The organism is Streptosporangium sp. H16 (genome assembly GCF_051918855.1).
Classification (GTDB): domain Bacteria; phylum Actinomycetota; class Actinomycetes; order Streptosporangiales; family Streptosporangiaceae; genus Streptosporangium.
Window position 1 is genome coordinate 1 of the sequence record NZ_JBPXMD010000022.1, and the last position, 57,671, is coordinate 57,671.

The 57,671-nt window shown below is 69.5% G+C and carries 48 protein-coding genes and 1 other RNA gene (1 of these 49 running past the window's edge); 25 read left to right on the forward strand and 24 right to left on the reverse strand.

Annotated features, from left to right (window positions below; genetic code table 11):
• Positions 1-101 precede the first annotated feature (101 nt).
• The 3 genes from ACTOQ2_RS30380 (at position 102) to ACTOQ2_RS30390 (ending at position 2,011) form a co-directional block, all read left to right on the forward strand.
• On the forward strand, positions 102-476 hold the full coding sequence (locus ACTOQ2_RS30380) for a hypothetical protein (RefSeq protein ID WP_440104214.1): 375 nt from the start codon (positions 102-104) through the stop codon (positions 474-476).
• Positions 477-743: 267 nt separating this feature from the next.
• On the forward strand, positions 744-1,169 hold the full coding sequence (locus tag ACTOQ2_RS30385) for an IS110 family transposase (protein ID WP_440104215.1): 426 nt from the start codon (positions 744-746) through the stop codon (positions 1,167-1,169).
• An 11-nt stretch (positions 1,170-1,180) separates the two neighbouring features.
• On the forward strand, positions 1,181-2,011 hold the full coding sequence (locus ACTOQ2_RS30390) for an IS110 family transposase (RefSeq protein ID WP_440104217.1): 831 nt from the start codon (positions 1,181-1,183) through the stop codon (positions 2,009-2,011).
• On the opposite strand, the gene ACTOQ2_RS30395 is transcribed toward ACTOQ2_RS30390, so the two are convergent.
• The 3 genes from ACTOQ2_RS30395 to ACTOQ2_RS30405 form a co-directional block, all read right to left on the reverse strand.
• The gene (locus tag ACTOQ2_RS30395; RefSeq protein WP_440104219.1) at positions 1,989-2,471 is read right to left on the reverse strand and encodes a hypothetical protein; all 483 of its coding nucleotides are present in this window, start codon (positions 2,469-2,471) and stop codon (positions 1,989-1,991) included. The genes ACTOQ2_RS30390 and ACTOQ2_RS30395 overlap by 23 nt on opposite strands.
• Positions 2,472-2,625: 154 nt before the next feature.
• Positions 2,626-3,360: a hypothetical protein gene (locus tag ACTOQ2_RS30400; RefSeq protein WP_440104220.1), complete on the reverse strand. Its 735-nt coding sequence runs from the start codon at positions 3,358-3,360 to the stop codon at positions 2,626-2,628.
• Between the two features lie 61 nt (positions 3,361-3,421).
• A complete protein-coding gene (locus tag ACTOQ2_RS30405; RefSeq protein ID WP_440104222.1) occupies positions 3,422-10,057 on the reverse strand; it encodes a DNRLRE domain-containing protein in 6,636 nt (2,211 codons plus the stop codon).
• A 340-nt stretch (positions 10,058-10,397) separates the two neighbouring features.
• Between ACTOQ2_RS30405 and ACTOQ2_RS30410 the strand changes: the two genes are divergently transcribed.
• Positions 10,398-10,658 carry a hypothetical protein gene (locus ACTOQ2_RS30410; protein WP_440104224.1) on the forward strand — a complete coding sequence of 87 codons (261 nt, stop codon included), beginning with the start codon at positions 10,398-10,400 and terminating at the stop codon, positions 10,656-10,658.
• 91 nt (positions 10,659-10,749) lie between these two features.
• Here the strand turns inward: ACTOQ2_RS30410 and ltrA are convergent, their stop codons facing one another.
• The gene (gene ltrA, locus ACTOQ2_RS30415) at positions 10,750-12,576 is read right to left on the reverse strand and encodes a group II intron reverse transcriptase/maturase (RefSeq protein ID WP_440104226.1); all 1,827 of its coding nucleotides are present in this window, start codon (positions 12,574-12,576) and stop codon (positions 10,750-10,752) included.
• Positions 12,577-13,208: 632 nt separating this feature from the next.
• Here ltrA and ACTOQ2_RS30420 point away from each other — a divergent pair.
• The 3 genes from ACTOQ2_RS30420 to ACTOQ2_RS30430 are packed head-to-tail and all read left to right on the forward strand — an operon-like array spanning position 13,209 to position 15,000.
• Positions 13,209-13,679: a replication initiator gene (locus ACTOQ2_RS30420; protein WP_440104408.1), complete on the forward strand. Its 471-nt coding sequence runs from the start codon at positions 13,209-13,211 to the stop codon at positions 13,677-13,679.
• On the forward strand, positions 13,676-13,852 hold the full coding sequence (locus ACTOQ2_RS30425) for a helix-turn-helix domain-containing protein (RefSeq protein ID WP_440104228.1): 177 nt from the start codon (positions 13,676-13,678) through the stop codon (positions 13,850-13,852). Before ACTOQ2_RS30420 ends, ACTOQ2_RS30425 begins: the two co-directional genes overlap by 4 nt.
• The gene (locus ACTOQ2_RS30430; protein ID WP_440104230.1) at positions 13,849-15,000 is read left to right on the forward strand and encodes a tyrosine-type recombinase/integrase; all 1,152 of its coding nucleotides are present in this window, start codon (positions 13,849-13,851) and stop codon (positions 14,998-15,000) included. Before ACTOQ2_RS30425 ends, ACTOQ2_RS30430 begins: the two co-directional genes overlap by 4 nt.
• Before the next feature lie 77 nt (positions 15,001-15,077).
• On the opposite strand, the gene rnpB is transcribed toward ACTOQ2_RS30430, so the two are convergent.
• The 4 genes from rnpB to ACTOQ2_RS30450 form a co-directional block, all read right to left on the reverse strand.
• Positions 15,078-15,473, reverse strand: an RNA gene (gene rnpB, locus ACTOQ2_RS30435) — RNase P RNA component class A.
• 275 nt (positions 15,474-15,748) lie between these two features.
• Positions 15,749-17,185 carry a bifunctional RNase H/acid phosphatase gene (locus ACTOQ2_RS30440; protein WP_440104232.1) on the reverse strand — a complete coding sequence of 479 codons (1,437 nt, stop codon included), beginning with the start codon at positions 17,183-17,185 and terminating at the stop codon, positions 15,749-15,751.
• Positions 17,182-17,922 carry a zinc ribbon domain-containing protein gene (locus ACTOQ2_RS30445; RefSeq protein ID WP_440104233.1) on the reverse strand — a complete coding sequence of 247 codons (741 nt, stop codon included), beginning with the start codon at positions 17,920-17,922 and terminating at the stop codon, positions 17,182-17,184. The genes ACTOQ2_RS30440 and ACTOQ2_RS30445 overlap by 4 nt, the downstream gene beginning before the upstream one ends.
• Positions 17,919-18,755, reverse strand: coding sequence for a Nif3-like dinuclear metal center hexameric protein (locus tag ACTOQ2_RS30450; RefSeq protein ID WP_362681469.1), 837 nt, complete (start codon positions 18,753-18,755; stop codon positions 17,919-17,921). Before ACTOQ2_RS30450 ends, ACTOQ2_RS30445 begins: the two co-directional genes overlap by 4 nt.
• A 269-nt stretch (positions 18,756-19,024) precedes the next feature.
• Between ACTOQ2_RS30450 and ACTOQ2_RS30455 the strand changes: the two genes are divergently transcribed.
• The 5 genes from ACTOQ2_RS30455 (at position 19,025) to ACTOQ2_RS30475 (ending at position 25,474) form a co-directional block, all read left to right on the forward strand.
• Entirely contained in the window at positions 19,025-20,464 is a 1,440-nt protein-coding gene (locus ACTOQ2_RS30455) for a flavin-containing monooxygenase (RefSeq protein WP_440104235.1), read from the forward strand.
• 225 nt (positions 20,465-20,689) lie between these two features.
• Positions 20,690-21,721, forward strand: a complete 1,032-nt coding sequence (locus ACTOQ2_RS30460) for a dipeptidase (RefSeq protein WP_440064408.1) — start codon at positions 20,690-20,692, stop codon at positions 21,719-21,721.
• Between the two features lie 275 nt (positions 21,722-21,996).
• On the forward strand, positions 21,997-23,097 hold the full coding sequence (gene menC, locus ACTOQ2_RS30465) for an o-succinylbenzoate synthase (RefSeq protein WP_440104236.1): 1,101 nt from the start codon (positions 21,997-21,999) through the stop codon (positions 23,095-23,097).
• Between the two features lie 190 nt (positions 23,098-23,287).
• Positions 23,288-24,670, forward strand: coding sequence for a sensor histidine kinase (locus ACTOQ2_RS30470; RefSeq protein WP_440104237.1), 1,383 nt, complete (start codon positions 23,288-23,290; stop codon positions 24,668-24,670).
• 201 nt (positions 24,671-24,871) lie between these two features.
• Positions 24,872-25,474: a TetR/AcrR family transcriptional regulator gene (locus tag ACTOQ2_RS30475; protein WP_440104238.1), complete on the forward strand. Its 603-nt coding sequence runs from the start codon at positions 24,872-24,874 to the stop codon at positions 25,472-25,474.
• Here the strand turns inward: ACTOQ2_RS30475 and ACTOQ2_RS30480 are convergent.
• From ACTOQ2_RS30480 to ACTOQ2_RS30490, 3 genes are all read right to left on the reverse strand, one after another.
• Entirely contained in the window at positions 25,419-26,348 is a 930-nt protein-coding gene (locus ACTOQ2_RS30480) for a DMT family transporter (RefSeq protein WP_440104239.1), read from the reverse strand. The genes ACTOQ2_RS30475 and ACTOQ2_RS30480 overlap by 56 nt on opposite strands.
• Before the next feature lie 166 nt (positions 26,349-26,514).
• Positions 26,515-26,853 carry a hypothetical protein gene (locus tag ACTOQ2_RS30485; RefSeq protein WP_440104241.1) on the reverse strand — a complete coding sequence of 113 codons (339 nt, stop codon included), beginning with the start codon at positions 26,851-26,853 and terminating at the stop codon, positions 26,515-26,517.
• The gene (locus tag ACTOQ2_RS30490; RefSeq protein WP_440104242.1) at positions 26,840-28,345 is read right to left on the reverse strand and encodes a condensation domain-containing protein; all 1,506 of its coding nucleotides are present in this window, start codon (positions 28,343-28,345) and stop codon (positions 26,840-26,842) included. The genes ACTOQ2_RS30485 and ACTOQ2_RS30490 overlap by 14 nt, the downstream gene beginning before the upstream one ends.
• A gap of 646 nt (positions 28,346-28,991) precedes the next feature.
• On the opposite strand from ACTOQ2_RS30490, the gene ACTOQ2_RS30495 reads away from it, so the two are divergent.
• Both ACTOQ2_RS30495 and ACTOQ2_RS30500 read left to right on the forward strand, forming a co-directional pair.
• On the forward strand, positions 28,992-29,588 hold the full coding sequence (locus ACTOQ2_RS30495; protein WP_440104244.1) for a copper resistance CopC family protein: 597 nt from the start codon (positions 28,992-28,994) through the stop codon (positions 29,586-29,588).
• Entirely contained in the window at positions 29,585-30,616 is a 1,032-nt protein-coding gene (locus ACTOQ2_RS30500; protein ID WP_440064423.1) for a copper resistance D family protein, read from the forward strand. Before ACTOQ2_RS30495 ends, ACTOQ2_RS30500 begins: the two co-directional genes overlap by 4 nt.
• Here ACTOQ2_RS30500 and ACTOQ2_RS30505 read toward each other — a convergent pair.
• On the reverse strand, positions 30,574-31,734 hold the full coding sequence (locus tag ACTOQ2_RS30505; protein ID WP_440064424.1) for a hypothetical protein: 1,161 nt from the start codon (positions 31,732-31,734) through the stop codon (positions 30,574-30,576). The genes ACTOQ2_RS30500 and ACTOQ2_RS30505 overlap by 43 nt on opposite strands.
• A 217-nt stretch (positions 31,735-31,951) precedes the next feature.
• Between ACTOQ2_RS30505 and ACTOQ2_RS30510 the strand changes: the two genes are divergently transcribed.
• Together ACTOQ2_RS30510 and ACTOQ2_RS30515 are read left to right on the forward strand one after the other, a co-directional pair.
• A complete protein-coding gene (locus tag ACTOQ2_RS30510; RefSeq protein WP_440104246.1) occupies positions 31,952-34,726 on the forward strand; it encodes a CocE/NonD family hydrolase in 2,775 nt (924 codons plus the stop codon).
• The gene (locus tag ACTOQ2_RS30515; RefSeq protein WP_440104248.1) at positions 34,723-35,706 is read left to right on the forward strand and encodes an ABC transporter permease; all 984 of its coding nucleotides are present in this window, start codon (positions 34,723-34,725) and stop codon (positions 35,704-35,706) included. Before ACTOQ2_RS30510 ends, ACTOQ2_RS30515 begins: the two co-directional genes overlap by 4 nt.
• Before the next feature lie 84 nt (positions 35,707-35,790).
• Here ACTOQ2_RS30515 and ACTOQ2_RS30520 read toward each other — a convergent pair whose 3' ends face one another.
• Positions 35,791-35,958 carry a hypothetical protein gene (locus tag ACTOQ2_RS30520; RefSeq protein ID WP_362682527.1) on the reverse strand — a complete coding sequence of 56 codons (168 nt, stop codon included), beginning with the start codon at positions 35,956-35,958 and terminating at the stop codon, positions 35,791-35,793.
• 224 nt (positions 35,959-36,182) lie between these two features.
• On the opposite strand from ACTOQ2_RS30520, the gene ACTOQ2_RS30525 reads away from it, so the two are divergent.
• Complete coding sequence (locus ACTOQ2_RS30525; protein ID WP_440104250.1) at positions 36,183-38,297, forward strand: ATP-binding protein; 2,115 nt, start codon at positions 36,183-36,185, stop codon at positions 38,295-38,297.
• 6 nt (positions 38,298-38,303) lie between these two features.
• On the opposite strand, the gene ACTOQ2_RS30530 is transcribed toward ACTOQ2_RS30525, so the two are convergent.
• Both ACTOQ2_RS30530 and ACTOQ2_RS30535 read right to left on the reverse strand, forming a co-directional pair.
• On the reverse strand, positions 38,304-39,299 hold the full coding sequence (locus ACTOQ2_RS30530) for a 4-epi-cubebol synthase (RefSeq protein ID WP_440064431.1): 996 nt from the start codon (positions 39,297-39,299) through the stop codon (positions 38,304-38,306).
• A 71-nt stretch (positions 39,300-39,370) separates the two neighbouring features.
• Positions 39,371-39,763, reverse strand: coding sequence for an ankyrin repeat domain-containing protein (locus tag ACTOQ2_RS30535; RefSeq protein WP_440064432.1), 393 nt, complete (start codon positions 39,761-39,763; stop codon positions 39,371-39,373).
• 102 nt (positions 39,764-39,865) lie between these two features.
• Here ACTOQ2_RS30535 and ACTOQ2_RS30540 point away from each other — a divergent pair, with 102 nt between their 5' ends.
• Positions 39,866-40,774: a proteasome assembly chaperone family protein gene (locus ACTOQ2_RS30540; RefSeq protein ID WP_440064434.1), complete on the forward strand. Its 909-nt coding sequence runs from the start codon at positions 39,866-39,868 to the stop codon at positions 40,772-40,774.
• A gap of 96 nt (positions 40,775-40,870) precedes the next feature.
• Positions 40,871-41,944: a Gfo/Idh/MocA family oxidoreductase gene (locus tag ACTOQ2_RS30545; RefSeq protein WP_440104251.1), complete on the forward strand. Its 1,074-nt coding sequence runs from the start codon at positions 40,871-40,873 to the stop codon at positions 41,942-41,944.
• A 132-nt stretch (positions 41,945-42,076) separates the two neighbouring features.
• Here ACTOQ2_RS30545 and ACTOQ2_RS30550 read toward each other — a convergent pair whose 3' ends face one another.
• Positions 42,077-42,874: a tyrosine-protein phosphatase gene (locus ACTOQ2_RS30550; RefSeq protein WP_440064437.1), complete on the reverse strand. Its 798-nt coding sequence runs from the start codon at positions 42,872-42,874 to the stop codon at positions 42,077-42,079.
• 160 nt (positions 42,875-43,034) lie between these two features.
• On the opposite strand from ACTOQ2_RS30550, the gene ACTOQ2_RS30555 reads away from it, so the two are divergent.
• A complete protein-coding gene (locus ACTOQ2_RS30555) occupies positions 43,035-43,907 on the forward strand; it encodes a hypothetical protein (protein ID WP_440104252.1) in 873 nt (290 codons plus the stop codon).
• 86 nt (positions 43,908-43,993) lie between these two features.
• Here ACTOQ2_RS30555 and ACTOQ2_RS30560 read toward each other — a convergent pair whose 3' ends face one another.
• Complete coding sequence (locus ACTOQ2_RS30560; RefSeq protein WP_440104254.1) at positions 43,994-46,471, reverse strand: NB-ARC domain-containing protein; 2,478 nt, start codon at positions 46,469-46,471, stop codon at positions 43,994-43,996.
• 387 nt (positions 46,472-46,858) lie between these two features.
• Positions 46,859-48,958, reverse strand: a complete 2,100-nt coding sequence (locus ACTOQ2_RS30565) for a M6 family metalloprotease domain-containing protein (protein WP_440104256.1) — start codon at positions 48,956-48,958, stop codon at positions 46,859-46,861.
• Between the two features lie 142 nt (positions 48,959-49,100).
• Here ACTOQ2_RS30565 and ACTOQ2_RS30570 point away from each other — a divergent pair, with 142 nt between their 5' ends.
• On the forward strand, positions 49,101-50,159 hold the full coding sequence (locus tag ACTOQ2_RS30570; RefSeq protein WP_440104257.1) for an amidohydrolase family protein: 1,059 nt from the start codon (positions 49,101-49,103) through the stop codon (positions 50,157-50,159).
• A 116-nt stretch (positions 50,160-50,275) separates the two neighbouring features.
• Here the strand turns inward: ACTOQ2_RS30570 and ACTOQ2_RS30575 are convergent, their stop codons facing one another.
• The gene (locus ACTOQ2_RS30575) at positions 50,276-50,692 is read right to left on the reverse strand and encodes a MarR family winged helix-turn-helix transcriptional regulator (protein WP_440104259.1); all 417 of its coding nucleotides are present in this window, start codon (positions 50,690-50,692) and stop codon (positions 50,276-50,278) included.
• Positions 50,693-50,770: 78 nt separating this feature from the next.
• Here ACTOQ2_RS30575 and ACTOQ2_RS30580 point away from each other — a divergent pair, with 78 nt between their 5' ends.
• A complete protein-coding gene (locus ACTOQ2_RS30580; protein ID WP_440104261.1) occupies positions 50,771-52,549 on the forward strand; it encodes an ABC transporter ATP-binding protein in 1,779 nt (592 codons plus the stop codon).
• A 114-nt stretch (positions 52,550-52,663) separates the two neighbouring features.
• Here the strand turns inward: ACTOQ2_RS30580 and ACTOQ2_RS30585 are convergent, their stop codons facing one another.
• Together ACTOQ2_RS30585 and ACTOQ2_RS30590 are read right to left on the reverse strand one after the other, a co-directional pair.
• A complete protein-coding gene (locus ACTOQ2_RS30585) occupies positions 52,664-53,092 on the reverse strand; it encodes an ester cyclase (RefSeq protein WP_440104264.1) in 429 nt (142 codons plus the stop codon).
• 158 nt (positions 53,093-53,250) lie between these two features.
• On the reverse strand, positions 53,251-54,030 hold the full coding sequence (locus tag ACTOQ2_RS30590) for an arylamine N-acetyltransferase family protein (protein WP_440104266.1): 780 nt from the start codon (positions 54,028-54,030) through the stop codon (positions 53,251-53,253).
• Between the two features lie 191 nt (positions 54,031-54,221).
• On the opposite strand from ACTOQ2_RS30590, the gene ACTOQ2_RS30595 reads away from it, so the two are divergent.
• A complete protein-coding gene (locus ACTOQ2_RS30595) occupies positions 54,222-54,575 on the forward strand; it encodes a hypothetical protein (RefSeq protein ID WP_440104268.1) in 354 nt (117 codons plus the stop codon).
• A gap of 194 nt (positions 54,576-54,769) precedes the next feature.
• Here the strand turns inward: ACTOQ2_RS30595 and ACTOQ2_RS30600 are convergent, their stop codons facing one another.
• Positions 54,770-54,997: a DUF397 domain-containing protein gene (locus tag ACTOQ2_RS30600; protein ID WP_440104271.1), complete on the reverse strand. Its 228-nt coding sequence runs from the start codon at positions 54,995-54,997 to the stop codon at positions 54,770-54,772.
• A gap of 20 nt (positions 54,998-55,017) precedes the next feature.
• Positions 55,018-55,875: a helix-turn-helix domain-containing protein gene (locus ACTOQ2_RS30605; protein WP_440104272.1), complete on the reverse strand. Its 858-nt coding sequence runs from the start codon at positions 55,873-55,875 to the stop codon at positions 55,018-55,020.
• Between the two features lie 376 nt (positions 55,876-56,251).
• On the opposite strand from ACTOQ2_RS30605, the gene ACTOQ2_RS30610 reads away from it, so the two are divergent.
• Positions 56,252-56,482, forward strand: coding sequence for a hypothetical protein (locus ACTOQ2_RS30610; RefSeq protein ID WP_440104274.1), 231 nt, complete (start codon positions 56,252-56,254; stop codon positions 56,480-56,482).
• An 80-nt stretch (positions 56,483-56,562) separates the two neighbouring features.
• Here ACTOQ2_RS30610 and ACTOQ2_RS30615 read toward each other — a convergent pair whose 3' ends face one another.
• Positions 56,563-57,201 (reverse strand): TetR/AcrR family transcriptional regulator C-terminal domain-containing protein, encoded by a 639-nt coding sequence (locus ACTOQ2_RS30615; RefSeq protein ID WP_440104276.1) that lies wholly within the window; start codon positions 57,199-57,201, stop codon positions 56,563-56,565.
• A 198-nt stretch (positions 57,202-57,399) separates the two neighbouring features.
• Here ACTOQ2_RS30615 and ACTOQ2_RS30620 point away from each other — a divergent pair, with 198 nt between their 5' ends.
• On the forward strand, positions 57,400-57,671 hold the 5' portion of the coding sequence (locus ACTOQ2_RS30620; RefSeq protein WP_440104278.1) for an alkaline phosphatase PhoX. Its footprint extends 883 nt past the window's final position; only the first 272 of its 1,155 coding nucleotides appear in the window; it begins with the start codon at positions 57,400-57,402; the stop codon falls past the right edge of the window.

Consider the following 57,671-nt stretch of genomic DNA (forward strand, 5'->3'; position numbering starts at 1 on the left):
TCGTCGAACGACCCGACGACCGAGTCTCATCCGCAGCCGCTTAAAAGATCTTGATCCACAGGTATTGACGATTGCTCCGAAACAAGACAGGAGACTGTTCTGTGGCGATCCCCAAGAAGGGCTCCAGGCTGATCACCGTCGACAGCACCGCCTATCGCTGGCGAATCCGCCACAAGCCTACGTACTCCCAGGGGAACAACTGGGGGCCACCGACCTATGCGGTGGAGCTGGCTGAGGGACAGGGGCAGGTTCTCCTGGTGGAGCTCCCCTGCTCCCGACCGGACGCCTGGCTCGGGGAGCGAACGATGACCGTACGGCCGGCTCTCGTGGCGGCGACCATACGGAGAGCCCTTGACCGCGGCTGGGATCCTTTACAGGCAGGCAGTGCCTTCACTCTCAGCCTCACCGAGGGGGATCTGACCGACGTGGCGAACGCCCATCCACCATCCCACGGCATCACCTTTAGGGTCATGTAGCCGATTCGAAAGACACCCGCTTTAGACACCCGCTTTAGTCTCCAATCTCCCCCTGGTGGAGGAGGCCGTTCGGGCCTGAAAATCGGGGTGGTTGCTCGCTGACGTCGTATCTCCTTGGTCATTCAGGCCGTGCTTTAGTCGGACGCCGGGAGCCGCGCCTGTGGGCCTTTCACTGTTACTTCGAGCACGCGGATCAGATTCGCTACCGTCCCCTTGCGGCTCCCGCGAGCAACCACCCCACGCTGTCCCCAGCGGTAAGGAGGCCCGATGCTCGCCCAGACCCACGACACCGAAGAGATCATCGAAAGGGTCGCCGCTCTCGACGTCGGCAAGGCCACCCTGGTGTGCTGCGCCCGCGTCCCCGATGACAAGAAAGCCGGCAGACGGCTGCAGGAGGTGCAGACCTACACCACGATGACGCGCTCCCTGCTGTCGATGAGCGATCGACTGCGCTGCCTGGGCGTCACCCGAGTGGTGATGGAGGCCACCTCCGACTACTGGAAACCGGTGTTCTACCTGCTAGAAGCCGCCGGGTTCGAGGTGTGGCTGGTCAACGCCCGCGACGTCAAACACCTGCCCGGCCGCCCGAAGACCGACAAGTTGGATGCAGTCTGGCTGGCCAAGGTCGCCGAACGCCAGATGCTGCGCCCCAGCTTCGTACCGCCCCCGGAGATTCGGTACTGCGGGACCTGACCCGCTACCGGGTGGACCTGGTCCAAGCCCGCACCGCCGAGAAACAGCGGGTGGAAAAGCTGCTGGAGGACGCGCAGATCAAACTGAGCGTGGTGGCCTCCGACATCTTCGGCGTCTCCGGCCGCGCCATGATGGCCGTTCTCATCCGAGGGGAGCGTAGTCCCAAGACGCTGGCGCAGCTGGCGCGCTCCAGTCTCCGCGGCAAGATCGCCGCATTGGAGGAAGCCTTCACCGGCCGCTTCTGCGATCATCACGCGTTCCTGCTGGCCACCATGCTGGCCCGAGTCGACGGCATCAACGCCGACATCGCCACCCTGGATCAGAAGATCACCCAGCAGATCGCACCGTTCGCCGCGGCGGTCGAGCGCCTGGATGAGATTCCAGGGATCGGCCTGACCGCCGCGCACGCGATCATCGCCGAGATCGGCCTGGACATGAGCCGCTTCCCCACCGCCGCGCACCTGACCTCCTGGGCGAAGTTCGCGCCAGGAGTGAAAGAGTCGGCTGGCAAGCGCAAGGGGAAGAACGCCACCGGGCACGGCAACCGCTACCTGGCCCGCACCCTCGGCGAGGCCGCAGTCGTCGTCGGCCGTACCGACACCTTCCTCGGCGAGCGCTACCGGCGGATCGTCCGGCGTAAGGGCAAGAAGCGCGCCATCGTCGCGGTCGGCCGCTCCATCTTGGTCATCATCTGGCACCTGCTATCCGACCCCGATGCGCACTTCATCGATCTCGGCGCCGACTTCTACGTTCGGCGCACCAACCCCGACCACAAGAAGCGCAACCACGTCCGCGAGCTCGAAGCCCTCGGCTACCGCGTCACTCTCGAACCTGACGCCTGACCACTACCGCCCGCACGACCCCGCTCCGCATCACCCCATGAGGTTCGCTGCCGCGTGCCCAGCGAATGTCTGATTTTCGGATCAGTCCTGGATAGATACCATCCTCGTCGGCAACGGTCAGGTAAGGCATGATTGTGCAGCCCCACGTATCTTTGGGAGTGGCGGAGCTCGCTCGTATGATCATTTGCAAATCCGGCTTGGAGCGCCAACCGGCGATGTCCTTGCTTTGACCACTCCCGCTCCGGACCTTGCAGCCCGTGCCGTCCCTTTTTGCGGTGGCTGCTGCGGTCAGACCGAAGTTCACACCTCGCAACTGATCTGATCTCAGCTTGATCACACCTGGCCTGTCCAAGAGCTCTATCTCTTCGATGCGCATGAAGAGCTTGATGTCCTGAGCCCTCAGGTCACCGGCCGGGCCGATGATATTCTCCCCGGTGGTGTCGCCGAGGTAGCTGTGCATGACCCACGTAACCCGCAAACGGAATACGTCATCGTCGTCGAGGCTCGTGTAATATTTGAGCAGTGCTTTGAAGATAACGCTTCCCAGTGAGCCCTTCCCCCTCAAGATCGAAGAGCCACTATACGGGCGGCCAGGAGTTCTGGATCAGCTTCGTTCAGTAGATGACAAAGCGGGTATGGAGCCCATTCATCCACTCCTCGTCCAGTTCTCTCCCAGTTACACGCCCCACGACAATCAGCGCGGAGGTGATACACGTGGCTATTGGCGGGCTGTAACCATTGAGGGAGAGCTCCAGAAGGTGCCTAAATCTCGACGGCATGCTTTCGTACGCATCGTCGACCAGGTCTTGATCCGATATGTTGCTGAGCGTCTCCTCCCAGGCGGAGTATTCAAGCCACCCCGGCAGAAGGTCGGGATCACTCTCCCAGGAGGAGTCTTCGGCATCGAACTGAAGGTCGCTGGCGTAGCGGTCGAGCGCGTGCGGGTCTGTTCCCTTCCGTACTCCTGGCCGTGTCACGCTGAGCGCGGTGACATAGTTTCCGTCGACCGCATAGAGGACATCGTGGACGCCGTTCACCGTCCAGACGACCTCCAGAGCACGGCGGTTCCCTACCGACAACGCCAGCAGGGGATCGAACGGTGTGGCGCCGACGACGACGATTTGCGTCCAGCTGGTGTTGAGCCGCCCCATCCACACAATTCCGGTATTGTCGCTAGGGTTCAGGCCTGCACCAACATCTGTCCACTTGCACCCAACTCCCGATACGGGGTCTGCGCCGATTCTTAACGCAACGTCGGCGAGGTTTGTGTCTTCCACCCATAAACCATGGAATGACATGCCCATGTGGTACTTGTGGGCGAGGTGCCAAAGCCTCTCCGACTGCCTCATCGGTCTCCTTCTGATGCCTCATGGTGTTGCGGGGCGCCGCTCAGGCGGCGCCCCGCACAGGTTAGCGAACGGCAACCCAGTATTTGTTGCTGATTAGGACGCGGTATCTGGCGAAGAATACACCAAGATCGCTACCCGCGACAGAGTTGTGGCGCCCTAGAACGGCCTGTACGGAGAAGTTGTTTTTTTTGTATTGGGGATGGTCGTACGCGCCGCCTTCCATTGTGGATGCGAATGGGTATTCATCGCACTCTTGCCATTCGTCCTTCGGCGCCCCATTGCTCTCTAGGGGGCGATCAGCAAAAAACTCTTTACATACGCGATCCTTGGCTGCCCTATTCTGCGTATAGCGGGTCGTACTAGTAGAGATACGCGTGAGCGGCTCTCTTTCCGGGGTGTTCTTTTCTGCATTCCAGTTGCCTGGGATGTGCTTCGGACCATCGGTCTTGAATGGCACGGTGGTAGCAGGCTTAGTGAACGCCGTTTGAATGTGTCTAGCCACCTGACCGTAATCAAAGTTCCAGGCGTTCAGAAGTAGAACTCGCTTGGCCGCAGTGAAGACACAGCCGCCCTTGTAAAACTCAATAGCTCCCCCCATGGGTACACTATCGCAGCGGACCCTGGGCGCGGTCTCGCGGAGACGCTCAGGATCCTTGTCCACCCATTCTGGGTGTCCCCATCCTGGAAGCGTTTGCCGGTCGCTGCTTCCCGGATCTTTCGGGTTGTCGTACGTGAGCCACGGTTCGATGGTGCAGCGACTTGGATTACCATCCATGGAACGGAGGGTGAATTCGTTATCGCCATTGTTGATCCATTTCTCCACGCTCGCAGTACGAGTTGCTCCGCTGTTATCAGCGTTTGAGGCGACAACTAAGCAGTTTGTGGTGCCCCCCGCGACCTTTAGCTGTAGAGAGAGTGTCTTGTTGAGCGCATCATCATCGATACCGTCCCCGCCGATAAGCTGCTCAAGGAAGTTTCCATCAGACCAGAAGTTGTCGACTCTGGTCCAGACTTTGACGTTGCGGGGAAGCATGTTGCCGCCGCCAATGACTCCTGCTCCGGTGGCATTTCCCAGATAAGAGTGCATGACGACTGTGAAGTCGAGGTTCAAAAAGTCCTCGATCTTCTTGTCTTTGACCGTGCAGTTGCAATTAGGGTCGCGCTTTTCTGTCTCCTCGTAGATAGCGAAAAGGAGGTGGCGACTCCAGCAGGTCGTGTACGTGACGACCTTGTCCCAACCATCGGCGTTTGCGTTGCTGTCCCCCGCCCGGGCGTCTCGCTCGTCCTCGCACTTCTGCAGCGACATTCGCTCATAGTCGAATGCGGGCAGAGCCTGGGAGGTAACGATTCGGGCTGAAGCCTCCGGGCTCGTAGTGGCATTGGCAGTGGCTGCTTGCGCGGTTAGCAGGCCGGATATTTCCTCCGCGCTCAGGGCTTTCTGGTATACGCGGGCGTTGTCAACGCCCCCTCGCATCACGGCACCCAGGAGCATTCTGGTCGGGCTGTTCCAGGCCGAGAAGCTGATCGGCGCAGCCTTCACCAGTTGGCCGTTGAGATAGAGCGATGCGGTTTTAGCAGCAGCATCGTATATGCCAGCGAGGTGGAACCACTCGTTGACGGGAGGCTCGACGGCGGACAATACACCTTCGTGTAACGCGTCTGCCGTGTCAGCGTTAGTCAACGTAAAGATCAGCCCGTGGTCGCGCGTATTGCCCAGGCGGAACGGCGCCTGATGTGCGCCCCTTTGTTCAATGACGCTGTAGTCACCTTCCTTGTCATCCCACTGCAGCCATGCTGCCACCGAGAAGCTCTGGTCGGTGCGGATAACGGGTTCGGCGGTCTGGGCCAGGGGTTCTTCGCCCGGTTGGACGACGTCCACGGTGACCTGCCGCCAGTCCGACCAGGCCGAGGTGTCGTCTCCGGCGACCGCGCGCAGCCGCCAGCGGACCTTCCATCCGTCGGTCAGCGTGTCCGCCGGGACGGTGATACTCGCCTGGGTGCCGGAGGCGACGTCGTCCATAGCTCCGGTCCAGATCTGGCCGGTGCCCTGCCCGGCGGGGGCGGCCGGGTCGTGCTCGATCTCGGCCTCGGCGCGTAGTGCCTGGCCGGTCGGGTGGGTGAGGGTGGCCTGCAGCGCGGGGGTGAGCGTGGCGGTCACCGTCACGCCGTCCACCACCTTGGACGGGGTGACGGTCAAACCGGTGGCGGTGGGCTTGGGCAGGACGACAGTCAACGACTGCCAGTCCGACCAGGCGGAGGCAGCGGTGGCGGAGACCGCGCGGGCCCGCCAGCGCACCTTCCACCCGTCGGTCAGCGTGTCCGCCGGGACGGTGATGCTCGCCTGGGTGCCGGCCGGCACGGTGTCGGCGCTTCCTGCCCAGATCTGGCCGGTGCCCTGCCCGGCGGGGGCGGTCGGGTCGTGCTCGATCTCGGCCTCGGCCCGCAATGGCTTGCCGGCTGGGTCGCTCAGCTGGGCCAGCAGTGCCGGGGTGCGCGTGGGAGTGACGGTGGTGCCGTTCACCTGCTCGGACGGGGTGACCTGGAGCGCGCCGACGGCCGGTTCTGAGACCGGGTCCGGCACGTCCACAGTCAGGTTCTGCCAGTCCGACCACAGCGAGCCGATAGTGGTGGCGGTGTTGACCGCCCGGACCCGCCAGCGCACCTTCCACCCGTCGGTCAGCTTCCCGCCGGGGACGGTGGCCGACGCCTGGGTGCCGGAGACGACATTGTCCACGGCGCCGGTCCAGATCTGGCCGCTGCCCTGCCCGGTGACAGTCGGGTCGTGCTCGACCTCAAATTCGGCACGCACCGGCTGCGCGGCCGGGTCGGTGACCGTGGTGCGCAGTGCCGGGGTCAGGCTCGTAGTGACGGTGACGCCGTTCACCACCTGGGAGGGGGTGGCCTGGAAGGCGCCGACCGTCGGATTCGGCACGTCGACCGTGGCCGTCTGCCATGCCGACCACACCGACGTGGTGGACGCGGCGGCGTTGGCCGCGCGGGCCCGCCAGCGCACCTTCCACCCGTCGGCCAGTTTGCCCGCGGGGACGCCCACGGCGGCCTGGCCGCCGGAAGTAACCGCTGGTGAGGCTCCGGCCCAGATCTGGCCGCTGCCCTGCCCGGTCGCGGTGGGGTCGTGTTCGACCTCGAACTGGCCGGTGAGGGTGCCGCCCGCGGTGTCGGTGACGGTGGCGGCGAGCTGCGGGGTGAGCGAACTGGTCACCGTGGTGCCGTTCACGGTCTGCGCCGGTGTGATAGCCGGTGCGGAGATGGTCGGTTGCGAGGCCGGTCCGCTGGTGGTGATGGTCAGCTTCGGCGGCAAGTTGAAGTCGGTGTCCTCGGAGGAGGTGAACGTCCGGTAGTTGTTGTTGTTCGCCTCGCCGGGCGACTTGAGCACCAGGCCGTGGTTGGCGGCGCCGGCGGCCCAGTCCTGGGCGATACCGGTGACATTCCAGTCCATGCTGTCCGGCCAGACTGCGCAGTCCTGGGTGACGCCCTTGAAGTTGGTGGAGGCGTCCTCAGTGGTGTGGGCCGGCTTGTTGGCCCAGTACACGTTGTCCGGATCCCAGGCGCCGGTCAGGCGGGCGACCTGGATGCCGTTGGTGAGCGCGGGACCGCAGTTGTGGCTGTCGATGGTGTTCATCGACAGCGTGGCGGCGCTCACCGCGCTGCCCTGCAGGCCCGTGGTGTCGAACCGCAGGTGCGCCCGAGACTTGTACCCGTCCGACATGGTGCCGATGTTCATGTACTGGTTGTCAGGGTACGCGGGTGAATCGACCGTGTCGTAGGTGGTGACCTCGACGTCGGCACCGAGCGGCAGGGTGACCGCCGCGGCCACGCGCACCGGGTAGGTGGTGCCGGCGTCGGTCAGGAACGCTTGGTCCGGTGTGACCACCAGCTCCGTACGGCCGTCCTTGGTGACCACGTCCGTACCGGCCTGGCCGCGCTTAGCCGACGCGAGCCGGCCCTTGCCGCTGCCGTCCGACACGATTGGCCGTGTCCCTGCGGCGACCAGCTTCTTGTTCTTGCCTTTCAGCAGCAGCCGACCGCCCTTGCCCTCGGTCAAGGTCAGACCGTCGTCGTCTACGCCGATCCGCAGCTCCAGCGGCTTGGACAGCCGCTGGCGCAGCACCACCTCATGCCGGAACCCGGTCGGCAACGCCGTCACCACCAGGTCGGCGCCCACGCCCGCGGCGTCGGTGTAGGTGGCCACACTGCCCTTGACCGTCGGCTTGGGCAGCGGCGTGGGCCAGCGCAGCGCGTACGACTTCCCGTCAGCCTGCATTTTCACGAACGGATCCGTGCCGCCAGCGGACAGCTCCACGACCGTGCCCTCGGCCAGAGCCTTGGCCCGCAGCTTGCCGCCCTGCTCGGCCAGAGTGCTGTCGATCGGCACCCAGCCGCTGCCCTGCCTAGTCCGCACCGGACCGGCCGTGACCTCGGTCTTGAACGTCTTCCCGTCCGGTTGGGCGTAGGTGATGCTGGTCGCGGTCGTCTCATCGACGACCTCGACCGCCTTGCCCTGCTTGACTGCCGCCTGGGAGGCGGCGACCTGCGCCTGCGACGGCACGTTGGAGACAGCGTTCCCGCTCTTGCCACTGGTCCAGGAGGTCGTCTGGTTCAGCGTCGCCGTGTGCCCGTTGCCTGATGCGTCTGCGGCGGTCGTTCCTGTCCCCTCATCGAACGTCCAACTCGCAGCTGCGCCTTCGATAGTGAAGGTCCAAGGAACCTCGTCCATAACATTGGTCGAGGCATCTGCCGCGTCACGAACTGTAGCCTTATACGTGACGCCAGACTTTAGATTCTGCTCTGGAGTGAACGTAACTGTCGTGTTGGACTCATCTGCCGAGACGGTACCAGGCACGGGAGTTCCAGTTGATTCCTGCAGGGAGACAACTGCCCCGGTGACGGGTTCGTCAAAGGTTGCTGATACCTGCGTTGAGCTGGCAGTACCCGTGGCACCACGTGCGGGTGTGACTGCCGTCACTTTCGGTGCTTGCTCGTCTGCGTCCGGATGCGGCTGGCTCCAGTCCTCACCTTCGAGTGGCTGGAGTAGCTCCGTTCCGATCTCGTGGGCTTGGCCCGGCTCAATCTCCAACTGGAGGGCTTCTTCGTCACTGATGTCCCCGAACTGCGGCGCATAGGTGTAGAACCCTTGCGCAAGGGATAGCGCCTCTTCAGGAGACGGAGCGGTAGTCCGGCGAGGGCCACTTTCCGTCCAAGTGAGAAGGGTTCGCGTGGTGATTGGTAGTTCGACGTCAACGGTGAGGATGGGCGGGTGGAGTTGGAACTTGCAGTCTTCCAGCGGTGATGTCCTGCAGCCGCCGGCGTCCTCGGAGGCGTAGCGCCGCCAGTTTCGCAACTCGGATTCGTTGCCCGTGGTGAGCTGGATGCCGTAGTTGGTGGCACCGTCGATCCATGCCTGGGCAATGCCGTTGAGTGAGTGGGTCAGGTTCCAGGCGTAGTTGCAGTCTTCGCTGTAGGCGCCGTACTCGGTGTCCGCGCCCGTACCGATGACAGACGGCTGGCTGTTCCAACGCAGCAGCATGTCATCCCAGGCGGAGGTGATCCGCCGCGCGGTGATGCCGGAACCGACCGACGTACCGCAGGTGTTGGACAGGTGGTTCCACAGGTGCAGGTCGGCGTTTTGCACCCTGCTGCCCGCGAACTCGGCGGGGATGTTGGGGAACTTGAGGTAACCGCGCCAGCGCTTGGCGATGCTGCTGGCGTAGGACTTGCCGACCACGATCTCGGAATCGGCGAAGGTGTCCCAGCTGTCCGTGAGGTCGTAATCGTTGATATAGGCGTCCATGCCACCGCCGGTGTGGCCTTCGTACCAGTCATCCGCCACGGCGGCCATCGTCACCGGGTAGGTCGTCGCCGCATCGGCCAGGAACGCGGCGTCCGGCGTGAAGACCAGGGTCTTGCCGTCCTCGGCGAGGGTGACGGCGGCCTTGCCGATTTTGCCCGCATCGAGCGGGGCGCCTGCGTCGGCGGCCTTGGCGTCCCGCAGCAGCGTCGGCCGCACCTCGGTCAGCGTCTTGCCGTCCTTGCCCACGATGATGGGCCGGCCTGCGGCGTTCTTTCCGAAGGCCATGCCCTTGGGCAGGTCGAACGGGACGTGGAAGGAGACCGGCCCGGTGGGCCGTTCGGCGATGGTGATCTGCTGCTGGAACCCGGTCGCGTTCGCGGTCACCACCAGGTCGCGGCCCTTGCCGTAAGCGGACCGGTAGGTGGCGGTGTTGCCCCTCAACGTGGGCTTGGGCAGTTTGCCGCCAGGGGCTTCGATCTCGGTGGTGTCCTGAGCGGTCGTACTCTTCAGCAGGACGGTGTCCGCGCCCGCCGACAAGGTCAGGTCGCCCTGGACGGCCTTGGGTTTGATGACACCGTCTTGCTGCACCAGCGTGGTGTCGATCGGGGTGAAGCCCTCACCGTTGGCCTTCTTGACGCGCACGGGCTCGGTGGACAGCTCCACGCGTAAGGTCTTGCCGTCGGGGTTGGCGTAGTACGTGGCGCTCTCCGAGCGCAGCGACTCGATCTCGACGCGCCGGTTGTCCTTCTTGGACTGCGCCAGCGCTTTGCTGATGGGGGTAGTCGGAGTCGTGGGGGTGCTTGGCGGCGACGTCGCCGGGGTGGGTGTGGGTACGTGCGCGGGGTTGGGGGGTGATGTAAGGCTCTGGGCGATCGCGGGCGCGCTCATCAGCGAGAGCGGCAGCGTCAGAGCTGTGATCAGGGCAGCGCGACGGCGCGTCCGGCTGGATAAGCCGGACGCTGTTCGTGATGGTTTCACTCGGGCCTTTCGAACAGATGTATCAAAACTGAATGATCATCACACGTGTTATAGATTTATGTAAAGATCCTTTTCGGTGACGAGAAGATAGGTTTCCGTGAGCACGAATTTGTGGAGCCCATATCACTACTGGCGCCAATGGCGGATCGCCAGCATGTAGAAGGAGGCCCTGGCCGGGCTGCACGAACAGGAGCAGCTCGGTCGTGGGCGCGATTCCATACCACGTGCTGGAGTCATCGACAGTCAGAGCGTGCGCGGTACCAAACATGGCGACCTGCACGGTCACGACGGCGACAAGAAGGCCCTCGGGGCGAAACGCCATCTGCTGGTCGATACCCTCGGCATCGCGCTGGGCGCCTGCGCCATCCGATGGCAAGGCCCGACGGAGGAGGGCTGCGGCAGCCGATCGCCCAACCGGTTACAGTCAGTACTGAAGTGGGCGATCGTTACGACCGCTACCACGACAACATCGATAAAAAGCTTTCTCGTCTTGCGGGGCGTCGCCCGGTGATCGCAAGCGCGTGGGCGGTCGGGTAGCCGGAGCGCATTGCTGCGCCCCGGCCCCCTCAGAACCGGGCGTGCGGGTCGTCCCCGCACCCGGCTCAAGCAAGCCGCGAGGGCGGCCAGATCGGCAGAAGTGCTGGTTGACTGCCTGCGCCGGCTGGGAGCCGGCGCCGACAGTGGGTGTGTATGAGGCGGACCCGGTCCCTGTCCGGCGTGCCGGCCCGTCCGGTGCCGCTGATCTCCAGGGCGTGCTTGGTGATCGCCTTGCGGACGGTTCGATGCCATTGCTCCCACTCGTGTGGGTGCGCTGGTTCGTGATCGGCGTGCAGGAGACGGTCCCCGCAAAGCGGACAACGCGCGTCTTGTTTGCGCAGCAGGCGCACGATGTGGTCGCTGAGCGGGGGCTGGTGTCTGCGTCGCCGTCTGGCCCAGTAGTCGGTCAGCGCGGGATCGTCAGGGGATGCCTTAGCGGTGACCAACTGGTGCCGGACTATCTTGGTCCAGGCGAATTTCTGCAGGTAGGCGCCGCTGTCGCGGTCACCGAACACCCACATGTCGCCTCGGGCGGGGTGGAACCGGCCGAAGTAGCGGGCGGCGACCCACTTCCTCGATTTGGTACGGTGACGGCGGATGGCCCACTTGTAGGTCAGCTTCCACACATAGTCGTCCAACGCGCTGAACGCGGCGCTGGAGACCGCCGTCCGATAGTAGGAGGCCCATCCGGAGATGATCGGATTGAGCTTCCAGATCAGCGCCGATGCCGAAGCTCCGCGCATCGCGTGAAACTCCTGGCGTAGTCGGCGGCGAATCCGTCGGACGGCGCCCGCACTGGGTTTGATGATCAGCTTCCCGTTGGGGTAGCGGCGGATGGTGAACCCGAGGAAATCGAACCCCTGCGAGGCGTGGACGATTCTCGTCTTGTCCTCGTTCAGGGCCAGTCCCCGGGCGCCCAGCCACTGGGAAAGCCGCGCCTTGACCTTGATGGCCTGCTCCTGGCTGTGGCAGGCCACGACGAAGTCGTCGGCGTATCGGCATAACACCGGGGTCCCGTCCACGGTCCAGCCCGCCTCTGAACCGTGAGCGTAGTAGCGGACTCCGGCGGCCTCCTCCAGTCCGTGCAGAGCGACGTTCATCAACACGGGGCTGATCACCCCGCCTTGCGGGCTGCCCTCTTGGGTGGGGGCGAACCCGGTACCAGCCTCGATCACCCCGGCCCTCAGCCAGCCTCGGACCATGTCCCGCGCGGGGAAGGAGCCCAGAACCGTCATGAGTTGCTGGTGATCGATGCGGTCGAACGCCGCGCTCAGATCCGCGTCCAAGACCCACAACCGCTTGGCGTTCTTGCCGCTCAGCGCGTTGAAGATGGCCTCGATCGCGACGTGACAGCCGCGGCCTGGCCGAAACCCGTAACTACGGGCCCCGAACCGGGCCTCCCACTGCGGCTCCAACGCGTTCTTCACCCGGGCCTGCAACACCCGATCGAAGATCACCGGAATCGACAGCGGACGCGGTTTCGCCCGGCTCCCCGGCTTGGGGATATACACCCGCCGGGCCGGTCGGGCCCGCCAGGACCCCACCTGATCCACCCGGCGAATCAACTCGGCCCTGGCGGTGTCGCTCAGCGCGACCTCGCCATCGACCCCGGCCGTCACTCGCCCAGCGTTGATCTGCGTCACCCGCTCCACGCTGACCAGCGTGTTGCTACGGCTACGGAGCATCAACTTCTGCAAATTGCGGACCTTCCTACGGTCCCCCGCCTGTTCGGCCTTGAAGATCCTGCCGCGTAGACGCGCTACGTTCTGCCGAGCCCGGCGCATACCGACCCCGTGTTGAGGTCGGTGCACCTGCCAGGTCCCAGACTCGCCCGTGGGCTCGTTCACCACAGCGACCCCCGACACCGTGATGCCCGCAAGGTTATTCGCCATGGCGTCCAACTCGCCTTCCGGTTCGCTTGCCTGCCTGCCGATGACTTCAACGACTCACCTGCCTGCGTCAGCGCCCTTTCGGGCCCGGGCACCAAGCCCGGTATCCGGCCAGTTATCCGCTCAGGCGACCGGCGGAGGAGCCGACCATCGCGTGCCCTGCGGTTTCCTGCTGCCTTTCGGCCACCGGCATTCGCTTCTCAGGCATCCTGTCCCGCCATGGATCTAGCGGTCCCACCCGACCCGAAAGAGCCGGGACCATGACAGGGTTTCCACGTTCCACACGCATGAGCTACGACCGGATGGGGTGCCCTCTTCACCCCGGGGACGGTGATGCTCACCCGGCCGACGCAACGTCACCGACCGGCACCCGCCGCTTCCCAACGGCAGTCCCTACCCCGCTCTTCATCCCATCTCGCGGGGGCGTACTTCACGAGGCATCATCAAGGGTTCACTCACGTTCACCCGCCCGGCCTTCCCCTCGCCCTCAGGCCCCAGATGGAATGGGACCCTCCAGGCTTCTCCCCTGAGCTCCGCACCTCGCCGTTACCAGCAGCGACGCACGCCAGGGCGGGGACGGGCCATGAGCACCAGCCCGGAGCTACACCTTCACCATCACTCGAACCTCCTTCGGCATAACCCACTCATCACGTGCGACCTCGTGTCGCACCATCGCCAAGTACGCCACCAAAGCCGCCGAATGCGTCGGCACCCTGGACCGGCGCATCAACCCCCTCGACGACCTGACCGCCCTGCCGATCCGCGACCACCCTCGCCGCCTCATCGCCGAATGCCAGCGCCTGGGCGCCCTGGACGAGTTGACCGACCTCCGCCTTGCCCACTGGTCCCACATGCTGGGCTTCCGCGGCCACTTCTCCACCCGCTCGCGCCACTACTCCATCACCATCGGCTCCATCCGCGACGAACGCCGAGACTTCGCCCGCACCGAAGAGATCACCACCGGACGCCTGCCCCTCATCGACGAGGACACCGTCATCGTCATCACCAACTGGGAGTACGCGGGCAAGGGGCTGTCGCTCGGTGACGCCCTCCTCGCCGCCGCGTTGACCGGTGTGCCTCTGGCCGATCCCGAACGGCATCCATGAAGACGCTCGATCACCTCTGGACGGTAGATGAGGTCGCCGCCTATCTCCAAGTGCCAGCCGGAACCCTCTACCAGTGGCGCTGCAGAAGGGTCGGACCGCCCGGTCGCCGGATCGGTAAGCACCTGCGCTACCTCCCCGAAGACGTACGCGCCTGGGTCCGGGAGCAGACATGACCGTCTACGACCGGTGGCACAAGACCCATCCCGATCCCAGAGAGACGAAGTGCTCCGAGCACAAGCGCGTACCGACCGCCAAGCATGGACAAGGGGTGCGCTGGCAGGTCCGCTACCGGGACGAGAAGGGCGAGCAGCGCAAGCGCAACTTCGAGAAGAAGGCCGACGCCGACCGCTTCGACGTGACGCGTCGTGCCGACGAACCGCGTGGTGAGTGGATCGATCCCAAGCTCGGCCAGACCAGGTTCCAGGTGTACGCGGGGACGTGGCTGGCCTCTCGGCTGCACAAGCCCGGGACCTCGATGACCTACGAAGGGCACCTGAAGAACCACATCAACCCGGTGTTCGGCCTGGTCCCCCTGATCTCCATACGACCTACTTCGGTGCAGAAGTGGGTGAAGGACCTGCACGTGAAAGGCCTGGCCCCGCGCACGGTCGAGACCATCTATGTAATCTTCTCCAGCATCATGCGCGGAGCCGTACGAGATGGCATGATCCGCCGCTCCCCCTGCGTCGACATCCGCCTGCCGGAGCCGGACAAGACCACGATCCGGCTCCTCTCCCCCACCGAGGTGCTCGCGCTCTACCGGGCCATGCGGCCCGACTACGCGCCGCTGATCCTCCTGGGCGCCGCGGCTGGTCTCCGGCAAGGAGAAGCGCTCGGTCTGGCCGTCGACCGGATCGACTTCGCCGAGGACATGCTGACGGTGGACCAGCAGGTCGTGGTGATCGATCGGCGTCCGACGCTGGCTCCGCCGAAGACAAGAGCCTCTGTCCGCGACGTTCCCATCCCGGCCGTTCTCGCCCGTGCGCTGGCCGAGTTCATCGACAGGCACAAGCCTGAGGACGTGCTCTTCCGGACGACGCGCGGGAACCTGATCCGCCGCGACTACTTCAACGCCGACGTCCTGAAGCCTGCGATCTTCTCAGCGGGAGTGCCGGCGGACATGACGTTCCACGATCTTCGGCACACCTTCGCCAGTACGGCGCTCGCCGAGGGCGTACCCATCTCCGAGGTGTCCCGGTGGCTCGGGCACGAGTCCATCACCACCACCGTGGATCTCTACGGGCATCTGGTACCCGAGGCGTCCGAACGGGCTCGCACGGCCCTGGACCACGCCTTCGCCGCGGCGGGCGGGCTCACCTGAATGTGCCCCCAATGTGCCCTCCGGCCGCTTTGATCTTGCCCATCGAAGGCTCCACCGCAGGTCAGAGCAGGAAAGGGCGGACGAGTCGGCCTGTAGGCCGGGTTTTGTCCTTCACTTGCGTGAAGGGGCGACCATCCATCTAGGGCCGACGTTGCCGTCGGCCTCAAGCGGTCTACCCGCACGGCATCGGGCGGGCAGCCCTCAAGCGTCGCGCGCGGGACGCTCCGGAGAGCGCCCCTTCTTGACCTTGCTCCGGGTGGGGTTTACCGAGCCGCCCACGTCACCGTGGGCGCTGGTGGTCTCTTACACCACCGTTTCACCCTTACCTCGTCCTGGGACGAGGCGGTCTGTTCTCTGTGGCACTTTCCCGCGGGTCACCCCGGGTCGGCGTTACCGACCACCCTGCCCTGTGGAGCCCGGACCTTCCTCGGCGGGTCTCAGAAGAGACCCGACGCGGCCGCCCGGCCGGCTCGTCCGCCGTATTCCAAGCCTAACGGCTCTCAAGTGGACTCCAACCGAGCGGCAAGTCGTCCGCGCTGGAATATGGATCAAGCGAGACGGACCGGACGAGCACCGGAGGGACCGATGAGAACACCGACGACCGGCGGGACGACCGCTTCCGCGCGCCGCGAGGGCTCCGGCCACGGCGAAGGACGCAGTGAAGGACACGGCCATGGAGGCTGTGGAGAACGGGTGGTGCTCCGCCGCGTCCATGGCCGAGGTCTGTCGTGGACGTGAGACCGCAGGTTCAGCGCAGGTGCGAGGTGTCGTTGAACGCCTTCACCACCGCCGGGCCGTCGGCGTAATACTCGATCAGGGACAGGGCTGACAGGTCGAGATGCATGCGGTACAGCGCATCGAGGGGAGCGAGCAACGCGAACCGCAGCAGCATCTTGATCGGCGTGACGTGGGAGACGGCGAGGACCGCCTTGCCCTCGTAACGCTCGATCAGCATGTCCCCGGTCGCCTGGACCCGCCGCGCCGCCTCCCCGAAACTCTCCCCACCCGGCGGCGCGGCGGACGGGTCCGCCAGCCACGCGGCGAGTTCGTCGGGCCAGCGGCGCTGGATCTCCGTGAACGTGTGGCCTTCCCAATCTCCGAAGTCGGTCTCCCGCAGGCCCTCCTCGATGAGGACCTCAAGCCCGGCCCTGGCCGCGATGATCTCCGCGGTGGCGCGGGCGCGCCTGAGCGGCGAGCTGACGATCACCTGGATGTCGTACGGCTTCCCGGCGAGTTTCACCGCGGCGGCCTCGGCCTGGGCGACGCCGTTGGGCGTGAGCTCGGGGTCGCCGAGCCCGGAGAACCTGCGCTCGACGGAGAGGGGCGTCTCACCGTGCCGGAGCAGGTACAGCGAGGTCGCGACGGAGGTGGGCGAACGCCAGCCGGTGCCCGTACCCGTGGGGGTGGCCAGGCCCGCTCGCTCGCGCGTGGTGGTCCCGCCACCGTCCCCGACCCCGAGGTCACCGGCGCCGGGAGCACCGGCGCCGAGGTCTCCGGCGTCGGGAGCAGCGTTGCCGAGGTCTCCGGTGTCGAAGAGCAGCAGGTCCTCGGCGGGACGGGCGGGAGCGGTACGGCCGGCGGGGGAACCGCTTTTGGAAGCACTTCTTCCTGAGGCGCCGCTCTCGAGAGCACCCCTGTCAGGGGCCCGGCCATCGGAGACGCCGCTTTCCGAGGTTCGGCCACCGGAGACGCCGCCTCCGGAAACCCTGCCGCCGGGCGCTTCCGCGGCGGCGGCGGAGGAACCCGAGAGAGTCCAGGCGCGGCCCTTGGCCGCGGCGTCCATGGCCTCGTTGGCCAGGCGGTCGGCGTCCTTGTTCTTCTCGCGGGGGATCCAGCGCCAGGTCACCTTGAGGCGCCTGGCGAGGGCCGCGGCCTCCAGGGCGAGCGGGCGCAGGCCCTCGTTCTTGATCTTCCAGCGGCCGGCCATCTGCTCGACGACCAGTTTGGAGTCCATCCTGACCTCGACCTTCGCGCCGTCGCCGGCGAGAGAGAGGAGGGAGGTCAGGCCCGCGATGAGCCCGCGGTACTCGGCGACGTTGTTGGTCTGGGTGCCGATCGACGCGGCGGTCTCTACCAGCACCTGGCCGTCGGCGGCGTCCTTGACGACGGCGCCGTAACCCGCCGGGCCCGGGTTGCCCCGCGAGCCGCCGTCGGCCTCGATGACGTACGAGGTCACGGAGCTCACAGACCGGACTCGGCGGTACGGACGAGGATCCGGCGGCACTCCTCGCAGCGGATGACCTCGTCGTGGGAGGCGGCCTTGATGCGGTTGATCTCGGCGATGGACAGGCTCGTGCGGCAACCGAGGCAGCGGGCCCCCTGGAGCATCGCGGCACCCACCCCGAACTGCTCCTTGAGCTTCCCGTAGAGGGTGAGCAGGTCGGCGGGGATGTCCTCGGCGACCCCGGCGCGCTTGCCCTGGAGCTCGTCCCTCTCCTTGTCGATCTCGGCGAAGGCCGCGTCCCTGCGGTCCTCGGCGGTGCCGCGGGTGCCCGCGAGCTCGTCGCGCTCGGCGACGAGCCTGGCGACCTGCCCGTCGGCCGCCTCGCGGCGCTCCATGATCTCCAGCACGACCTCTTCCAGATCGCCCTGCCTGCGCTTCAGGGAGACGATCTCGGACTGGAGGCTGGCCAGGTCCTTGGGGGAGGACACCTGGCCGGAGTCGAGGCGCTTCTGGTCGCGCTCGGCACGGGTGCGGACCGAGTCGACGTCGGCCTCGGCCTTGCTCTGCTCGCGGGCGAGGTCGCCGGACTCGGTCTCGGCGGCGATCACCTGGGTGGCGATGCGGGCGATGCGCCCGGAGAGCTCGTCGATCTGCGCCAGCTCGGGCAGGGTACGGCGGCGATGGGCCAGCCGGTCGATGGCGGAGTCGAGTTCGGCCAGGTCAAGCAGACGCTTCTGGGCCGCAGGGGCTGCTTTCACGTGAAATCCTCGCACTTTGCTGTTGTGTTCCAGGCGTCCGTGACCGTCTCGGATACGCGCGTCTCAACAGTAATCCCCCTGGCGGCCGACGCGGACGCGAGATGGTGTGCCGCGTCGGCGAGCCAGGGCCATTCGGTGGCCCAGTGGGCCGCGTCGATCAGCGCGGGGCCACCGGAGGCCTCCATGAACTCGCTGGCCGGGTGGTGGCGCAGATCGGCGGTGAGGAAGACGTCCACCCCGGCGGCGCGGGCCGTCCCGAGGAGGGAGTCTCCCGATCCCCCGCTGACCGCGATCCGCTGGACGGGGCGGTCGAGATCTCCGGCGACCCGCAGGCCGCCCGCCGTGGCGGGGAGCCCGCGCGCGGCCAGCCGGGCGAACTCGGCGAGGGAGACGGGGGCCGGCAACGAGCCGACGCGGCCCAGGCCGCGCCGGGGGTCGTCGGCGGCGGGACTGAGGGGGACGAGCGGGCCGGTCAGGCCGACGGCGCGGGCGAGCGCGTCGGAGACGCCGGGGTCGGCGACGTCTGCGTTGGTGTGGGCGGTGAAGAGCCCGATGTCGTTCTTGATCAGCGTGTGGACCAGCCGGCCCTTGAAGGTGGTGGCCGCGACGCTCGTGGTGCCGCGCAGGTAGAGCGGGTGGTGGGTGACGACGAGGTCGGCACCCCAGTCGAGGGCCTCCTCGGCGACGACGGCCACCGGGTCGACCGCGAACAGGATCCTGCGCACCTCGGCGGAGGGATCTCCGCAGACGAGCCCGACCGCGTCCCACGACTCCGCCCATCTCGGGTCGTAACGGGACTCCAGCTCTGTGACGATGTCGGCAAGCGTAGGCACGTGCGCAGACTATCGGCCTCTCCCGGAGGGCTCGTCACGGTGGCTTCCGCACCGGCGTTCACAGCGACCTCCGCACCGGCTTCCGCACCGGCGTTCGCGACGCCCCCACAGCGACCTCCACGGTGACTTGCGCACCGACGTTCGCAGCCACCTCCGCACCGGTTTCCGCACCGGCGTCCGGCGGCTTCCACGGTGGCTTCCCCTGCGGCTTTCCCTGCGCGGACAGATCGCCTAGCGTAAGTGGACACCGACACCCGGAGGGCGTGCGCATGAGGCCTGATGTCGCGATCATCGGTGCCGGATTCGGCGGGCTGTGCATGGCCATCCGGTTGGAGAAGGCCGGCATCCGCTCGTACACGATCTTCGAGAAGGGGGCCGACGTCGGGGGAACCTGGCGCGACAACATCTATCCGGGGGCGGGCTGTGACATCCCCTCGCATCTCTACTCCTTCTCCTTCGAGAGATACTCCAGCTGGACGCGCCGCTATCCCGAGCAGCCGGAGATCCTGCGCTACCTGGAGGGATGCGCCGACAAGTACGGCCTGCGCCCCAGAATCCGGCTGAACACCGCGGTCACCGCCGCCACCTTCGACGAGTCGCTGGGCAAATGGCGGGTCCGTACGACGGCCGGGGAGGAGGTGTTCGACGTGGTGGTGTCGGCCGTGGGACAGCTGAACCGGCCCCAATTACCTGACATTCCGGGAATGTCGTCATTCAGCGGAGCGGCCTTCCACTCCGCGCGCTGGGACCACTCCGTCGACCTGGCGGGCAGGCGGGTGGCCGTGATCGGGAACGGGTCGTCGGCGGCACAGCTCATCCCGAGGGTGGCCGAGGTGGCCGGGCACCTGGACGTCTTCCAGCGGACCCCCAACTGGGTGATTCCCAAGCCGGACGCCGTCTTCGGCCCCCGTGCGCGGACGGCCTTCCGTCTCGCGCCGTTCCTGCAACGCGCCTACCGCGAGTGGCTCTACCGGTACACGGAGAACACCCTCTACCCGGCCCTGGCCGGAGGCTGGAGCACGGGCCTGCTGCGCAAGCGGGCCCTGGGGCACCTGCGCGAGCAGGTCCCCGACCCGCTGCTGCGGGCCAAGCTGACCCCCCGCTACCCGGTCGGCTGCAAGCGGGTCGTCATCGACAGCGGTTTCTATCCCGCGCTGACCCGCCCCGACGTGGACGTCGTCACCGACGGGATCACCCGGATCGTCCCCGGCGGCGTGGAGACCACCGCCGGACTCCGCGAGGCCGACGTCATCGTCTACGCGACCGGCTTCGAGACCTCCGGCTTCCTGGCCCCCGTCCAGGTCACCGGGCGCGGGGGGCGGCAGCTGGCCAAGGAGTGGAAGGACGGCGCGGAGGCGTACCTGGGCATCGCCGTGCCGTACTTCCCCAACCTGTTCCTGCTGTACGGCCCCAACACCAACCTCGGCCACAACTCGATCGTCTTCATGATCGAATGCCAGGTCCGGTACGTCATGGGCTGCCTGCCGCACCTGGCCTCGCGTGGGCCGATGGAGGTCCGGCCTGAGGCGATGGCCACCTGGCGGCGGAGCCTCGACCGGGTCATGGAGGGCATGGTCTGGCAGGCGGGCTGCACGAGCTGGTACAAGAACGCGTCCGGCCGGGTGACCAACAACTGGCCGGGCACCGCGACCACCTACCGCCGCATCACCAGGGCCCCGCGTCCGGAGTCCTTCCGCTTCGCGCGCTGACCCCGCCCCCGCCGGAAAGCCGACCCGCCTCCGCTCGAAAGACGACCCGCCTCCGCCGGAAAGCCGCGCGCGGGTCCACGTCCTCGTAGAAGGGGCCCTCGCACGGAAGCCGAGGGACCCTCGTACGGAAGCCGGGGGAGCCGAGGCGGCGCGGAAGCACGCGACGGGCCGGGGTGCCGGTACCGTCGTGGCGAACGAGAGCCGTCCGCGCAGAAGGGCCCGCCCGTGTCCGCCGTCCTCCACAGCGACTCCGTCGTCGCCGATACCCACAACGACCTGCTGATGGCCGTCACCGCCAGGCCCCCGCACCGGTGGGCGTCCTTCTTCCGCGACCGCTGGCTGCCCCAGCTGCGCGAGGGAGGGGTGAACCTCCAGGTTCTGCCGGTCTTCATCGACGGCCAGTACCGTCCCGAGGGCGCGCTCCGGCAGACCCTTCGCATGATCGAGTGCGCGCACGTGCTGGCCGAGGGCAACGCCGACGCCGTACGCCTCTGCCTGGACGGGACGCAGATCGACGAGGCGCTCGCCGAGGGCAGGATCGCCCTGGTCCTGGCGCTGGAGAGCATGCCGGGCCTGGACGACGCCGTCGAGCTGGTGCCGACACTGCACCGGCTCGGCGTCCGGGTCGCCTCGATCGCGCACTGGGGCCGTACGGCACTGGCCGACGGCAGCGGCGAGGACGCCACCGGCAGCAGGCTCACCGCGGCGGGGGTGGAGACGGTACGGGAGATGGAACGGCTCGGCATGATCTTCGATGTCTCCCACCTGGGCGCCTCCGGGGTGGAGCACGTGCTGGAGCTGGCGACCCGGCCGGTGATGGCCACCCACTCCTCGGCCCGCGCGCTGCGCGACCACCACCGCAACCTCACCGACGACCAGATCCGCGCGGTCACCGCGACCGGGGGCGTGGTGTGCGTCAACTTCCTGGCGGCCTTCCTCTCGGAGGATCCGGCCGAGTACACCGTGGACCGGCTGGTTGACCACATCGCGCACATCGCGAGCGTCGGCGGCATCGACCACGTGGGACTCGGCCCCGACTTCGTCCGCGAGGTCATGCACGATGTGACTCCCCCGTGCTGCGAGATGGACTACGACGTCGATCCCCTCGCGGCCCTGCCGGGATTGTCGGGTCCGAGCGGGCTGCCCCTGGTCACCGACGCCCTGCTCAAGCACGGCTTCGCCGACGAGGAGATCGTGAAGATCATCGGAGGGAACGTGCACCGGCTGTTCCGCGCCCAGCTGGGCAGGCCCGCTTGAACGAGCCCGGCGGGGGGCACCACCGGAGGGGGACCGGATGACGACCTCGGCCGGTACGGATGGCTCGGGCGCCGAGCAGCATGTCCCGGAGGGAACGGAACGGCGAACGGCAGGTGGCCCGGGCACCTGGCGGCGCACCCCGGAGGCGAAATCCCCTACGACATCACCTACGACATCTCCTACGACCACCGCGACCGGCGTGACGGGTCCCACCGTGGCGGGACATCGCAGTCCCGCCGTGGCGGGATATCGCACGGCGAAGGAAAGAGAGACGCGTGAGGATCACCGGTATCGAGCTGCGGCGGGTGGCGATGCCGCTGGTCGCCCCGTTTCGTACCTCCTTCGGCACCGAAACCGAACGCGACGTGCTCCTGGTGCGCGTCGTCACCCCTGAGGCCGAGGGCTGGGGCGAGTGCGTGGCCATGTCCGACCCCCTCTACTCCCCCGAATACGTCGACGCCGCCGCCGACGTGCTGCGCCGCTTCCTCATCCCCGCTCTGCCCACCCACACCGACGCCCACGGCGTGAACCGCGCCCTGCACCCTTTCAAAGGCCACCGCATGGCCAAAGCCGCCCTGGAAACCGCCGTACTGGACGCCCAGCTGCGCGCCGGCGGCCAATCCCTGGCCGGCTACCTCGGCGCCGCCACCGACCGGGTCCCCGCCGGCGTCTCGATCGGCATCATGCCCACCATCGGCCACCTCATCGAGGCCGTCACCGCGTACCTGCACGAGGGCTACCGGCGCGTCAAGCTCAAAATCGCCCCCGGCTGGGACCTCGCCCCCACCCGCGCCGTCCGCGAACACTTCGGCCCCGACCTGGCCCTGCAAGTCGACGCCAACGCCGCCTACACCCTCACCGACGCCCCCCACCTGGCCAAACTCGACCCTCTGGATCTGCTGCTCATCGAACAACCCCTCGCCCACGACGACCTCCTGCAACACGCCCACCTCGCCAAGAAGATCACCACCCCCATCTGCCTGGACGAATCCATCGAATCGGCCACCCACGCCGCCGCCGCCATCACCCTGGGCGCCTGCTCCATCATCAACATCAAGCCCGGCCGCGTCGGCGGCTACCTCGAAGCACGGCGCATCCACGACCTCGCCCGCGCCCACGGCCTGGCCGTCTGGTGCGGCGGCATGCTCGAGACCGGCATCGGCCGCGCCGCCAACCTCGCCCTCGCCGCCCTGCCCGGCTTCACCCTGCCCGGCGACACCTCCGCCTCCCGCCGCTACTACACCACCGACCTCACCCCGCCCTTCGAACTCCACGACGGCCACCTCGACGTCCCCGCAGCCCCCGGCATCGGCGTCGACCCCATCCCCGCCGTCCTCGAGGAGGTCACCACCTCCACCGAATGGATCACCCTCTAGGGCCGGACGGCGGCGGAGACGAGCCGGGGACGGCGGGTGGCACTGGCACTGGCACTGGCGAAAGTCCATATTCATTCGAACCAGTACCTATTTACATAGGTATAAGGATGTTTGCTACTCCTTGGCGATTAATCATCTTTAAACGGTAATCAATCTGCCTAATGTCCTTGTCGAATGGCTGGAGAGCGACGTGTTCACGGGGAGAAGGTGGTCCGTACGGCTCCGGCTGACGCTGATCGCCGTCTCCATGACCGTCGTGTCGGGAATCGCCCTCATCGCGATCGCGACGTTCTCCGTTCACGATCTGGCGGGCAGTTTCAAGACCGAGGAGGCGGCGGGCGCCGCGCTGCAGAGCGTCCATCTGGCCAAACGTGGACGATTGCCTCCGGTGGTACCGCCGGGAAAAACCGACGGCATGCAACTGCTGAACGCGAAGGGTGAGATCATCGCGTCGACCCCCAATTTGGTCGGCGCCCCCCGGATGGCGAACTTCGCCCCTCCCGCGACGGGCGTCAGGCAGGACAGGGAGGTATGCGACATCCCCCGATACCCCGGGAGGTGCATGGACGTCGTGGCCTTCCGGATCTACCAGGATGAAGGGGACTGGATTCTCTACGCCGCGGCCGGCCCGGTTCCCTGGCATGTCCATCCCGAGCTGTTCGCCCTCGTCATCGGCGCCTCCCTGGCGATCATGGCGGTGACGGCGGCCGGCACCTACCGGACGGTGACCAGCGCGCTCGTACCGGTGAAGGCGATCGGGCGCGAGCTGGAGGAGATCACCGCGACCGACATCGGCCGCCGGGTACCGGTCCCGGTCGCGCGGGACGAGATCAGAGAGCTGGCCGAGACGATCAACCAGACGCTGGACAGGCTGGAGGCGGCGGCCGAACAGCAGCGCAGGTTCACCTCCGACGCCTCCCACGACCTGCGCAGCCCGCTCGCCGCGATGCGCGTTCAGGTGGAGGAGGCGTTGCACTACCCCGACGACGTCGACTGGAAGGCGAAGACCCGCGCGATGCTCGGCAGTCTGGACCGGCTCCAGGCGATCGTCTCGGACCTGCTGGTGCTGGCCGAACTCGACTCCGGGGTCCCGGCCCGCCACGAGCGGATCGACCTGGGCGCGCTGGTCGGCGACGAGCTGGACAGACGCGAGCGCAGCGTCCCGATCGACAGGGATCTGAAGCCCGGGGTGGCGATCATCGGTAACCGGATCCGGCTGGCCAGGCTGCTGACGAACCTGATGGACAACGCGGAGCGGCACGCCGTCTCCCAGGTCTCGGTACGCGTGAACCTGGACGGCGGAACGGCCGTCATGGAGGTGTCCGACGACGGCGCAGGGATCGCGCCCGCGCAGCGGGAACTGGTCTTCCAGCGGTTCACCCGGCTGGACGCCTCCCGCAACCGGGACGCGGGAGGCACGGGATTGGGACTTCCCATCGCCAGGGAGATCGCCCGCACGCACGGCGGCCTCCTGAGACTGGAGGACAGCACGCGGGGCGCCCGGTTCGTGCTCCGCATCCCCCTGCACCCCGGTCCGGGCGGCGTCCCCCACCCTCCCTCGCCCGACCCCTGACCGCGTCTCCTCCCTGCCCCCTCCCCCTGCCCCCTCCCTGTCTCCTCCCTCGCTCAGCACCTGATCGCGTCCCCTGTCCGCCGCGTCTCCCCGCCACCCCGTCCCGGACGGCGATCCCCCTCCGGGCGCAGGGCCTCGAGCGCGGTCGCCGACCCCCGCCCCTGCCCCTGACGGCGCACCGCGACCCGCTAAGGTTCCCTTGTGGCAAGGGGATTTGGGCGATTACGTCGTGAAGATCTGCTCCGGACCGCCTGCGATGTCATCGCGGCACAGGGGTTCGGTCACACGCGGACCGCTGACATCGCCCAGGCGGCCGGTGTCAGCCAGGCGCTGCTCTTCTACCATTTCGAGACCAAGGAGAAGCTGTTCGCCCAGGCCTTCTCCTACGCCGCCCAGCTCGACCTGGACGCGCTCGTCAAGGTGGAGGAGTCGGGCGGCTCCCCGCTCGACCGGCTGCGAGCTCTGCTCAGGTTCTATCCGCCCAGCGGGAAGTCCAAGTCATGGGCCCTGTGGATCGACGCCTGGGCGGAGTCGATGCGCAACGCCGAGCTTGAGGAGATGTCCCGCAGGATCGACATGCGCTGGAAGGGCGCCCTCCGCGCGATCATCGACGACGGCGTGGTGGCGGGGATCTTCACCTGCGCGGACCCCGAGGGCGCGACCTGGCGGGTCATGTCCCTCATCGACGGCCTGTCCACGCAGGTGACGGTGCACCGGCGGGTGCTCTCGCGGGCGCGGATGATCGAGTTCATCCGGACGGCCGCGGCGGCGGAACTGGGTCTCTCCCTCGCCGAACTGAGCTGAACAGCCCCTTGGGCAGTACGACCAGGAGCATGGCGAGGGCGATCAGCCCCCCGCCGAGGTATACGCCCGTGGTGAGCGGCTCCCCGTACAGCGCCACGGCGAGCGCGGTCACCCAGAGTGGCTGGGCCGACAGGATCACCGCGGCGGACACCGGCGAGACGTGGACCTGGCCCCAGGAGCGGGCCAGGAAACCCAGGGCGCAGGCCACGATCGACAGGTGGCCGAGAATCGCCCAGTCACCCGGCGTCGAGGGCGGGGTCAGGCCGTCCGGCGCGGCGAGGACGCCCGTCATGACGGCGATGGTGCCAAGCTGGATCACCGTGACCGCGTAGGCGTTCTGCCGCGCCTCGGCGGAGTTGCCGAGCACCAGCGTGTGGGCCGCGTACAGGACCGCCGACAGCAGGGTGGCGGCCAGCGCGGGCAGGGCGATGTCACCCTCCGTCCCCCTCATCAGGGTGAACGCGGTCATCGCGGCCATGGCCAGCGCCACCGCCGCCCAGACGCGGACCGAGGTCCTGGCCCCGAGCAGGAACAGCCCGAGAACCGGGGTGATCACCACGTACGAGCCGACCGTGAACCCCGAGACCGACGAGGGCAGATCGTGCAGCGAGACCGCCTGGGCCGTCTGGCCCACGCCGAACAGCAGGCCGAGCAGGATGCCGGTCAGCCAGGTGCTCTCCGACAGCCCTCGCAGGCTTTTCGGGCGGAGAGCGAGCAGCACGAGGGTGGCGATGCCGTACCGCTCGGCGAGAAGGTCCGCCACGGGCATGCGGACGATGAGGTCCTTCATCAGCGGGAAAGCCGATCCCCATGCGGCACTGACGAAGATCAGGAGCACGATTCCCAGGACGGGCCGGGGAGCTACCACTGCCATACCCGAAGGGTTCCATCACCCGCAGCGACCGTAAGGTAACCGATCGGATCGGGAGTGGCATGGATACAACGCTGAGGGAAGGACGCCACACCGGCACGAGGGACCTCATACCCTCACCGGCCCTTCCGCCGGTCTTTCCGCGGGGTGGGCGCCGGGAGCCGGACGCTCAGGGGACCGAGCGGACCTTCCAGACGAGGCCGGCGCCCAGGAGGGCGAGGGCCGCCGAGGTCAGGTAGAGGACGGGGTAGCCGCCGAGACCGGCCACGATGGGGCCGGCGATGACGGGGCCGAGCACCTGGGGGCCGGAGTTGGCGATGTTGATGACGCCGAGGTCCTCGGCGCGCCCTTCGGCGGCGGGCAGGACCTGGAGCGGCCCGAAATAGGCCATCCAGAGCGCCAGGTTGGCCGGCGAGATGCCGGCCACCCACCAGGGCCCCGCCCTGCGTGTCGGCTCGGCGAGCGCCGCGCGGCCGTCCGGCGCGAGGTGGTGGTCAGACGTGGTCACCGGCCACCGCCCTCGGTCCCTGCGCTCCGGGGTCCCCCGTGGCCTTCGCCGTGCCGGTGCCGGGCGCGCCGCCGGGCCGGGGGACGGGGCGCTCGGCCGGGACGATGCCGCACAGCCCGGCGACCTCGTCGAGCGGGACGTCCCCGGCCACGGAGGCGACCAGCAGGGTCTCCAGCCCGCGCAGCAGCGCGTAGGCCGTGGGACGCGGCAGGTAGGCGGTGTCGGCCATCAGGTACAGCTCGCAGGTGTTGGTGGCGGTGCCGGTGGCGAACAGGGCCGTGGCGTCCACCTCGGGCCAGGATCCGACGTGGAAGGTCCTGGTCCGCTCGGTGAGGGCGGCGATCGCGGCGGGGTCGCCCGGTGGCTCGACCGCGGGCAGGTGGGGCCAGTGGCCGACGGTCCTCGCGTCGTTGAAGTAGGCCGACAGGTCCACGGGCCGCCCGCGCTCGCGGCCGATCTCCTCGCGCAGCGCCATCATCCGGTACGGGTCGTAGTGCGCGTTCCGGTAGGCGGTCAGCGCCTGCCGGTGCCCGGCGCGGGCGGCGTCCGCGAACGTTCCACCCGGCAGGCCGAGGACGAAGATCCCGTCCTGTACGGCGCTGCCCGCCATGGCGGCGACCCTGGGGTCGTGCCGGTTGGCCACGATGAGCTGCATGACCACCTCGCGGTGGCCGGTGAGCGCGCTCAGCAGCACCGCGCTCGCCGTGGTCAGCACGCTGGCCGTGCTGACCGACCAGCGCGCCGCCAGCACCTCGGCCGCCGCCGCGGTGGCGGCCGACTCCATGCCGACCTTGACGAACCGCGGCTCCTCCGGCGTCGTACGGGGGAAGTCGAACATGGTCAGAGGCGCCCGCTCCAGGATCGCGCGCCAGTGACGCAGCGTCCGCTCGCCGCGGGCGGCGCCGGCCCCCTCGCGCTCGAAGGCGGCCTGGTCCATCGGCTGCCAGCCGGGAGCGGCCATCTCGCCACCGGCGAGCAGGTCCCGCCAGTCGCGCGCCAGCACCTCCAGGGCCCCGCCGTCCACGGCCAGGTGGGACAGGGTGAGGGCCACCGTCCTGGGACGGCCGTCGACGGTCACGACGGCACAGCGGAACGGCAGGTCGGCCGCGTAGTCGAACGCGGTGGCGGCCAGCCGGACGGAGAGCTCCCTGGCGGCGGCGAGCGGTCTGGCCTCCCCTGCGTCGTACGTCTCGACGGTGAACCGGCCCTGGCGCGCCACGCGCTGGACCAGCCCGCCGGGCGTCTCCTCGTACGTCGTCCGCAGCGTCTCGTGCCGCTCGACGAGCGCGCGCAGCGCCCGCAGGACGGCGTCGAGGTCGCGCCTGCCGTAGACGGGCAGCACCCAGGGCATGTTGAAGTACGGGTCGTCGTCGTCCAGCCACCGGGTGAGCCGCCAGATGGCCAGCTGGCCCCAGCTGAGCGGCGACTCGCCGCCCCGCGCTCCGGTGAACTCCACGGACGTCGCGCCGAGCCGCGCGGGGTCGGCCGTCATCGGGTCCGGCCGATCTCTTCGACGACGCCCGCGCGGGACGCCCTTTCCCATCCGTTCACCAGCGACATCGACATTTCAGGCGCCTTCCGTCCGGTCTGTCGCGGCGGCCTCGAAATGGCCCCGCGGCTCCCTTGTGCTGACTTTTCCCGACCGGCTCCCGAGCAGGGCGTCGACGACGAGCATCCGTCCAGGGATCTCGTGCCCGGCGCGGCGTTTCCGTCAAGAAGGCCCGCGACCCGACACCGGCGCGGGCGAACGGCGCCTTCTCTGCCGCCTCTGCCGCCTCTGCCGCGCGCGAGCGCGGCGAATCGGTGCCGCTGCTCGAAGCGAGGCTAAGGATCACGTGCCGAATTCGTCAAGGTTTAACGGTTGTTTTCCAGCCCGATAAATCCAAGCAAACTATCCCTAAAGGGCTTTTACCAGATAACTCTGCATATTCTTCGTTTTTTGAATGTTTGTCATCCTCATAGTCATTGACTCCGTTCCCCCGGGCTCCTACTCCCCGCCGGGAGGTCCCCGGGCCCCCTCGCCGGGGCGTGACCCTGAGCGGGGGCGCGGGTGACCCGCGCGAGCGCGATTCCCGGGCGGGAGGCCGGGGTGGGAGCATGTCCTTCGTCATGACGATCCCAAAGGAAGGCCACGACCGGTGAGGCGGCTACTCACGGTCCTGCTGCTCGCGTCCGCCGCGCTGCTCGGCGCGGTCGCCCCGGCGCAGGCCCACAACGTGCTGATCAGCAGCGACCCCAAGGACGGTACCGAGCTGGCCACCGGACCCGAGAAGATCACACTCACCTTCGACCAGCCCGTCCGGCAGGGCTTCGCGCAGATCAGCGTGATCGGCCCGGACGGCACGCGATGGGAGGACGGGAAGACCACCGTCGACAGGGCGAAGGTCAGCGTCGCCGTGAAGCCCCTCGGCCCCGCCGGGGTGTACGCGGTCGGCTACAGGATCCTCTCCTCCGACGGCCACCCGGTCTCCAGCAAGATCACGTTCACCCTGACCGTCCCCGGCCAGGGCGGCTCCGGCGGCCCCGGCGGCTCCGCTCAGGCGCCCGCCACCTCCGCCCCGGTGGCCTCCGCCGCCGCGCCGCAGGAGCCCGGCCTGGGCGCCCAGGCCGCCGAGGCCGCGCAGAACGGCGGGGCCGGGATGGCCGTGCTGTGGATCGCGGGCTCCATCGTCCTGCTGGGCGGGGCCACCGTCGTGGCGATGCGCCGTACGAGGGAGCAGGGAGGCACGGGATGACCGTGACCACCGAGCGGGCCGCCGAGGCCGGCACCGCCAGGAGGCTCGTGATCGGCGGGTTCGTCTCCGCGGCCCTGCTGGCCGTGCTGGCCGCGACGGCGCTCGCCCCCCAGGAGGCGGTGCCGGGGATCGCGATCCCCGGGCCGCTGGTGGAGTACGGGCTGCCGGTGCTGCGGGTGCTGCTGGACCTGGCGGCGGTGGCGGTGGTCGGGCTCAGCCTGCTGCCGAAGCTGCTCGGGTTCGACGACCCGGACCGCACCGAGCCGGTGATGCGCCGCGCCCGGCCGATGGCCGTGACCTTCGCCTGGGCGTGGGCGCTGCTGGCGCTGGCCGTCATCGTGTTCCAGACGGCCGAGCTGAACCCCGGCCTGGTCCCCACCCCCGGGATGATCGCCGAGTACGTCGACAGCGTCGGCGCCGGGCAGGGCATGCTCTTCAGCGCCGCCTGCGCGCTGTCCTACGCCGGGATCGGGCTGCTCGCCGTGCGGTACGGCGAGAAGGTGCCGGCCGAGCTGCGGATCGTGATCGCCCTCTTCGGGCTGCTGCCGATCCCGGTCACCGGCCACGCGGTCGACTCGGCCTGGCACGACCCCATCATGATCTCGATGGAGCTGCACGTGATGGGCGCGGCGGCGTGGACCGGCGGCCTGCTCGCGGTCGTCCTGCTGGTCGCCGCGGACCGGGAGCTGCTGGCCAGGGTGCTGCCGGAGTTCTCCAGGCTGGCGACCCTCGCGCTGGTCGTGGTCGGGCTCTCCGGCCTGGTGAACGGCCTGGCCACGATGGCCCTCACCCCGGGGGTCGAGCTGCCCGGGGCCCTGCTGACCAACGAGTACGGCCTGCTGGTCGTGGCCAAGGTCGCGTGCGTGGCGCTGCTGATCCCGTTCGCCGCCCACATCCGCTTCCGCCTGCTGCCGCACATCGCCGAGCGGCGGGCGACGGCGGTCGTCGCGTGGGCGGCGGCCGAGATCACCGTGATGGGGCTGGCCTACGGGGTCGCGGTCGCGCTGACCAGCGCCTCCCTGTCCTGAGCCCGCAGCGTGTGACGGCTGAACGACCATTCGGCGGCCAGCCACAGGACGGCGAGCCCGGCCCCCCCGACCAGCATGGTCGTGGGGGGCACCAGCGGCGGCGCCATGAACATCGAGTGCTGGAAGCGCAGCGCCTGGTCGATGAGGAGGGTGGCGCCGACGGAGCCGACGAGCGCCCTCACCACGGGCATCCTGATCAGGAACGCCAGGTCGACGGCGAGCGCCCCGGCGATCAGGAAGACCGGGATCGCCGAGCGCGGGAAGTCGGCCACGGCCAGGAGCGGCCAGATCAGGGTGCGGAAGACGATGTAGGCGCCGATCACGGCGGTGGCGGAGAACATCCGGCCGATCATCGCGCGGGCGTAGACGGCCACCATGACGGCGGCCATCGCCGCATAGAGCGGGTAGAGCTGGTCGGGAACGGGCAGCGCGAAGTGGAGCGCCACGGCCCTGTCGCTCACCGGCAGCCCGATCTGCTCGGCGGCGAACTGGATCAGGATCGGCTCGGCCTCCGGCGCTCCCCGGTCCCAGGCGGCGATGGCGTACACGCCGTACTCCTGGTGCTGGGCCGGGAACCAGACGTTCTCGAAGAGGAACACGAAGAGCCCGCCGAGGACCAGCGTGCGCGTCCGCCCCGGGACCGCCCGGACGAACCAGCCCCGGATCACGCCGCAGACCATGAAGAGCGTGCCGATGTAGAGCATCAGGTGCGACGGGCTCCACGAGGTGATGTCGAGCCCGTTGATCCGGTGGTTGATCAGGTCCAGCGGGACCGCGACCAGGAAGACGCCCGTGCCCCAGGTGATGAGGCGCTGCGCGAGTTTGTCCACGCCGTAGCCGGTGTAGACGTGGATGATCGTGAGGGCGAGGACGAGGGCGGTGCCGACACTGTTGAGCAGGTGCGGCGGGGCCAGGTCGTCGCGGAGCCACTTGAAGTGCCAGGAGACGTCCCAGGACGCTCCGAGCACCTTGAACGAGAAAGCCACCAGCCACCCGAGATAGAGGAGCCTGAACAGGTCCTCCGGGGTCTCCCTGCCGGCCTTCCCACGCGTCCAATACGGCAGAGCCCACTCAAGGACGGGAGTGGCTCTTCTTCGAAGGCTCTCTACTGGCTTCACGCATCGAAATGATGCCGCTCCTTTACCTCGCTCCGCAATCGGGGACAACCCTGAGTATCGGGACCACTCCCTCCCTCCTGCCCCGCAGGTGATCACCCGCGTCCGGTTCCGCCGCCGGCCGCGGCGGCCCGCCGGCGGTTTGCCCGCGCTTGACCGGCGGGAACGCTCCTGAGAGCGGTCTCAGGAGGCTCTCAGCTCCGATCAGTAGGCTCTCGTCATGCAACGTGGGGGAAAACGGGCCGTCCGGGTCCCGGGAATCACCGTGATCGCCGTGATCGCCGTGCTGGTCGCCGGTGTCGCGGTCTGGCTGGTATGGCCGTCCGAGCCGGACGTACGGGCCCGGAACCAGATGATCACGGTGGTCGACGGGCCGGGTGACGACCAGCGGGTCACCCTGGACACGAGCTTCTTCCCTCCGGCCGGAGGCGGCAGGGCTCCGGCCGTGCTGCTCGCGCACGGCTTCGGCGGCAGCAAGCAGAGCGTCAGGGACGCCGCCGTACGGCTGGCTCAGGACGGCTACGCCGTGCTGACCTGGTCCGCGCGGGGCTTCGGCCGCTCCTCGGGGCAGATCGCGCTGAACTCCCCCGACTACGAGGTCAAGGACGTGCGCCAGCTGGTCGACTGGGTCGCCAGGCGGCCCGAGGTCCGGCTCGACGCGGCGGGCGACCCGAGGGTGGGCGTCGCGGGCGGCTCCTACGGCGGGGCCATCGCGCTGATGGCCGCCGCCCACGACCCCAGGATCGACGCGATCGTCCCGCAGATCACCTGGTACGACCTGGCCGACGCGCTGTTCCCGAACGCCACCGGGCAGGGCCCGGAGAGCGGGGTGTTCAAGCGCATGTGGGCCGGGCTGTTCTTCAGCCGCGGCGGTCCCGCGCCGGGCGCGGCCGGCCTGGCCGCCCTCGGCGGCGGGAGCGGCGCGGGCCGCGAGGAGGACGCAGAGGGCCGCGAGGAAAACGGAGAGGACGGGGCCGGCGGTGCCGGGACGCCGTCCGCGCCACCCCGGCCGCTCACCGCGGAGGAGGTCCGGTGCGGCCGGTTCCTGCCGGAGATCTGTGACATGTACCAGAAGGTGGCGGAGAGCGGCCGGGCGACGGCGGACGCGGTGGCGACGCTGCGCAGGTCCAGCCCGATCTCGGTGCCCGGCAGGATCAAGGTTCCGACGCTGCTGCTGCAGGGACAGCGCGACTCGCTGTTCACCCTGGGCCAGGCGGACGCCAACGCCAGGGCGATCGCCGCAACCGGCGCCCCGGTGGAGGTCGCCTGGTTCGACGGCGGCCACGACGGCGGCAACGGTGAGGTCGACTGGCTGCACGACAGGACGCTCGGCTGGTTCGACCGCCACCTGAAGGAGGACGGAGGGGCCGGCCGGGAGGGCGGCGCCTTCACCGTCACCCGCGACGGCGGACGCGACCCCGGCACCCGGCGCCCGGTCCAGCTGCACGCCGTGGCCGGCGGCTATCCGGGACTGTCCGGCACCGGCCAGACCTCCGTACCGCTCAGCGGACCCGACCAGCAGGTGGCCAACCCGCCCGGCGGATCCCCCGCCTCGATCTCCGCGGTCCCCGGCTTCGGCGGTCTCGGCGGAGGCGCCACCGCGAACCTGTCGATCGACATGGCGGGCCAGAGCGCCACCTTCGACTCCGCCCCGCTGGCCGCCCCGCTCCAGGTCACCGGCAGCTCGACCGTACGGGTGCGGGTGACGCCCGAACCGTCCGCCCCCGCGGCGGGTGACGCCGCAGCGGGTGACGCCGCGGGGAGCGGCTCGGACACCGGCGAGGCGGAAGCGGGGGCCGCCGAGGCCGCCGAGACGCGGGCCGGAAGCGGCGGGACGCGCGCGGCGGATGAGGTGACGCTGTTCGCCAAGCTCTACGACGTCGCGGGCGCGACGCAGGCACCGATCCTGCCCGAGGGGCTCGTCGCCCCGGTCAGGATCGCGATTCCCGAGGGCGGCTCCGGCGAGGCCACCGTGACCCTGCCGGCCATCGACCACAGGTTCGAGGTCGGGCACCGGCTGCGCGTCGCGTTCACCACCACCGACCTCGGCTACAGCACCCCCGCGCCCCCGGCCGTCTACAGGGTCGCCCTGGCCTCGCCGGCCGTGACCGTCCCCACCCACGCCACCCTGCGCACCCCCTCGACCGGCCCCGCCTGGTGGATCTGGGCGCTGCCGCTGCTCTCCCTCGCCGTCGCGGCGGCCCTGCTGCTCGCCGGGCGCCGCCGCGCCGCCGACGAGCACGACCCGGAGCTGGACTCCGTACCGCTGCGGATCCACGGCCTGACCAAGGCGTACCGGAACGGCGAGCTCGCGGTGAACGACCTGTCGTTCACCGTCGAGCACGGCCAGGTGCTCGGCCTGCTCGGCCCCAACGGGGCCGGCAAGACCACCACCCTGCGCATGCTGATGGGCCTGATCAAACCCGACGGCGGCGAGATCCGGATCTTCGGGCACCGGGTGGTGCCCGGCGCCCCGGTCCTGTCCAGGCTCGGCTCGTTCGTCGAGGGCCCGGGTTTCCTGCCGCACCTCAACGGCCGCGACAACCTGGAGCTGTACTGGAAGGCGACCGGCCGGCCCGCCGAGGACGCCCGGTTCGCCGAGGCCCTGGAGATCGCCGACCTCGGCAAGGCCCTGGACCGCACCGTCCGCACCTACTCGCAGGGCATGCGCCAGCGCCTGGCCATCGCGCAGGCCATGCTCGGCCTGCCCGACCTGCTCGTCCTGGACGAACCCACCAACGGTCTCGACCCGCCCCAGATCCGCGAGATGCGCGAGGTCCTGATCCGCTACGCCAGGGGGGGCCGCACGGTCATCGTCTCCAGCCACCTGCTCGCCGAGGTGGAACAGACCTGCAGTCACGTGGTGGTCATGCACCGCGGGCGCCTCGTCACGGCCGGGACCGTGGCCGAGTTGCTGAGCAGCCGCACCCCGGTCAACGGCTCCGGCACCCGCCTGGAAGACGTCTTCCTGGACCTGATCGGAGAGAAGGCGTGAGCGACACCGACGGTGCCCGCGGCACCATGACCGGCGCGACGGGCGACGGCCCCGCGCGAAACGGCGCCCCGGAGAACGGCGTCGCGCGGGGCGGCCCCGCGCGAAACGGCGCCCCGGAGAACGGCCTCGCGGAGAACGGCTCGGCGCGCGGATACGCGCCGGGGCGCACGCTGCCGCTCGCCGTGGAGATCGTCCGGCAGTTCAAGCGGCGCCGCACGCTGGTGATGTTCGGCCTGCTGCTCGCGCTGCCGTGGATCCTGGTGATCGCCTTCAAGGTCGGCGCCGGATCCGGGCAGCCCACCACCACGCTGCGCATCTCCGACCTGGCCACCGAGGGCGGGCTGAACTTCGCGGCCTTCGCCCTGTCGGTGTCGGCGAGCTTCCTGCTGGTCGTCGCGGTGGCGCTGTTCTGCGGCGACACCGTGGCCAGCGAGGCCAGCTGGTCGTCGCTGCGTTACCTGCTGGCCGCCCCGATCCCGCGCGACCGCCTGCTGCGGCAGAAGCTGGTCGTCGCGATGGGCTACTCGGCGGCGGCGGTGATCTGCCTGCCGGTGATGGCCCTGCTGGCCGGGACCCTCGCCTTCGGGTGGAACGACGTCCGGGTGCCGGGGACCGGTGAGACGATCGCCGCCCTGGACGTGCTGCCCCGGTTCGGGGTGGTGATCGGCTACGCCCTGGTCAGCCAGTTCGTGGTCGCGGCCCTGGCCTTCCTGCTCTCCGTCAGCACCGACTCCCCGCTGGGAGCGGTCGGCGGGGCGGTCGGCCTGGTGATCGTCAGCAACATCCTGCAGGCGGTCGAGGCGCTCGGCTGGCTCAGGGAGTTTCTGCCGACGTTCTGGAACACCGCGTGGCTGGACGCCCTGGCCCCGCAGCCGGAGTACGACGGCATGCTCAAGGGGGTGGCCGTCTCCGTCACCTACTCGGCGATCCTGATCGCGTTCGCCTTCCGCCGCTTCCGCGTCAAGGACGTCGTCTCCTAGCCCGTCTCCCGGCGGGGCTCCCAGCAGGGCTCACGGCGGGGCGGCTCACGGCGGGGTTCCCACGGCGGGACCCCGCCCGCGGAGTCATCCCCAGTGGGGAGGGCGGTCCTCGATCAGGCGGGCGTCGTCGTCGGCCTCGCGCCACTCGCTCCAGCCGAGATCGGTGTCGTCGGCGGTCTGGTCGGGCAGGATCGGCAGCCCGTCGTCGGCGAGATCGACGGGACGCAGGTCATCGGGTTCGCGCACTGTCACGCGCTCCATGCTAGCCACCCGCGCCACCCGCGCCCTCCCTCCCGCGGAAAGGTCGCCCTTCGCCCTCGGAGAAAGCCCTCGGAGAAAGCACGGCCCGGGAGAGGATCCGTTTCCTCCCCGGCCATCCTGAAAGCCCGGCCCCGTACCCCGTGACGCCGGGGACAGGCGGGAGCCCAGACGGTACGATGCGGTGGCAGGTTCCGGCTATCCCCCCGTGAGGCGCCATGACAACGCCAGCAGGATGGCGGCGAGACGGCAATCTGCCCAACGAGCTGACCAGCTTCGTGGGGCGCACCAGGTTGCTCACCACACTCCGGCAGCGGCTGGGCGAGTACCGCCTGGTCACGGTGACCGGCATCGGGGGCGTCGGCAAGTCCCGCACCGCCCTGCGGATCGCGCACCAGATACGGGGCGACTTCAAGGACGGCGTCTGGTTCGCCGACCTGGCCCGCCTCCAGGACTCGGGCATGGTCCGCCACACGATCACCTCGGCCCTCGGGATCGCCGACCAGTCCGCCCGCTCGGCGGACGAGACGCTGGTCGAGTGGCTGGGCGACCGCGAGATCCTCCTGATCATCGACACGTGCGAGCACCTGGTCGACGCGTGCGCCGCCCTCTTCGAGGACCTGCTCGGCAACGCCGCGGGGCTGACCATCCTGGCGACCAGCCGCCAGTCGCTGAACGCCAGGGGCGAGCACACGGTCACCATCCCGCCGCTGGCCGTTCCCGGCGACTCCCCTGGCGAGGACATCTTCACCAACGAGGCGGTGCAGCTCTTCGTCGCGCGGGCCAGCGCGGTGGTGCCCAACTTCATGCTGGACGAGTACAACGTCGGCCCGGTGGCCGAGCTCTGCCGCCGCCTCGACGGCATCCCGCTCGCCATCGAGCTGGCCGCGGTCCGGATGCGCGCCCTGTCGGTGGAGCAGATCCTCGGCCTGCTGGCCGACCGGTTCAGCCTGCTCGCGGGAGCCAGCCGCACGGCGCTGCCCAGGCACCAGACGCTGCGGGCCGCGATCGGCTGGAGCCACGAACTGTGCGAGCCGGCCGAGCGGCTGCTGTGGGCGCGGCTGTCGGTCTTCGCCGGGGACTTCGAGCTCGACGCCGCCCGCTACGTCTGCTCGAGCGGCAGCCTCCCGTCCGAGGACATCATGGAGCTCATCTCCAGTCTGGTGGAGAAGTCGATCCTGCTGAGCGACGGCACTCCCTCGGGGCACCGCTACCGGCTGATCGACACCCTGCGGCAGTACGGCGAGGAGTGGCTGGACAAGCTCGGCGAGACGGCCACGATCAGGGAGAAGCACCGCGACTACTACCTGCAGCTGGCCAAGCGGAGCGAGGACGCCTGGTCGGGCGCCCGCCAGGTCTACTGGTACGTCAGGATGCGCCACGAGCACGACAACATCCGCGTCGCGCTCGACCACTGCCTGCGCACCCCCGGCGAGGTGCAGGCGGGGCTGAAGCTGCTGTCCTCCCTGTGGTTCATGTGGGTGGCCTGCGGGCTGGCCCGCGAGGGCAGGCTCTACCTGGAGAAGACCCTGGAGCTGGCGCCCCAGCCGAGCCCCGACCGGTGCAAGGCGCTGTGGGTGCTGTCCTACATCAACAGCGCGCAGGGAAACATCACCGGCGCCATCGAGGCGGCGGAGCAGTGCAGCTCCGACGCCGTCAGGGTCGGCGACTCGGGCGCGGTCATCCTGGCCACCAAGATGCTCGGCACGGCCGCGTTCCTGCAGAACGACCTGCAGAAGGCGAGCGCGCTGCTGGGCGTGGCGATCGAGTTCCACAAGAGCGGGCGCGAGCTCAACCCGGGCCTGCTGCCCTCGATCGTCGAGCTGTCCATGGTGCTGCTCATCCAGAACGAACCGGCCGAGGCCGAGGTGCTGCTGCGCGACTGCATCGCGGTCTGCACCCAGCGCGGCGAGCTGTGGCTGCGCTCGTACGCCATCTACGCGCTCGCCAGCGTGTACCAGGCGATGGGCCGCTCCCCCGAGGCCATGTCGAACGCGCGCGAGGCGCTCCGGCTCAAGCGCTACTTCCACGACGTGCTCGGGATCGGCCTGGCGATCGAGGTGGTGGCCAAGCAGGCGCTGGAGGACGGCCAGGCGGCGCTCGCCGCCCGGCTGATGGGCGGCGGCCAGGCCAACTGGCGGACCTTCGGGATGCCGCAGCTGGGCTCCCCGTTCTTCAACTCCGAGCACGACCGCTGCGTCAAGGAGTGCAAGCGCGTCCTCGGTGAGGAGGCTCACGAGAAGGCCTTCGCCCAGGGCAGGAAGCTGAACCTGGAGGAGCTGATCGTCCTCGCGCTCGGAGACCACGAGGACGGCCAGGTCCTCCAGGGGTGAGCTCGTTCATCCCGCGGGGGGCTTCGGCGCCTCCTGCTGCCATGCGCCCGTGTAGCGGGAGCTGGTCAGCGAGTAGTCGACGCTGCCGCTGATCCAGAACTCCAGGCCGCGCACGTAGGCGAGCACCGCCTCGGAGCCGAGCGCCTCCAGCGAGGGGCGCAGCGCCACCATGTCGGCGATGGCCCGGTTGCGCATGGCTCCGATCGCCTCCATGGCCTGCTGCCGCGAGTAGCCCCGGTGCCTGGCGAGCACGCTCACCAGGTTGTTGCGGGAGTTGGCGCTGTCGCTCTCCTTGGCGTACGAAATGAGGTCGTTGTCCCAGACGACGACGTCGTTGGCGCTCTCGGTGATCGCCTTGACGTCGGGGTGGCGCCACTCCTCGGGGGTGAGGCTGCATCCGCTGGCGAGGTCGATGAGGGCGAAGACGGTGAGCATGGCTCCGGTACGCCGCCGCATGAAGATGTAGTCGTCCACCTTCGGCACGACGTCGGCCTCGCGGTTGGCGGCCTCCCACACCTGGGCGAAGAGGTAGTCCTTGGTGACGGCGCGCCAGCGGTCGAGCTGGTCGTCGTCGCCGTACGTGGAGATCCTGGTCTTGATCTCCAGGAGCGCCCCGGCGAAGACGTCGTCGACCTCCTGGCCGGCCTCCAGGTCGTCGAGGACGGTGAAGAGGCGGGGCAGGGCGCGGGTTATCTCACCGGCGCCGCGGCCCGACTCGCAGAAGGCGTCGTCGAAGGCGAACAGCCACACGCACCAGTCGGTCGCCAGGCGGAGCGTGTGGTGTTCGGCATAGGGGTACGTGCGGGCTCCCAGCCAGCCGTACTTGGCTTGACGGTAGCGCTCGACGGTCTCGGCGTCCTCCAGGATGCCCCTGTCGACGAGCCAGTCGAGGGTCTCGGCGTTGACCCTCTCGACATGGGGGTTGACCTCACTGGGGAAGGGACAGGGTAACGGGGGGATGCGGAGAGATAGGCCTGACCTACGCTTAGTAGTAGTTCCCACCACCCCAGGATGGCTGAAGGTGGCCTGTTTTCCTATACATCAGGAAACACCTGGATATCGTGGTTTCTGAGTTATCGCGCGAACCATTCCAGGTATTCGTGCTGGCCGAACATGCGGGCCGCGTCCGCCGCCGAGGGGGTTCCGGCGTGCGGATCGGCCCCGGCCTCCAGAAGTGCCCTGATCACGTCGGGTTCCTTCTTGAAGACCGCGCCCGCCAGCGGCGTCTGCCCGCGGTCGTTGGCCCTGCCGGGGTCGGCGCCCAGCTCGGTCAGTGCCCGGACCGTTTCCGCGTGGCCGTGGTAGGCGGCGAGCATCAGCAGGGTGTCGCCCCTGTCGTTGGTGAGATCGACCGGGACCCCTGCTCCGACGTAGGCTCGGAGTCGCTCCGTCTCGCCGGACCTCGCCAGGTCGAACAGACGGGTCGCGAACTCCTCGAGCTCAGGGTCAGACTGCATGTGACCCATTGTGCCCCGGTAGGGTGCCGTGTGATCGCCGAGGGTAGGCGGAATTCAGCGGACCCTCCGCGGGTTGAGCTGAAGAGACGACCGACGAAAGGCTGGAAAACGGTGTTCGACCCGACGGATCTCTACCGGCTCAGCGGAGACGTCCCTGAGCTGACCGATCCGGTGCTGCTCTACCACTTCGACGGGTTCGTGGACGCGGGCGGCGCCGGGCGGCTCGCCATCACCCACCTGCTCGACGAGCTGGAGCACCGGGTCGTCGCGACCTTTGACGTGGACCGCCTGCTGGACTACCGCTCCCGGCGGCCCACCATGACCTTCGACACCGACCACTGGGTGGACCTGGAGAGCCCCGAGCTGTCGCTGCACCTCCTGCACGACACCACCGGAACCCCGTTCCTGCTGCTCAGCGGCCCCGAGCCGGACCGGGAGTGGGAGCTGTTCACCGCCGCCGTCGGCACGCTGGTCACCCGGCTGAACGTCGGCAGGCTGGTGACCGTCCACGGCATCCCGATGGCCGTCCCGCACACCCGCCCGCTGGGCGTCACCGGCCACGCCAGCCGCCCCGAGCTGGTCACCGGCCAGACCAGCGCCTTCGGCAAGGTCCAGGTGCCCGGCAGCGTCGCCTCGCTGATCGAGTTCCGGCTCGGCGCCAAGGGGCACGACGCCCTCGGTTACGCCGTGCACGTGCCGCACTACCTGGCCCAGGCCGAATACCCGTCGGCCGCGGTGACCGCCCTGGAGGCGGTCACCAGGAGCACCGGGCTGGTGTTCCCGCTGGAGGGCCTGCGCGAGGCCGCGGAGAAGACCGACGCCGAGATCGCCGAGCAGATCCAGGCCTCCCAGGAGCTGTCCACCGCCATCACCGGCCTGGAGCAGCAGTACGACGCGTTCGCGGCGGGCTCCGAGCGCGAGAGCCTGATGGCCGAGTCCTCGGAGATGCCGACCGGCGACGAGCTCGCCGCCCAGTTCGAGGCGTTCCTGGCCGAGCGTGACGAGCAGCGCGGTGACTGACCTCCGCGCCGGGGACGGGACCGGGCACCCGCACGAGACCCTGACCGCCGGCGCCCTGCCCACCGGCACCCCGTCCACCGGCTCCCTGGCCGCGCGATGACCGACCTGCGCGTGGGCCTCGTCGGGTACGGGGTGGCGGGGGCGTTCTTCCACGCCCCGCTGATCTCCGCGACGCCCGGCCTGAGACTGTCCGCGGTGGTCACCGGTGACCCGCAGCGGGCCGCCGAGGTGTCGGGGAAGTACGGCGCGCGAGCGGTCCGGGACGCGGCCGAGCTGTGGGACTCCGTCGACCTGGTCGTGATCGCCTCCCCCAACCGCACTCACGTCCCGCTGGCGCAGGCCGCGCTGAAGGCGGGCCTGCCGGTGGTGGTGGACAAGCCTCTGGCCGCGACCGCCGCGGAGGCGCGCGCCCTGGCGGAGCTGGCGCGCGATCTGGGCCTGATGCTGACCGTGTTCCAGAACCGGCGCTGGGACGGCGACTTCCTCACGCTCGGGCGCCTGGTCGCGGCGGGCGAGCTGGGCGAGGTCACCCGGTTCGAGTCGCGTTTCGAGCGCTGGCGGCCGGTGCCGAAGGGCGGCTGGCGCGAGACGGGCGGGACCGAGGAGGTCGCCGGGCTGCTGTACGACCTCGGCAGCCACCTGGTCGACCAGGCCCTGCGGCTGCTCGGCCCGGCCGTCGACGTCTACGCCGAGTCTGACGTGCGCCGCTCCGGGGTGAACGCCGACGACGACACCTTCATCGCCGTCTCCCACGCGAGCGGGGCCCGCTCGCACCTGTGGGTCAGCGCGGTCACTCCCCGGCTGGGGCCCCGCTTCCGGGTGCTCGGCTCGCGGGCGGGCTACCTGAAGTACGGCCTGGACGTGCAGGAGGAGCAGCTGCGCGCCGGTCTGACCCCCGCCTCCCCCGGCTTCGGCGAGGAGCCGGCCGAGCGGTGGGGCACTCTCGGCGCGGACGGCGGCGCGGGTTCCGGTGGCTCCGGTGGCGATGTGTGTGCCGTCCCCACGGAGCCCGGCGCCTACGCCGGCTTCTACCGGGCCGTGCTGGCGTGCCTGCGCGAGGGCGCCCCTCCACCGGTCGCCCCCGGAGAGGTCGTCGAGGCTCTCACCGTGCTGGAGGCCGCCCGGCGCTCGGCCGCCGAGCGCCGGGTCGTCGTCCTGGAGAACCCCTAGCCGAGCGGACGGGCTCGACCTGGAGAACCCCTGGTTCGCACGGGCGGGCCCGTCCTGCCGGAGAACCGCTGCCCGCGAGCGGGTTCGCCCTGGGGAACCGCCACGCGCGGGCGGGCTCGTCCTGGGGAACCGCTAGTCGCGCAGGCGGGCGCGGAGGGTCCGCGAGTCGGCCTCGGTCCAGCCGTGCGAGGCGAGCCACTCCAGCGGGCCGCCGAACCGGTCGTCGAGGACGCTCAGGAACTGCTCCATGTACTCCGGCCTCGGGCGGTGGTCGTCGGCCGGGCGGGTGTCGAGGTCGGTGCGGTAGGTGTTGCTGGAGCGCAGCCGCACCAGAATGCCCTCGATGCGGTCGGCCGTGGCGACGTAGTCGTCGACGATCGCCTCGCGGGTGGCGCCGGCGACCTCGAGCGCGAGGGCGCAGAGGACACCGGTGCGGTCCTTGCCCGCTGCGCAGTGGACGAGGGCGGCCCCCTCGTCGCGGGTCATGGCGCGCAGCGCGGCCAGCACCGAGTCGGGGCGGTCGCGGAGGTAGCCGTAGTAGAACCCGGTCACCCGGAGTTCGGCGAGATCCTCCTCGTCCCGCTCGGTCCAGGGCAGCACCTTGTCGCCCTCGATGGTGTCGGCTTCGACGTCGGTGTACACGCCGCCCTCGGCGAACAGGGTGTGGTGGTGGATGCTCACCTCCGGCACCTCGGTGAGCGGCCCCGGTCCCTCCAGGCGCACCTCGGCGCCCGAGCGCAGGTCGACGACGTTGCGGAGTTTCAGGTCGGTGACGAGTTGCCGGACGTCCCGCCCGGTCAGCCCCTGCAGGTTGTCCGACCGGTAGATCCGGCCGAAGCGTGTGGTCCCGCCGTCCACCGTGGCGAGCCCGCCGAGGTCGCGGACGTTGGCGGCACCTTCGAGATCGATCCAACGCGTTAAGTCGTTCATCGCCTTCGAGTTTATACGTCGCTTTACGCGCGGGCAGTTAACACCCGGCGCCGGTTTCCGTAATTACCGATGTCCTCATATGCCATCCATAAATGCGCCATACCTCTATCTATAGGGGACAGTGGAAGGACCCGCCGGTACCCCGTCACGAGGAGGTCGCGTGGATCCGAGGAGACGCCCCCCGCACCTGCTGATCGATCCGGCCCTGCCCGACCCGATCTCCTCGGTCTTACGTGCCAGCCCGCAGGCACTGCGCGCGGCCCGGCTGGGACAGGTCCCCCGCCGCGGCGGGCCCGACCCCGTCAAACTCATCGCGATCGCCGGGCTCCTGCTGCTCATGGCGAGCCTGAGCGCCACGGTGGGCTTCATCGCCGTCCTCGTCCTGATCTCCTTCTCCGCGCTGCGCGGCCTGAGCGACGACCCCGAGAACCGGCGGGAGCGGCGGCGCGTCCGGGTGGCCATGGAGCACAAGGACAGGTTCATCCTGCCGGAGGACCTCGACGACGACTGCGGTGACCTGCTGCGCCGCACGCAGGACGCCACCGAGGCGGTCCTCAACTCCGAGATCAACCGGGCCCGCCTGCTCGACACGATCGACAACGCGGTGACCCTGCCCGACCAGACCTGGCAGATCGCCAGGAAACTGGTGCGGCTGTCGGACATGAGGTCCGAGCACAACCGGCTCGTACCGGGCTCGCCTCCGCCCGAGGTGGCCGAGGCCTTCACCCCCTACGTCAAGGCCCTGGAGACCGCCGAGATCTCACTGACCAGGCGGGTCCGCGCGCTGGAGGAGTACGCCAGGCAGGTCCGCAAGGCCGACGGCGTCTACCGCGCCTACCGGCAGCTCCAGGTGCTCGCCGAGCGGACCCCGCAGTACGAGGCGCTGGTCGCGGAGACCGCGGAGGACGCGCTCACCCTCCCCGGGCTGGAGCACCTGACCGAGCAGGCCCAGCAGGTCAGGAAGCTGTTCCACGAGAGCATCGACGAGGCGCGCGACGCCGCCCGGCACCTGCTGACGGCCGCCGAGTCCTGACGCCCCGGCTCCCCCGGCCGCGCGTACGCTCCCAGCCGTCCGCGCGGCGGGGAGCCCCAAAGTGCCGTCCGTCCCCGCGTACGCTCTCAGCCTTCCGCGCGGCGCAAGAGCTCCAGGGTGCTGTCCATCCCCGCCTGATTGCCAAGGCTGCGGTAGATGCTCCGGGCCTGCCGCAGGACGGAGACCGAGGCCTCCCGGTCCCCCGCCTCCAGGTGGGCCTCCCCCAGGTAGCGCAGGCTCCTCGCCATCCACCAGCGGTCGCCCAGCTCCCCGAAGTCGTGCACCGCCCGCAGGAGCGACTCCTGCGCCTCGCGCGTGCGGCCCAGCCGCCCGTGGGCGCGCCCCGCCGACAGCTCGGACCTGGCGACGCCCCAGGAGTCGCCGAGCGCGGTGAGCATCTCGGTGGCCCGGCGCACGTAGGTGAGCTCGCGCAGCGCGTTGGCCGGGTTGCCGACCTCCCCGGCCGCGCGCAGGCACCTGGCCTCCTCCCACAGCTCCCCCCGCAGCCGGAACATCTCGGCGGCCCGGTCCAGGCTGAACCCGGCCCTCGCGAACTCCTCACCCGCGGCGCGGACGTCGCCGGCGGCGTGCAGTTCCCTGGCCGTCGCGCCGAGCACCTCGCCGTACGCGCGCAGCGTCTGTGCCTCGGAGTAGCGGTTGCGGTCGCGCTCGAACACCGCCAGGGCGTCCTCCAGCAGCTCCCGCGCCTCCTTCGGCCTGCGCTGGGCGAGCCGGAGCTCGGCGAGGTTGCGCTGGGTCCTGGCCACCCACCAGCGGTCGTCCTCACCCTTGAAGGCGGTGATGGCGCCGATGAGGTGGCCCTGTCCGCGGTCGAGGTGGCCGTCGTTGAACAGGGCCATGCCGACCGCGCGCATCGCCCGCGCCGCCCACCAGGTCTCGCCGAGGTCGATGAAGATCTCCAGTGCCCGCTCCGCGTCCGTCCTGGCGCTGCGGTGACCGCCCTGCCCGCCCGCCACCGCCGACCGGTCCAGCAGCGCGATGCCCACCGCCCGCGGGTCGCCCATGTGGTCCGCGGCCTCGCACAGGATCTCGGCGACCGCCCGCCAGTCGGACCAGTAGGCCCGCAGGGAGTGGCAGAGCGAGCAGAAGGCCCGGCCGAGTCCCCAGGCCAGCTCCCACATCTCCATGCTCCTGGCCTGGCCGATCGCGGCGACCAGGGTGAGCCGCTCGGCGTTGAGCCAGTCGGCCGCCGAGGTCTGCTCACGCGTCGCCGCCGGGGCGGGCTCCGCGCCGGTGGGCTTGGCCCTGCGCCCCCAGTCCTGGGGCCAGCGGGCCACTGCCGCGGCCTCCGCGCGGCGGCGGTAGCCGGACAGGACCCGCTCGACGGCCGCCCTGCGGTGACTCTCGTCGTCGTCGGACAGCGCCAGCTCACGGGCGAAGATCTTGACGAGGTCGTGCAGCCGGTAGCGCATCACCCCGGACAGGTCGATGCCCGAGCACTCGGCGAGCTGGGCGTCGATGAGCGCCTCCAGCTGGTCGGCGCCCTCGGGTTCGGAGGTGGCGAGCAGTTCCCCCGCCACCCAGCCGGGCACGTCGGGGGCGCTGACCATGCTGAGCAGCCGCAGCAGGCGGCGCTGGAGCCCGGTGCAGTCGTCGTAGCTCAGCTGCAGGGAGGCGCGCACGCTCTTGTCCAGCCTGCGGCCGATCTCCAGTTGGCCGAGGCGGCTGCGCTCGTCCCTCAGCCGGTCGGCGAGGCGGCGCAGGGTCCAGTTCTCCCGGGTGGCCAGGCGCCCGCCGCAGATGCTGATGGCCAGCGGCAGGTGGTCGCACATCCGTACGATCTCCTGGGCCGACTCCAGGTCGGCGGCGACCCTGTCGTCCCCGGCCAGCCGCGCCAGCAGCTCGACGCCCTGCGCCTCGCTGAACACCGACAGCCGCTTGTCGTAGGTGTTGAGCAGGAACAGCGGCTGCCTCGACGTGACCATCACCGCGCAGCCGGCCTCGGCCGGGATCAGGTCCTTGACCTGGTCGCCGTCGTGGGCGTTGTCCAGGCAGATCAGGATGCGCCTGCCCTTGGTCCAGGTCAGCCAGAGCGTGCGCAGCTCGGCCAGGCCGCCCGGGTCGGTGGTGAGCCGCACGCCGAGCGCGCGCAGGAAGCCGATCAGCACCTCCTCGGGAACGACCGGAGCCTCCACCTCGCCGCGCAGGTCGGCGTAGAGACGCCCGTCGGGGAAGCTGCCGGCGATCTCGTGCCCGAACCTCGCGATGAGCATGGACTTGCCCACCCCGCCCCTGCCGTACACCGAGACGACCAGCGGCGAGGCGCTCCCCGCCTGGTCCCGGGCGCGGCGGCGCTCGGCGAAGACCTCGCGCAGCTCGGCCAGCGACTCGGTACGGCCGGTGAAGTGCGCGGAGACCGGCGGCCACTGGTCGGGCGGACGCCACGGCGTCCCGGCGACACCGGCGTCCCGCTCCCCGGACCGCGAGCCGGCCGTCGCCCAGGTGAGCAGGCCGACCAGGAGACCGGCGACCGCGGTGACGCCGACCTTGGCCTCGGTGGGCAGGTCCCACACGTCCAGCGAGGTCGCCAGGATGCTGGCCACGGCCGCGGTGAGGCCGGCCGCGGCGGGCGCCGCCAGCGGGATCCTGCGTCTCGGCGGTTTCGGCGGTTTCGGCGGTTTCGGACCATGCTGGTCAGGTACGTTCGACGGCCCGGCCATCCACACCCCTCGGCGAAGACCACGGCACGCCGCGGTCCCCGTCCCGGCCGGCGCGTTCTCCCATGATTGATTCAACCAGATGCAATGCCGGTGGCCGCGTGCCTTCACGGTCGCCGGCGAGTGGACCCGCTTGTCCCGGACGCCTCTTTCCGAGGCGCCCCCGCGCGGGCGCGCCCTTCACGGGTTCGCGGGCGCCCTCGCGCGAAGTGCCCTTCGCGTCACCCGGGCCCTGCCACGGCGCCCGGGTGACGCGTCCGGCCTTCCGCCGCCCTACCGCCCCAGTGCGAGGCAGGTCGCCTTGGCGGTCTTGGACGGGTCGCTCTCGGAGGTGGCGGTCAGGGTCACCTTGGCGAGGTGAGCGCCTCCCGACCCGCGCCGGGCGTTCACGGTGACCACGGTGTTCTCGCCGGAGTCGGCGGTCGCGAGCTCGTTGGGCAGCGAGGCCGTCCAGCCGCGGCCGTCGACGGTCGCCGAGAGCCGGTAGACGTCACCCTTGAGGTAGGCGCTCACGTCCTCGGGGTGCTGCCCCCGCGCCTGGGCGGCCCTGCCGGTGTTGAACAGCGGGAAGCGGCAGGACGTCAGGTCCTTTCCTGACGGGACGCCGACGGACGGGAGCACCTTCACGCCGCGCTTGTTCGGCCCGGCGCCGTCCAGGGAGCGGATCGCCACCGTGTACGACAGGATGCCCTTGCGGTCGCGCTTGAGGTCGAGGACGTAGAAGTGGAGCCGGTTGGCCTGGTCCACGTACTCGAACTCCGAGCCCGAGCCGGTGCCCGCGTGGAACAGCGCGTCCGACAGCTGGCGGTAGTCGCCGACCGTGATGGGCACGGCGGTGCCGTCCGGCAGCACGTAGTCGGTCATGCCGATGTCCTGCGGGTTGGCGTCGACGACCCACTCGAACGGCGCCCGGTCCTCGTTCTTGGTCTTGGCCAGCAGCACGCCGGAGTCGGGGGTGAAGGAGTCGGCGCCCATCCTGTCCACGACCTCGACGGTGTAGTTGTCGTAGCCGCCGCCGTCGCAGAACGGGTCGGTGTTCGCGTCACAGGCCGGGCTGCGGTCGCCGTTCCCGAAGGCGATGTTGACCCCCGACAGGCCGGTGGGTCCCGGCTGGGCCACCCGGGCCGTCACCTTGGCCACGACGAGCCCCGACTCGGCCAGCGCCTCCCTGGACAGGCGCAGCACGTTGGCCTCGTCCACCATCTCCAGCTTGATCTTGTTGCGGAGCATGTGCTGGGCGCCCATCGAGCCGCCCGAGGTGGGCGGGATCAGCCAGCGGCTGTGCGGGCCGCCGGGGCCGTTGAAGCTGCCCCGGCTGAGCATCTCCCAGATGCCGGTGTACGCCCGGCGCGGTGGCACCCCGAACGGGTTGTTGTAGTTGTCGCCGATGCCGAGGATGTGGCTGAGCTCGTGGGCGTAGACGCCCTGCCCGGAGCTCTCGGCCTGGGTGGAGGAGCCGCCCCCGGCGTTGGGCCAGATGGACGAGGCCGAGGCCCAGGACGTCCACTCCACGTAGCGGGTCCTGGCCCAGTTGGGCAGGGCCGGGTCGGGCGGGCCGAAGTCGTCGGTCACCGCCTCCTTGGTCGGGAACTTGATCGGGCCGAACTCCTGCCAGGTGGCCGACTCGTCCTGGCCCGCGCTCAGGTAGAAGACGAAGTCGAAGCCGGCCGGGATCTCCTGGCCGACGGAGCCGACCCACGCCGCCCGCGCGTCGGTCCTGATGTTCCGGGTGCAGGTGTCGCCGGCCGGGCAGGCCGTGCCGCCCTGGAACTCCATCGCGTACTCGTGCGACTTGCCCGGCATCTGGAACGGGCCGAACGCGGTCAGCTCCACGCCGTAGCGGCCTCCCGAGTCCTCCATCCAGTACTCGTGGATGGTGTGGCCCCGGTTGAGCTCGTTGGGGGTGTTGAGGAAGTCCTTGTAGAACTGGGCGACCTGGTCGCGGGGGATGTCGTGGGCCTCGGCGCTGGGGTTCCTGAAGACGGTCGAGCCCTGGGGCTGGGTGACCACGAACGGCTGGTTGGGATAGTCGGCCAGGACGAGCGCGCCGCGGAAGGTGCGCTTGGACCCCTTGACCGCGGGGTCGGCCCAGTTGGTGCCGGGGGGCTTGCGGTAGTCGGCCCACGTCATGTGGTCCGGGTTCTTCCAGTTCTGCGGGTCGATCGGCGCCGGGCCCGCGGGGTCGGCGCGGCGCGCGGCCCCGGCCTCGGGGGCGTCCTGCTGCCAGGGCTGGGTCCGGGGCCAGTGGTCCAGGCGCCAGGGGTGTTCGGGCTCGGGGGCGGGGTCGGCGGAGGCGGGAACGGAGGTGAGGCCGATGGGGATCAGCACGATCGCGGCGAGCAACACTTTCAGCAACCTGGGGGGTCGTATCACGCTAAAAGACGGTATCGACCGTTTTTAGATAGATCAACAATCTTCTGTCAGGAAAGTGGAGAGTCCTTGGCCGGAGATGCATTTGAGATCTACCGTCACTCCCCTTAACCTCTCCAAAGGGGACGAACTCACAGGAGTGCCTATGTCGACGCGTGCCGGGCGGATCATCGGCACGCGCCCCCGGGGAATCGTCTCCGTTCACTGCGCCCCCCTCGTCCTGCCCGTCACGAGCCCTCCCATCAGGGACGGGGCGATCGTCGTCAGGGGCGACCGGATCGTCCGGGTCGGGCCGCGCGCCGAGATCGAGGCCGCCCACCCCCTTCTGTCCCCGACCCGCTGGCCGGGCATGATCGTGCCGGGGCTGATCGACGCGAACCTCCGGCTCGACAGGGCGTCCGCCCCGCCGTCCGTGCACGGCGTCACCGCGGCGGGAGGCGTCGCCGCGGACCTCGACGCGGCCTCCATCCTCGGCGAGACCGGGCTGGGCGGCGTGACCTACCTGGAGACCCGCTACGAGGACGAGGAGCGCTGGGAGAACGAGGGCCGCGACCGGCTGATCACCGCGATCCGCGAGGTCGACCACCCGGGCGTCATCGGCATCGCCGCCCACTCCCCCGACCCTCACGTCATGGAGGACCTCGCCGTCCTGTCGCAAACGTTCGGCCTCCGGCTGCACGCCGAGCCCGGCCGCCACCCGGTCGGGTTCCTCGACGAGGTGGGAGTGCTCGGCGCGGGCTGTCACGTCGCGATCTCCGGCCCGCTGGACGAGGCCGACCGCAAGCTTCTCGCGGTCCGCGGCACGGTGATCGCCATCTCGTCGCCGTTCGCCGCCGAGGGTCTCCTCGACGGCGGGAGCGCGATCGCCGTCGGCACCCGTACGGGCGGCGACCCGCTGTCGGTCGCCCGCGCGCTCTCCCACGCGCCGGGCCACGACCGGCTCCTGGTCGAGGCGGTGACGCTGGGCGGCGCGCGGGCGCTGGGCATGGCAGAGGGCCCCGGCCGCCTGGGCTCCCTGGACCGGGGCGGCCGCGCGGACTTCGCCGTCTTCGCCGTGGAGGCCGGCGAGCGGGACGCCTACACCCTCCTGCTGCACGAGGGGCCGGGCCGGTGCGTGGCCACGTTCGTGGGCGGCCGGCCGCGCTGGCGCCTCGACCGGACCGAGGCGAAGGCCGAGGACGCGGAGACCAAGCGGCTGGCCTGACCCGGTGGACTCTCCCCGGTCGCCCGGCCGGAGAACGACATCGACCGGAGAACCGGCGTCGGCCAGGGACCGAACGTCGACCCGAGAACGGGCACCGGCCGGGGCCGGACGGCGGGCTAGACGTGCTGGGCGTCGACCGTGCCCAGCAGCTCCCTGAGCCGGTCCTGCTGCTCGGCGGTGAGCACCGAGAACAGTTCCTCGGCCACCCGCCTGCGCGCCTCGCGCACCCGCTCGTACCGCTCGCGGCCCTCGCCGGTGACCACGAGCAGGGTGGAACGGCGGTTGGCGGGGTCGACCTCGCGGCGGACCAGTCCGGCCTCCTCCAGAGCGTCGACCACCGGGGTCACCGAGCGCGGCACGATCCGCAGCCTCTCGGCGAGCTGCACCATCTTCAGCGGCGGCTCGGAGTCGACGATGACCCGAAGCGCCCGCGCCTGGCCGGGGCTCAGGCCGAGCGGGCCGAGCCGCTCGCCGTACCCCCGCCGCAGTCGATGGCCGACACCGTGCACCAGGTCGGCCAGTTCCGTCTCCACAGCGCCGAACTTATCCCAGTGTCGCCTGGAATGAATGTGAGGTAACCTCTGTTTGAGTAAACATCGCAAAGGAGTTCCATGACCAAACAAACCGGAAGTGCCGTACGGCACGAAACACCCGATATGAACGACGAGCCCCGCGCGCCCCTGCGGCGCGTCGTCGGCCTGTTCCGCCCCTACCGGGGCCGCCTCGCCGTCGTGGGCGCCCTCATCGGGCTGTCCTCGCTCGTCTCGCTCGCCTCGCCGTTCATGCTCCGCTCGGTCCTCGACGACGCCATCCCGCACGGCAGGACCGGCCTGCTGACGCTGCTCGCGCTCGGCATGGTCGCGGTCGCCGTCGTCACCAGCGTGCTCGACGTCGTCCAGACGCTGATCTCCACAGGGGTCGGCCAGCGCGTCATGCACGACCTGCGCACCAGCGTCTACGGCCACCTGCAGCGCATGTCCATGGCCTTCTTCACCCGCACCCGGACCGGCGAGGTGCAGTCGCGCATCGCCAGCGACATCGGCGGCATGCAGCTGGTGGTCACCTCCACCGCGGCCTCGATGGTCTCCAACCTGACCACCGTGGTGGCGACGATCATCGCGATGCTCGTGCTGGACTGGCGGCTGACCATCGTGTCGCTGCTGCTGCTCCCCGTCTTCGTCGCGATCAGCCGCAGGGTCGGCCGGGAACGCAGGAAGATCACCTCCGAGCGGCAGCGGAAGATGGCCGCCCTGTCGTCGATGGTCCAGGAGTCGCTGTCGATCAGCGGCATCCTGCTGGGCCGGACGATGGGCCGCGGCCCCGAGCTCACCGGCCGGTTCTCCACCGCCTCGGACGAGCTGGCCGACCTGGAGGTCCGCTCCAGCATGGCCGGGCGCTGGCGGCAGTCCACCATCCAGATCATCATGGCGGCCATGCCCGCGGTGATCTACTGGGCCACCGGGCTGACCTCGGCCGTCTCCATCGGCACCGTCGTCGCCTTCACCACGCTCCAGATGAACCTGTTCCGGCCCGCCGTGTCACTGCTGCGGCTCGGCGTCGACGTGCAGAGCTCCCTGGCGCTGTTCGGCCGGATCTTCGAGTATCTGGACCTGCCGGTGGACATCCACCCCGGCACCCGCACGCCGGAGACCGTACGCGGCGAGATCCGCTTCGAGCACGTCGGCTTCTCCTACGGCGAGGCCCCGACCCTCTCGGACGTCGACCTGACCGTCCCCGCGGGCACCACCCTGGCCGTGGTCGGCGAGACCGGCTCGGGCAAGACCACGCTGAGCTACCTGCTGCCCCGCCTGTACGACGTGACGAGCGGCCGGGTCACGATCGACGGGGTGGACGTGCGCGACCTCACCTTCGAGGCCCTGGCCGAGACGGTCGGCGTCGTCTCGCAGGAGACCTACCTGTTCCACTCCTCGATCGCCGACAACCTGCGGTTCGCCAAACCCTCCGCCACCGACGAGGAGATCGTCGCCGCCGCGCGGGCCGCCCGGATCCACGACCACATCGCGTCACTGCCCGACGGGTACGACACCGTGGTCGGCGAGCGCGGCTACCGCTTCTCCGGCGGCGAGAAGCAGCGCCTGGCCATCGCCAGGACCCTGCTGCGCGACCCGCCCGTGCTCATCCTCGACGAGGCCACCAGCGCCCTCGACACCCAGACCGAGCGCGCCGTCCAGGAGGCCCTGGACGCCCTGTCGCACGGCCGTACCACCATCACGATCGCCCACCGCCTGTCGACGATCCGCGACGCCGACCAGATCGCGGTCCTCGACCACGGCCGCGTCGTCGAACGCGGCACCCACGACGAGCTCCTCGCGGCCGACGGCCCCTACGCCGCCCTCGTCAACCGCGACCGCTCCCTCACCTCCGCCTGACCGAGGTCACGTTCCGCGCCCGTCCCACCCTCGTCATCACGCGAGCCGGGGACGGGAGGTCACGCTCCGGCGGGCGGGACCCGGCCGATCGTGATCCCGGACCCCGCACAGGCCCTAGTGTCCTTCGAGGGCGAGCCCGACTCCGAGCTGGGAGAGCAGTTCCAGCTGGTCGTAGTAGATGCGATGGCTGAGGATGAGCCCGCCCTCCACGGTGCGGACGCTGCCGGCGCGGATGCGAATTCTCCGGTTCGTCGGCGGGAGAACGGCGCCGGGCGCCAGGAAGGAGCCCACGTGGGTGGCGGCTATCGACCATTCGTGCGCGATGCCGTCGCCCTCCTCGACCGCGGACCAGACCGTCACGCGCAGATCCGGGAACGCCTCGAAGAAATGCGCGTAGTACGAATGGATCTGGTCGTGGCCCTCCGCCACGCCTCCCGGAGCGACGGTGACGGCCTGCGGGCTGTAGCACCGCATCATCGCCTCCAGGTCATGATCGTTCGCCGCGTCCACCAGCGCGTCCTCGATCTCCGCCTGCTCCGACATCCCGACCCCCTCTGCCCCGGTGAACGAACCGACGCCATCGACGCGTCGTGTGCACGGCCTGATCCCCCCTACCCCTCCGGCCTGCGGCGTATCCACTCCCGGCCGGCCACGCCGTCCGGCCGGGAGCGCCCGCGACGCGATGATCTCCCGCCGGGAACTCACGCTCCGGCGGGCGGGACCCGGTCGAGCGTGATGCCGAAATGGTCGAGGTAGGCGGGAAGGAGCTCGGTCTCGTCCAGGACGCGTTCGGTGCGCTCGCCGTCCACGGTCTGGATCAGCCTGCGGTCGCGGAGTGTGGTCCTGCCCCGGGCCGTACGCATCGAGCAGACCGGCGCCGTGGTGAAGTGCGACCGCGGGGAGGTCGCCTGCCACCAGCACGTCGGGACGAAGTCCGCCAGCTCGTAGGGCCGGGCGGTCAGCCGGTAGGCCGGGTCGCCGTTGTGCGTGATGTCGAGATCGCCGTGGTCGCCGTGGTCGCCGTGAGCGGGCGTGATCCGGAACACGCCCCCGCCGTCCTTCTGCTCCGCGCGCTCGTCGAGCCGCAGCGGCTCGTCGGCGAAGTCGCCGAACCCGACGTCGACCAGCCACGGCTCGTCGAGATCGACGCGGAGCACCAGGTGGTCGAAGAGCGGCCCCGGCACGCTGCCGTTGAAGCCCCTGGCGGCCAGCAGCGTGACCCGGTAACCGAGACCGGTCAGCAGTTCGGCGAGCAACCCGTTCAACTCGTAGCAGAAGCCCCCGCGACGACGGCCGACGACCTTGTCGAACAGCGCGTCGGAGTCGAGGGAGATCGTCTCACCGAGATGGATGCTCAGATTCTCGAACGGCACCGTCCTCAGGTGCGCGAGCTGCAGGGCCCGCAGGCTCCGAACATCCGGCTCCGCGGGCCGGGTGACGCCTAATCTGTCCAGATAATGAGTGATCTGCGACTCGTCCATGGGGCAAGCAAACCACGTTCCGGTGCCCGCCGGATTCCACTGCCGACAAAGCAAGGTCGCGTATCGCCTCCGGCGTGAACTTCGGTGTCCTGGCATGGGCCTCGAATTCGTCGACAAGGTCTCCCCTGTCAAAAGCAAGCGTTGCGTGGTACGACATATGAGTAGATTCACCTCAGAACGAGAGTCATTCCATGCGCAGGAAGCTCCGGTCAGCGGTCGCCACTCTCCCATTCGCCCTGCTGCTGGTTCTCACCGGCGGTGCGGCGTCGAACGCTCAGGCAATCACCTCACCGGCGGTCTCGGCGTGGGACTGCGATCCGGGTGGCAGCCTCATCTGGTGCGCGATCACCGTGGAGGGCGGCGTCACCCCGTATACCTACGAGTGGTACAAGGACGGCGTCCACAAGGCGCAGTTCACCGGCCACGTTCTGCGACTCGGCTGCACTCCTGGCCGCGACGTGCGAATCGACGTGGTGGTCACCGACGCGATCGGGCAACGGATCTCGGCGTGGGCCGTCTGCACGTGCGTGCGGGACTGGCAGTAGCGTCGCTTTCCCTGGCAACTGTTCCAGCGAGTGGCAGCGGCGGCACCTTCCGTCCCCGGTATCCGGTCATCTCCAGGGGCCGTTCGAGCGTCTCTTGGTCGATGATCGCTCGTTGGCGTGAGACGCGGAGACGTTCATGCGGCAACTCGTGGCGTCACCCGCACCACGGCGGGCTCAGGCCGCCGTCGCGCGTCTCACGTGGCGGAGAAGTCGAACTCCCCGTCCTTGACGCCACCGACGAACGCCTCCCACTCGGCGCGGGTGTAGACGATCACCTCGCCGTCGGGTCGGTGACTGTGCCGTACGGCGACCCGCCCGCTGCCGTCGCCCAGCGGCCCGGCCTCGACACAGCTCCCGCCACCGTTGTCGCTCTTCGTACTGATGCGCCAGGCAACGTGGGCCAGGTTCGTGGAATCAGGCATTTCACGCCCTTTCCTCGCGTTCACCGCAATAGTTCCTCTGCTATCGCAGAGATCAGCACAGCTGACTCCTCAGGAGGCAGAGCCAGCTCCTGCAGTTCATCGTACGTCCGCATGAAGCGCTGAGTATCTGGCGATTCAATATAAATAGCCCCTTTCGGGGTCTCCGCGTAGCCGACCTCGGGAAACGGCTCTTCCATCGTGAAAATTCGGAACGCGCCGCTTGGACTGGCATGCGCCCCGGCACTGAACGGCAGGACGCGGATCTCGATGTTCGGCCGGACGGCATGCCTGGCCAGTTCCTCGAGTTGCGTCGCCAGACATACGGCACCACCGACCTGCCTGCGCAGTACCGACTCGTCGATGATCGACAGCAAGCGGGGTGGGTCGTCTCCTGCGAGAATCCCTTGACGAGTCGTGCGGAGCTCGACCCAGCGATCGATCTGCCCGCCTTTCGCGTCGTACTCAGCCGCCGTGATCGCCGCTCGCGCATATGCCGAGGTGTGGAGCAGGCCGGGCAGCAGAGTGTTGTCGAAAGCCCGGATCTCACGCGCCCGGGACTCCAGCCATACGTAATCGACGAACGCTCCGGCGACCTCCCCCGCGTATCCGTCCCACCAGCCTTTCTGCCAGACCTCCTGGCTCAGCTTCATCAAGCCTTCGCGGCGATGACTGTCGGCGACACCATAGAGATCAAGTAGCGCCATCAGGTCGGGCCTGCGAATCGGATACTCGCCGGACTCGAAGCGGCCCGCCGTAGAAGGATCACGCTGCAGGTATTCGGCAGTGTCCTTGAGCAGTATGCCGTTGGCCTCACGAAGATCGCGAAGCTGTTGACCGAGCCACTGCGCTCGGAGTGTCACCCACTTCGGAGCAGCCATGCCCAACCCCCTCCAGACTGTGCTGCACAGTTCAAGATTTCGCCGCTTGAGCTACACAGCTTGTGAACTCCCATTACTGTGTGTCAGCATACCTAAAGTAGCGATCCAGTGACGGTGAGTGCAAGAGATCGCAGGGGGTTGACTAGGAAATCGCCATGTAGGCGCACAGATTCCAAGAAAAGGAAGGGACCGGGGTGGGCTTCGCTTGGAGGCCACGCCCGCCCCGGTCCCGGCGGCCGGAAAGGAAACACCCGAGATGGAGCACTTCAACGGTTCCGACCACCCGATTGTTTATCACGGCACGAGCTCGCTGGAGGCGGCAAACGGAGGCGGGGGAGACGCCTTTCCCGAGAATGCCGGGCCTACCAGAGATGACGTGCGGGCACTGGCCGGTGGCCTGCCTCGCGCGTTCGCGCTGGTCCAGGAGTTCGGCGACCACGAAGGAGAGGGCGTCGCGGAGGTGGTGGCGTACGGGCTGGCCCTGCCTGGCGGGGAGGCGGCTACCGTCGGGGTGACCGCTCGGGGGTTCGGCAGCTGGCAAAGCGCCGACAGCGCCGCGTACCGGCTCCGCTCCGATCTCGTCTGGCTCGGAGAGGCCGACAACTGATCGGCCACGTCCTTGTGCGGCGACGGCCTGGCCGCGCCAGATGGTCGCCCGGCGCCGCGTGAGCCTGAACGAGGACCGCGTCAGCGGGCCTCACCGTCCGGGCAAAAACGAACACCATCCTGGCTCAAGCGAACACCGTCCGGGCTCACACGAACAGCGCTGACACCGTCCAGGCTCGCGCGCAGACCCGCCAGGATCGCGCTCAGCCCGTACTCGAAGTCGGCGTCGGCCGCCTCGCGGGACTCCCCCGGTGCCGGGCGGTCGGCGCTCGCCTGCTCCTCGACGGCCCACCCGACGGTGTAGCGGCTGACGACCAGGACGGCCCGCCGGGCGTCCGCCGGGGGGAAGCCCGCCTCGCCGAGCACGTCGATCACGAGGTTGGAGATCGCGACCTGGTTCCCGACGGGCCGGGTGCCGATGTGCAGCCGCGCGCCGTCGCGGTAGGTCAGCAGGCTCCGGCGCAGTGCCCGCGCCCGTTCGGCGAGCCAGCCGGCCCAGTCCTGGCCCGGTCCCGGGCGGGCCAGGTGCGCGAACGCGTCCTCGACCATGGCCGCGGCCATGTGGTCGAGCAGCTCCCGCTTGCTGCCGAAGTGGCGGTACAGGGCCGGTGACCGCACGTCGAGCTCCTGCGCCAGCCGCCTGGTGGTCAGCCCGTCGAGCCCGACCTCGTCGAGCAGCCGCAGTGCCGTACGCATCACCGTGGCGCGCGTGTGTCGCATCCGTTGCCTCCCCACGTCCCGTTATCGACGATAACTTCACCGGGCCCGAGGCGCTCGGACCGCGGATCCGCGCGAGCCGGGCTCCAGAAGATCACCTCGTGTTCACGCCAAGGGGTGGCGAAGGTCGCCTGAGCGATTTACGTTCCGGCTGATGACCATGTATCGGCCAACCCGGAGGCAACGATGGATCGTCGGACCGTGTTACGCGCTGCTGTCATCGGAGGCGGGGGCGCGGCGTTCTCCGGAGCGCTGTGGGGACAGGCCTTCGGCGCCGTCGCCCAGCCAGGACCCAGCCCGTACGGCGGCCTGCTCGCCGCGGACGCGAACGGCATCCAGCTCCCGCCGGGGTTCGCCAGCCGGGTGATCGCCCGATCCGGGCAGCGGGTCGCCGGCCACACCTGGCACTGGGCGCCGGACGGCGGGGCGTGCTTCCCCGACGGCGCCGGCTGGATCTACGTGTCCAACTCCGA

Bases quoted from the DNA above. Each gene is read 5' to 3' on its own strand.
- ACTOQ2_RS30385 (WP_440104215.1), top strand. From the start codon at position 744: ATGCTCGCCCAGACCCACGACACCGAAGAGATCATCGAAAGGGTCGCC.
- ACTOQ2_RS30395 (WP_440104219.1), bottom strand. From the start codon at position 2,471: ATGCACAGCTACCTCGGCGACACCACCGGGGAGAATATCATCGGCCCG.
- ACTOQ2_RS30400 (WP_440104220.1), bottom strand. From the start codon at position 3,360: ATGAGGCAGTCGGAGAGGCTTTGGCACCTCGCCCACAAGTACCACATG.
- ACTOQ2_RS30405 (WP_440104222.1), bottom strand. From the start codon at position 10,057: ATGAGCGCGCCCGCGATCGCCCAGAGCCTTACATCACCCCCCAACCCC.
- ltrA (WP_440104226.1), bottom strand. From the start codon at position 12,576: ATGGCGAATAACCTTGCGGGCATCACGGTGTCGGGGGTCGCTGTGGTG.
- ACTOQ2_RS30425 (WP_440104228.1), top strand. From the start codon at position 13,676: ATGAAGACGCTCGATCACCTCTGGACGGTAGATGAGGTCGCCGCCTAT.
- ACTOQ2_RS30430 (WP_440104230.1), top strand. From the start codon at position 13,849: ATGACCGTCTACGACCGGTGGCACAAGACCCATCCCGATCCCAGAGAG.
- ACTOQ2_RS30455 (WP_440104235.1), top strand. From the start codon at position 19,025: ATGAGGCCTGATGTCGCGATCATCGGTGCCGGATTCGGCGGGCTGTGC.
- ACTOQ2_RS30480 (WP_440104239.1), bottom strand. From the start codon at position 26,348: ATGGCAGTGGTAGCTCCCCGGCCCGTCCTGGGAATCGTGCTCCTGATC.
- ACTOQ2_RS30490 (WP_440104242.1), bottom strand. From the start codon at position 28,345: ATGACGGCCGACCCCGCGCGGCTCGGCGCGACGTCCGTGGAGTTCACC.
- ACTOQ2_RS30500 (WP_440064423.1), top strand. From the start codon at position 29,585: ATGACCGTGACCACCGAGCGGGCCGCCGAGGCCGGCACCGCCAGGAGG.
- ACTOQ2_RS30510 (WP_440104246.1), top strand. From the start codon at position 31,952: ATGCAACGTGGGGGAAAACGGGCCGTCCGGGTCCCGGGAATCACCGTG.
- ACTOQ2_RS30525 (WP_440104250.1), top strand. From the start codon at position 36,183: ATGACAACGCCAGCAGGATGGCGGCGAGACGGCAATCTGCCCAACGAG.
- ACTOQ2_RS30535 (WP_440064432.1), bottom strand. From the start codon at position 39,763: ATGGGTCACATGCAGTCTGACCCTGAGCTCGAGGAGTTCGCGACCCGT.
- ACTOQ2_RS30545 (WP_440104251.1), top strand. From the start codon at position 40,871: ATGACCGACCTGCGCGTGGGCCTCGTCGGGTACGGGGTGGCGGGGGCG.
- ACTOQ2_RS30550 (WP_440064437.1), bottom strand. From the start codon at position 42,874: ATGAACGACTTAACGCGTTGGATCGATCTCGAAGGTGCCGCCAACGTC.
- ACTOQ2_RS30570 (WP_440104257.1), top strand. From the start codon at position 49,101: ATGTCGACGCGTGCCGGGCGGATCATCGGCACGCGCCCCCGGGGAATC.
- ACTOQ2_RS30580 (WP_440104261.1), top strand. From the start codon at position 50,771: ATGACCAAACAAACCGGAAGTGCCGTACGGCACGAAACACCCGATATG.
- ACTOQ2_RS30585 (WP_440104264.1), bottom strand. From the start codon at position 53,092: ATGTCGGAGCAGGCGGAGATCGAGGACGCGCTGGTGGACGCGGCGAAC.
- ACTOQ2_RS30590 (WP_440104266.1), bottom strand. From the start codon at position 54,030: ATGGACGAGTCGCAGATCACTCATTATCTGGACAGATTAGGCGTCACC.
- ACTOQ2_RS30595 (WP_440104268.1), top strand. From the start codon at position 54,222: ATGCGCAGGAAGCTCCGGTCAGCGGTCGCCACTCTCCCATTCGCCCTG.
- ACTOQ2_RS30600 (WP_440104271.1), bottom strand. From the start codon at position 54,997: ATGCCTGATTCCACGAACCTGGCCCACGTTGCCTGGCGCATCAGTACG.
- ACTOQ2_RS30605 (WP_440104272.1), bottom strand. From the start codon at position 55,875: ATGGCTGCTCCGAAGTGGGTGACACTCCGAGCGCAGTGGCTCGGTCAA.
- ACTOQ2_RS30615 (WP_440104276.1), bottom strand. From the start codon at position 57,201: ATGCGACACACGCGCGCCACGGTGATGCGTACGGCACTGCGGCTGCTC.